The sequence below is a fragment of the Carboxylicivirga sp. M1479 genome, assembly GCF_007097485.1.
Lineage (GTDB): Bacteria > Bacteroidota > Bacteroidia > Bacteroidales > Marinilabiliaceae > Carboxylicivirga.
Genome location: NZ_VKDE01000001.1, coordinates 1 through 57,671, shown reverse-complemented (window position 1 = coordinate 57,671; position 57,671 = coordinate 1). Strand labels below are relative to the sequence as shown.

Sequence of the window (57,671 nt, the reverse complement as noted above, 5' to 3'; positions counted from 1 at the left end):
ACCATTAAGAGAGCCCGCATAAACCACACCTGGCCGCAACTTCTTTTGTAACTCAAATCGGTATAATTCTGCCTTAGCGCCAAGCACCACCAACTCCTGTCGTTTATCTTGTAAATGCTTTAATAGCGCCCATTGTGCATAGTAGGTCGGGTGCTCCTCAGCTATCTTTTGCATTTTATCAATCAGGGCATTCGCCATTTGCTCATACTCTGGCAAGTGGTTTAGCTGGTGTAAACGCATTAAGTTATTCGCCATTGCTCCCACCGACGATGGTATCACATTATCCTGCACATCGGTTTTACGTGCGATGAGCTGCTCGCCACTTTTTGAGGTGTAATAGAACACCTGCGCCGTAGAATTATAAAAATGCTTGACCACATACTCACTTAAGGCCAAGGCTTCATGTAAATAACTCTCATTAAAACTCACTTCGTATAACGCGATAAGAGCATCAATCATAAAAGCATAATCATCTAAAAAGGCATCAATTTTACTAAGGCCATTTTTAGATGTACGGTATAATCCGCCATCTGTTTGTTTAACCTGAGACAATAGGTAAGTCATGGCCTTTTCGGCCTTTTGTAAATACGCTTTATCGCCAAATGCCTGATAAGCATCACAGAGCCCCTTTATCATCAGGGCATTCCATGATGTCAAAACCTTATTATCTAAGCCCGGTCGAACACGTTTGTTTCGTTCTCCCAACAACAAGTTCAGAGCTTCGTTAAGTGAACGGTTAAATTGCACAGCATCCACCTGATGTTTTTGCGCATAAGCTTCGCGAGTGATGTCGCCATGTAGTATATTTCTGTTTGCTTCCCAATTACCCTTTTTAGTAATATTGAAATACTTAAAGAAGGGCTCATTATCTCCCAGTAACTCTTTTAATTCGTCATAGCTCCACACATAAAATAAACCTTCTTCGCCTTCACTGTCGGCATCAAGGGCCGAGTAAAAAACACCTTCATCGGAAGTGAGCTCACGGGTAACAAAATCTAACGTTTCATCAACAACACGTTTATACAATTCGTTGCCACTGGTTTTATAAGCATTGCTGTATAAGGAAACCAGTTGCGCATTATCGTACAGCATCTTCTCAAAATGAGGGGCAAACCATCGCTCATCAACAGAGTAACGTGCAAAGCCACCGCCTGCCTGGTCGTATATACCTCCTGAAGCCATCTGATCAAGTGTCAGGTACAAAAACGAAAGCAACTCATCGTTGTTTTGCAAAGCTCCTATTTGATGAACCAATTGAAGCGCTACCGGCATGGGGAATTTGGGAGCGCCATCAAAACCGCCGTACTGGGTATCAAAACGTGTTTGCGATTTCAAAAGGGCCTTGTAAATATCAACATTACCCACTTCAGCATCTGCCAGCGGCATTTCAATCTGTTGTATGCCCTCCGTTAGTGCTTTGGCCTGTTCCAATAACTTCTGAGGACTGTTGGTGTGCAAGGACGATAGTTGTTGCAATACCTCCATCCATTGTTGCTTAGGAAAATAAGTACCACCCCATACAGGTCGTCCATCGGGCAAGGCAAAGCAATTAAGTGGCCACCCGCCTCTTCCCGTGAGCATTTGAACAGCCTCCATGTATATTTTATCCACATCCGGACGCTCTTCCCTATCCACCTTAATACATATAAAATGCTCATTCATCAATTGCGCTACCTCAGCATCTTCAAAAGATTCATGTTCCATTACATGGCACCAATGACAAGCCGAATAACCCACACTAATGAGTAATAGCTTGTTATCATCTTTTGCTTTTTGCAAAGCCTCATGGCCCCACGGATACCAGTCAACAGGATTATGAGCATGCTGTAATAAATACGGACTTGTTTCGTTTATTAATTGATTACTATGCATTGATTCGTCGTTTTTAGATGTGGAATATCCATTTCATAGTAACAGAACACACACTCTGTATTGAAGTTCATTATGCATTTTTATTAATGATAATTGCTATTGATGTCAATTATCGATTAATTGAAGAATCATATCAGTGTATAGAATTAAAACATGAGAGTATGAACAGTCGAATTTATATCGCTTTACTTTTAATAGGCCTATGTGCATGCACCGGTTTAGATGTGGATAAGATATCTGAAAACTTTGAGTACACGCCCGACTTTTCGCTGCCAATTGGTAAATTAACGGTTCAATACGACGATGTAAATGATTTGCCAATTGACTTACCCGACCCTATTGACTCGGAACCTGTTAACTGGTCGGAAACGGATACAGCCTACTTCAATTCCAGCGAATCAGTGGCCGAACGTAAATACATTCTATCCATGATGATTCAGTTCGACATCACCAACCGTTATCCGGCTTATATGGATGCTGAGTTATACCTGATCGATGCCATGGGTAACGATATATATTTAACATCATCGCCAATTATATTGGAACCCGCCGAAATAAATGCTGATGGAGAAGTAGTAAAAGAACGTCACACACAACCCTATCCTTATCAAATGCCTTTATCAGATGAGATGATTGATGCCTTGTTAACATCTACTCAAATTGTGATTAAGGCCAGTATTAAGGAGTTGCTTTTTACCGACGAAGTAGTGAATCAGTTTCCAAACTACCAGGTGGATATGGCTGTTGGTGTGCAGGCCGAAGTGGACTTTAGCATCAACAACAACTAAATGAAACGAATCCTCAACGCTATACCAGCCCTTGTTCTATTGTTGCTGACTTCCAACCTGGCAGCGCAACAAAACCTGACCTTGTTTTTAATGCACGATGTGCCACAGGCGAATTATGTCAACCCTGCTGTGGCCTACGATTGCGATTGGATAATTGGTGTTCCTGGCCTATCTTCTGTACATGTCAATTATAATAATAGTGCCTTTGCACCCAACGAGGGCTTACGTTATGATTCTTCGACCGATTCGCTCTATTTGAATTTCAATGAGGTAATTACTCAACTTAACAATACCGAAATAGTTGCCTCAACTGCCCACTATACTCCTTTGTATGCTGGCTTTTGGGTAAAGGATTACTGGCTTTCATTGGCTGTAAGCGAAAAGGTAACCTCGTTTAACACAGTTCCGAAAGCAGCTGCCGAACTGGCTTGGTATGGCAATACACCTTTTGTTGGTCGTGAGGCTAGCCTGGCAGGTTTGCGAGCCAATGGCTATCATTTTAGAGAATATGCCCTGGGGCTAGCCCATCAGATATCAGAAAAATGGAGTGTTGGCATACACGCCAAACTACTTTTTGGAAAAGGCAGTGTTTATACACCTAATACCAAGGGCGGCATCAGTACCAACGCGTTGAATTTTGGCTTAACAGGCATTTTGGATACGGAAGTAAGAGTATCATTCCCCATTGAGGTTGAGCTGGATGAAGAGGGCTATGTTAATAACATTGAACTACAAGAAGATGTGGACTGGATGCAGTACATGATGAACCGAAAGAACCTTGGCGCTGCTTTCGACCTTGGTTTTATCTATCAATACGATGAGGCAACTACTTTCTCGGGCAGCTTGCTAAATGTCGGTCTCATCGGATGGAAAGCCGAGCTCAATACCTTTGTTTCAGATGGTGTTTTTGAGTTCACCGGCACCGATTCATCCACCGAATTTAACAGCGGCGATTATATCCAGGAGTTGGCTGATAGTTTGCGACATCAGTTTTTACCTAAACCTGACAACAACGGTTTCACAACCAACCTAGCACCCGAATTATATTTGGGCCTTACTCGCACCTTAAATCAACACCTGAATGCAGGAGCCGTTTTTTACAGCAAATTTCTACGCAATAAAGTAATGCCTGCTTTTACTTTATCGGCCAATACCTATAATTACAAAAAACTCAATGCCTCAATATCCTACACAGCCATCAATGGCGATTACTTTAACATTGGGGCCGGGCTAGGTCTTAAATTGGGCATGTTCCATTTACATGCAACAGCCGATAATGCGCTTGGTTTTCTTAAGTTAGAAAACCAACGCAACCTCAATCTGCGCTTTGGTATGAGCATTGTTCCCAGCTGTACCGAGCGTAGCAAAAAGAAAAAAAGCCCCGGCAACAAGGGCATTAGCGCTATGCCATGTTATCACAATCCGTATAAAAAGGAATCCAGACGATAATACCTCTAAACTGCACATAGTCTTACTCTCCCTTACTACCGCATGATGATGACTGTCTTTGGGTAGATTGATGACATTTCATACGGATGAATATGATTTTTTCACTTGATGTTTCTTGCTTTTAACACCTGTTAAACTTACCTTTTAACTAGTGTTATAATATATTATTACATTAGTTAAAAGATTAAAAGCACAGCACAAAAATTCAATACCATACTTACAAAAAACCATAAACACAGTGAAGAATGTCCATTAAATACAAGAAAGTAAAACAAAGAGTCACCAATGCAAAGGGACAAGTGAAAGAGGTTTTTTTCGCAAGAGCCTGTCAACGTCATAAAGTCACCCTTGAGGATGTAGCCGAACACATTGCCGGTTACACTTCCTTATCAAGGGGTGATGTGTACAGTGTACTCATCGCTTTGTCCGACACCATTCCAGATTATCTGCTGGATAATAACACTGTGGAACTTGGTGATTTGGGAATTTTTAGTCTGCACTTTAACAGCCAAAGCGAAGAAGCTGAAGAGAAAGTAACATGGCGATCAATTCAGGAGCTTAAAATCAGGTTCAGACCTGGTAAACGCATAAAGGATCGCTTAAAATTTCCTAGTTTTAAATTGGCGAAGTAGCGTTGACAAAAAAAGATTGCATCTTATTATACCATAGATGTATAATAAGATGCAATCCCTTATTTTTTTCATCCCTAATAAGCGACTTATATTCTTCTTCAGAGAAACATTACTTATGTCTCAAGCCGACTGGCTTTTCATTTTTGCCTACAGCTGCAAAAACGAAACAAAAAAAGCCGCCGCTAACATGAAAAAGCTAAAAATCATCCCTCTTCGCTAAAAGAAAAGAACTCTCCCGAAAAATCGGGATCAAACAGCTTTTCTTTTTTTACGCTTCGTTTAATGATTTTCTTAACGCGTTTACATGAAGGCGGATTAATTACCCTCAAAAATCACTTACAGCAACTTATCCAATTGAACAGCTTCGCTTTTCTGATCCAAACGCAGGTAGGTGTTTTTTAGATAGCGAATGTAGCTTTTGTTTTTAGGGTCGTGCTTACGTAATTGTAAAAAGACGTCGCGTGCGATACGAAAATCCGATGATACCTTTTTTAAATCACGACGCAGGTAGGCATATGTAGTGGCATTTTTGTTCTTGTTGTATTTGGCCATCTCATACTTGTATCTATTTTCTGCTTTCTCGTAATAGTATTTGGCTTTCCATTCCAAAGCCTCAATATAATTCGGATACGCTTTTAACAATTGGTTGCAGGCCTTAGCTGCCGGATATCCTTTTTTCTCAGCCTCAAGTGCTTTAATATGACATAACTGTGCTTCTTTTGATAGCTTTACATCAGCTGGTTTGTTGGCCACCACATCTATTAGCACTTGATTATTTCCCTTTGACTCATTTAAAAATATTAAACGTTCCGTCATCATTTGTTTCAACTCAGGTGCACTTACCTTATCAGCGTAGCTATTCCACAGGGCTAGCTCCTCGTCTACCTGACCATTGGCTTGCAGCATTTGCGAATATTCGGCCAATAGTTTTGTATGACCTCCTTTGGCTAACAAAGTGTTGTATAGCTCGCTTGCTTCATCCACTTTATCGAGCTGTGCACAGGCCTGTGCTTGTTTAATGTATAGCTCATTGCTAATGTCAACACCATTGGCTGAAGCAACTGTGATATACTGGGTGTACTGCGTATAAGCAGTAGCATAATCGGCTTGTTCAAAAGCTGCATCACCCTCTGATTGATACGTACTTAGTTTAGAAGTTGGATTACAGGCAACCATGGCAACTGCAACAAGTAATATGATTATTTTTTTCATGGTAATCGTGTTTTGAATTTTAATAAACAGCGAAGATACAATCAAAAGCTGTGCCGAACAATAATTTATTAACCTGAGCTCGACGTAAAATTTATTGCTCAGATCGCTTATAAATATTGAGTTTTAAGGACTATTTGTGAAGGCATAGCGGGCTATGTCGAACGAATATGACGCAGAAAATCGATGTTTATAAGTGGGTACATTAATCTTTTCATTAAATAATCGATCTACTGCTCTAAATTTAATCGCCATAGTTTACTATGCCTTAAAAATTTAGATTGTATATCAATCACTTAATGAAATCTGAGCTCTTAAATTTTAATCGAACTCAGGTTATTAGTACCTAGCGCTGCGTAATTAGTGCTTTGGAGAGCTTGTTATAATTAATAAAACACGTGAGTTGCACAAGCTCTAACTCATTATTGATTGCTACTAATAAGTCATCTTCATCCACACTTTGATGGGCCATTTCAATACGCACCCTGGCAATACCTTGATGCACAAAATCAAGTTCAGTGGCAGCTAGCACACTTAAATCAATAATGCGCCCTTTGATAAACGGACCTCTGTCATTGATGGTAACCGTAACTGTTTTATTGTTTTGCAAATTGGTAACCACCACTTTACTGCCAAACGGCAACGTTTTATGAGCCGCTGTATAATATTTATTGGAGAATATTTGTCCACTAGCCGTGGGGCGCCCCTCGAATTTATCGGCATAATACGATGCCTTTCCCGTTTGCTCAAATGCCTGAGACAACACAAGCACCCCTTGTAATGCAAATAGTATGAGGAGTAAAAAGCGCATCTTACTTAACTTTAGCCACACCTCCCGATACAATAAACTTCATTACTTCGGCCGGATGCGCATCAATGGGTTTTACTTGATTGGCAGGCACAACATACAACTCACCCAAAATACCGTATGAACTAGGCATGTAAACAGCTATTTTATCGTGCACACCTATGTCGCTTAAATCTGATGAAGTGATAAAACCAAAACGCTCTACCAGCCCCTCTTTGTCAAGAGCTACTAAAACAGGCTTTTCAAACTTCCGCTCTTTACCTACAAAAGCCGATAACAAATCCTTAACCGACGAATAAATTACTTTTATCAGCGGCGCTTTTTTTAGACCGCGTTCAAATGAATTGCTGATGGGCGTGGTAATAAACTTTTGTCCAACAAAGCCAATGAGGGTGATAAATAGAAGAATCACAAATAGCCCCAAGCCAGGAAAATTAAATTCTGAATAGGGCTCTTGCTGAAATATCTCTAAGTCGCGTAACAAACCATCTAGCCAGATAAAGGCAAAAACAATTACATATATGGTGACTGCAACAGGGACAACATACAGTAATCCTTGGAAAAAGTATTTGGCGAGTTTCTTCATTACAAAAATTGCTTAGTGAATAGTGCCAAGTGCCCTGTTTATGTTTTAAGCACTCGGCGCAAAACTAGACTTTAAATTCTATAAACCATTTTCCTCACGTATTTTCTTGCTCAAGCTTTTTACAATAAGTTCGTACGAGTGATCAATTAACTCCTTTATAAAATCGTCTTTCAGCGAGCCATCGATATGTACCGTATTCCAGTGCTTTTTATTCATGTGCCAACCTGGCTGGATAGCTGGAAACTCTTCGCGCAGCTCTATGGCACGCTCCGGATCACATTTGAGGTTGATGCTAAAATCTTTATCCAGACCGGTGAGAGCAAACATTTTATTGGCAACTTTAAATACCAGAGTTACCTCATCAAAAGGAAATGTTTCGGTAACAGCAGGCTTTGCTATGCAATATTCTCTGTATTCTTCTATATTCATGACTTAATGGTGTTAAAGATTAGCAATATAGCTAAATCGTATTGATAGGGATAGATTAAAAGCAAATGGGTAATTTGCTTATTACAAACTCGGCGATACTATATGCCTATCCCCACCACTCAATTATCTTTGGAATAAAAATCAATCCGCCTACAAGCATTGATATTAGAGCTGAAATCAATACCGCACCAGCGCAATAATCCTTTATTAGTCCTATTTTATCATTCCATTTGGGCTCAACAAAATCTGCAAGTCGTTCAATAGCTGTGTTCAATAATTCTGTTAGAAAAACTAGTCCGGCCACTATTATAATGGCTATCCACTCAGCTAATTCAATTCTAAAGAACACTCCCAACGCCAAGACACAAATTAATGCAAGCAGATGTATTCGGGCATTGTGCTCACTCTTAATCAGGTGTTTTATTCCATTAAAAGCAAAATGGAAACTCTTTAATCTTTTTCTCAATGAAAAACTATCTGTATTCTTCAACCCGCTCATGGCAATAATGCATTAGTTTTTCCATCAAATAATTCAATCCAACAGAATAAATTAAACAAATAAACAAACACAACTATAAGCCCTAAAAATATCAGAATTATTGTATTTAAAGTGCTTCTTATTTCAGGATGACGACCGTTAAAATATACGATATAGGGAAGAACCAAATAATACCCCAACAATACAATCATTGGGATATTCACTACAAACCCAACTTCATACCTTAGAACGCCACCTAACAGTATTGAAATCAGGAAGTATGCAAGTAATACATTTAAAACTAAATTTATTATTAAAGTCAAAACCGGATGTTTGCTAACTGCTTTCATCATTTATTTTCTCTTATTTATCCAAAAGATTCTATGTCAATTTGCTTTTGAACAAAGCTATTGTAGCTTGCTTTTTTTGTTATCAAAAGGTCTCATGTGTACGTATTGCTTTTGCTTATTATTAACCGCCTTAATATGCTGAGAATGGGTTTTTGGAGTTCTAATCCAGACCCAGTTTTAATAGGCATTATTATTCTATTTTTTTAATTTCATTATCATTTGAAATAATGAAGTAAGTTTTACCATTTGATACTACTTCCAAAACAACATCTACCTCAATTCCTGTATCCCAATTGGGTCCTTCAGCGCTATAAAAGGAGATAGAATAATCACTAGAGCTATTATCATCTATCGTCGGGAAAGTCTTCCATGCTTCAGAATCGTTAATTACATACATAAACTTTATTTCCAAGTTATCTGGGATAGCGTTCTTGTCCATATCACTTAAGCTACAATGTGCTACAAGTCTATGATCTTTTTTTGAGAGACCACCAGGCATAAAATTCCGATAAAGGTCTGGTTGAATAAATAAATCCTGATTGTTAATGGTAACAACTTCCGAAGCTTTAGAATATAACTCTGAAATATCATTTGGATCCTTTATCAAATGTCCATCAAATTTATATTTATCGCATGAACTTAAAATGATCATCATGCAACTAATAATTAAAATGCTTCTCATAGAAAGTAGTTTATCTTAGACTAATTAATATTCATAGTTTGTCTTACTGCAACAAAGGTTATAATGCCATCTGAATGATGTATGTTATTTTCAGCCTCACAAACTCGGATGAAATGCCTCATCAATGTGTTCAATCGTCCAATCCTCACCATTGGGTATAAGCGTTACAACATCAAAGCGCACTTCATTTTCAATATCCATTTCATTAATGTAGGCTTCGGTTGCTTCCACTATAAAACGAATTTTTCCGTTGGTAATGGCCTCTTTCGGGCTTTCCCAGCCATCTGTAGAGCGAGTCTTTACTTCAATTACCACTAGGTAGTTGTTATGCTTGGCAATCAGGTCAATCTCCTTGTGGTTATACACCCAATTACGTTCCAGTATCTCAAACCCTTTTTTCTCAAGGTATTCGGCAGCTATTGCTTCGCCCTTTTTACCTAATACATTATGATCGGCCATTGTTTAGAACTCTAATTTACATTCCTCGTCATCAACCTTTAATGCAACCCGCTTACCCAAAACCAGAGGCAGGTTCAAATGGTTGTGTCCTGCAGGAAATCCAAACATAACCGGATAATCATATTCTGCCACTGCTTCTTTTATTATCTCCAATGCCGATTGCCCGTAAGGGTCGTCATTGTCTTTCATATCGGTAAAATCGCCAACCACAATACCACTTAACTCCTTAAGAAAACCACTTAACTTCAGGTTTTGCATCATGCGATCCAGGTGGTAGAGGTATTCCGATAAATCCTCTATAAACATTATTTTTCCATGTGGGTTTGGATCTAAATCGGTTGCTCGCAAAGCTTGTATTAAGGACAAGTTACCGCCGATCAAAAGTCCGCTGGCCTCCCCTTTTCGGTTTAGGCAGTGGGGTTTGATTACATAACAAGGCATTTCTCCATGAAGCATATTAAACAAGGCCTCCATATCTTCTTCATCTTCATCTTTATCCGGAAAGTTTTTAGGCATTGGCCCATGTATGGATGCTACGCCTACCTTGTTTTGCAAGGCCGCATGCAAAACCGTGATATCGCTATAACCAATTATCCATTTAGGGTATTCCAAAAAGTGGGTAAAATCAATTTCATCAATAATGCGGATAGTGCCGTAACCACCTCGAGCGCAAAAAATAGCATCTATGTCACGACTGTTCAGCATGTGCTGCAGGTCAGCTGTGCGGTGTTCATCATTACCTGCATACTGATGAAAAGTATTGTGTACATTATCTCCAATAACCACCTTGTAACCACGCTTGTGCAATAACTTTTCTGCAAAATGAATGGTTTCAGCATCTATTTTACCAGCTGGTGCTATAATGCCTATTGTTGAACCTTTTTCGAGCGATTTAGGGAATATCATAATCAATGTAGTTTAACACATAGGCTCGGAGTCGAAGAGTTTATAACTATTCTTTGTGTCTTCCTGACTTTGTGTTCGGTTTAATACAATATTAAGAATAGAAACACGGAGTCGCAAAGGCACAGAGAAAATTTTTCATTACATCGCTGTTTTTCAATTATAGTCTTATGTCTTGATACTTATATCGTGCTACTATTATCATTTCTTTGCATATCTTTGCGCAGTTAAAACAAACCATAGAATACTAGGTTTTAAACCTTAAAATAATTCAAGCAGAATGAAGCAAGCTGGAGATTTTAAAAGAACATTGGTAACAACGGCTTTACCATATGCCAACGGTCCTGTTCATATTGGTCATTTAGCGGGTGTGTATGTGCCGGCAGATATTTATGTTCGTTACTTACGCCTAAAGAAAGAAGATGTAGTGATGATTGGTGGCTCTGATGAGCATGGCGTACCCATTACTTTAAAGGCCAAGAATGAAGGTGTTACACCACAAGACGTGGTGGATAAGTTCCATGGTATTATCAAAGATTCTTTTAAGAAATTCGGTATTTCATTTGATGTATACTCGCGTACAAGTAGCAAAACGCATCACGAAACAGCAAGTGAGTTTTTTAAAACCTTATACGATAAGGGCGAATTCTTAGAAAAAGAATCGGAGCAGTACTACGACGAAGAAGCCAAACAATTTTTGGCCGATCGTTACATTACTGGTACTTGCCCACATTGTAAAAGTGAAGGCGCTTATGGCGACCAATGCGAAAGCTGTGGTACATCATTAAATGCGACCGACCTTATCAACCCTCAATCAGTTGTATCGGGTAGTAAGCCGATAATTAAAAGCACTAAACACTGGTACTTACCACTTGATAAGCATGAGCCATTTTTAAAAGAATGGATTTTAGATGGTCATAAAGAATGGAAGTCAAACGTTTACGGACAGTGTAAATCATGGATTGACATGGGGCTTCAGCCACGTGCCGTGAGTCGTGATTTAGATTGGGGCGTACCTGTTCCTGTTGAAGGAGCCGACGGCAAAGTGCTTTACGTATGGTTTGATGCTCCTATTGGCTATATTTCAGCAACTAAAGAATTAACCCCTGAGTGGGAAAAGTATTGGAAAAGTGATGATTCACGTATGCTTCATTTCATCGGAAAAGATAACATTGTGTTCCATTGTATCGTTTTCCCATCCATGCTAAAGGCCGAAGGAAGTTATATTCTACCTGAGAATGTGCCTGCCAACGAATTCCTGAACCTGGAAGGCGATAAGATTTCAACATCGCGCAACTGGGCCGTTTGGTTACACGAGTATTTGCTTGATTTTAAAGATAAGCAGGATGTATTGCGCTATACTCTTACAGCCAATGCCCCAGAAACAAAAGACAACGACTTTACCTGGAAAGATTTTCAGGCCCGCAACAACAACGAGCTGGTAGCTATTTTGGGTAACTTCGTTAACCGTGCCATTGTTCTAACACATAAATATTATGATGGTGCCGTGCCTGCTCAGGGCGAATTAACAGACTACGATCAGGAAACCTTGAATGAGATTCCTGTATTGGTTAAAAAGGTAGAAGATGCCTTGGATAATTTCAAGTTCCGTGAGGCGGTAAAAGAGGCCATCAACCTATCGCGTTTGGGTAATAAGTACTTGGCCGATTGTGAGCCTTGGAAATTGATTAAAACAGATGCTGAGCGTGTAAAAACCATCATGAACATTGCGCTTCAAATCACAGCGAACGTATCTATATTGATTGAGCCATTCTTGCCATTTACGGCTAAGAAGATGCAGACGATGCTGAATCTTAACGATTTAATATGGGCAGATTGTGGCAAGCTTGATTTCCTTGCTGAGGGACACATGATTAACAAGCCAGAGTTGTTGTTCGAGAAGATTGAAGACGAAACAATCCAAGCTCAATTAGACAAGCTAGAGCAAACAAAGATCGATAACGAAGCGGCCAACAAAACAGCAGCTCCTGCTAAAGATAACATCGAGTTTGATGACTTTGTGAAGATGGATATCCGTGTAGGCACAATTGTGGAAGCTGAAAAAGTAGCGAAAACAAAAAAGTTACTGCAATTAAAAGTGGATACTGGAATTGATCAACGAACAGTTGTTTCAGGTATTGCTGAGTTCTTCAAACCTGAAGACATTATTGGTAAGCAGGTAAGTATTTTGGTCAACTTGGCGCCACGTAAAATTCGTGGTATCGAGTCACAAGGCATGATACTAATGGCCGAAGATGCCACTGGCAAATTGGAGTTTGTTGCACCAGCAAATGCAGTTAAAGAAGGTTCGGAAGTAAGATAACTATTTCCTATTACAACATTATAAACGGATAACACCTTTGGGCGTTATCCGTTTTTTTTTGCTTAAACAATTCCTGTTTTATTAACAGAAAACAGATAGCTCATTTCAACATATAAGCACACATTTTTAAAAAAGGATGAATAATAATTGACTTTTTATTAAAATTTATTTATCCAACTCTAACCCTCCAGAAGCCACATCACTCCTTAATTTCAGCGCTTCACATACCTCATATTCATAGGAGTGATAAAAAGAAAACCATATCACCATACAGGGTTTAGCACCATTTATACATCATATATAAGACACACATCGCCACACTTAACTATTTTTTTGTAGCATCCTATTATCGTAAAACTCGACAATAGGACGCACTCTAAACTTTGCACCAACAATAAAATGGAGCATCAGTAAATAGTTATGTCGAAAGCATGTGGTCAGCTTGAATTTGTAATGGAACTCTTAAAAACAAAATCGATTTGAAGTACAACTACCAGATTAACTAAAACATGTGGACTCTATTTCTCAATCTACAGCTGTGCATCAAAGCAGAATGAAAATCTATTATTATGAAACAACTTCACAGTAAACATTTACTAAGCTATTGCAAGCAAATGCTTCTGCTCTGCTTATTCACCTTTTCGTTCACATTGGTAAGTGCCCAACAAAGGCCAATCATCCTTGGCGAAGATCATAGCCATGAGTGTTCAAGAACCTGCCACCATAAGCAGAATAAAAAATTAAAATCGGCCAGTCGAAAAAACGCCATTGAACCAATGGATCCAAGTATCCAATTTAAGTCATCAACTAACAACTTAAGGCTAAAGGCTGAAGCAACATGTGACTACACCACCACTCAAATTGCCAACATGGGCGTGTGGGAGTTAAATACTTTTCTCCAAACAACCACTAATTACGAATGCATCGGCCGCCCCCTATTTGCCTACTCAAGCACCGATACGAAAAAAATATTCAGCTCAAGCAATATGACTACCATCTTTCGCGAGGCAAAAGATGCGGCCATTGCTTATGATGGCACGTATGACAATGGCATGTATGGTTATTTGCTTTACATGCACGTAGCGCGTTTTATGGAGTTTTTCTATCCCAACGATGTTGCCTTAGATAACTATCATCAACAGGACTTCAATGCAGCCTGTGAGGAACTGGCCAAGAACAGTCATTTATTTGACCAAAATCAGGAGGCCTATAATGTACTTTACGAATACCTCATTTGCCTGGATAACAATGGCTTGCGACACGAGCAATTTGCACTTGATGTTTTAGTTGATGTCTTTGATAACTTAACCACCACCGATTCATGGAAGAACATTAATGATGAGGAGATTTTAAGAGATTACTCAAAGGCATACAACCAGGGATTCTTTTTACTTTTTAGAGGTACTGGTAGCGATACTGGTGGTGATGATGCCTTTTGGACAACTTTACCCAATAACAGTCCTCTAACTGATGCCTTGGCACGCGTTTCCATTGATGAAGAACTGCTGGCCAACGAAGACCTGTCGTATATTGTTAAAAATGCGGTTACTGAGCTAACTCGTATGGCGCATGTCCCAAATGTATGGACGAATATTGAGGATCATATTGTGGCAATTGCCGATGCAAATGAGCGCTTAAGCATCCAATGGGTAAATGCTGTATTGGCTATTAACAATTATGGCGACTGTACAGAAAGTGGCCTTTGCATGACTCGAGAAGCCCTTGTGGAGGAATTAGAAGATTACCTGTTTCCCAACCGTTATAAGTTTGATGATGGTAAACTGGTGTTTAAATCTCCAATGGATGCCGATAAAGCTCAAAATTTATACCATGCAGTAAAGCAAGTACAAGCGCAGTTTTTTAAAATTACACAAACCGACGAACCAGTTACCGGTGATGTTAATGAGTCACTTAACCTTATTGTATTTGGAAACAACCAACAGTATGTGGATTACGCCCCTTTCCTTTACGGAATTGCGACAAACAATGGTGGTATGTACATCGAAGGTGCCTCCACTTTTTACACCTTCGACAGGAATTACGGGCTATCGTTGGAATCATTATTCCGTCATGAGTACGTACATTACCTGCAAGGTCGCTATTGGATTCCAGGATATTGGGGACAAAATCCTTTTTACAATAACAATCGCCTGGTGTGGTTCGAAGAAGGTGGTGCCGAACTGTTTGCCGGCAGTACCGATATTAACGGCATCCAATTATTGGCACAAAGTGGCTCGCGCATCAAAAATGAGGTCGGTGACTTCCCTACTTTGAACGACTTATTAAACGCATCCTACTCCGATGCTGACTTCATACATTACCGTTACGGTAACGCTTTTTGGTACTCGATGTACACCAATAATTACAACCAACTACATCAGCTAATATCAGCTACCCGAGCAGACGACATTACAGCTTTTGATGCCATTATTAACCCACTAAAGAGCAGTTCTTCGGCCAATAGCGATTTTCAGGCATTTTTAAATAGCATTGCCGATGAAACCATTACGTATTGGGAGCCAACAACCAACTGGTTAAACGATCGCGAACTCAACGTTGGTAATGCTGATGACATATTAAACGAGTGGCTTAATGCAGGAGGTTCCAATGCCACTGCCAGCATCGATGTTGAATCGTTAAACAAGCGCTTTAAGCTAGAAGGCACCATGCCTTTAACAGGCAGCGATAAAGAATTAGGAGCAAAAGTGGAAGAAATAATGGCCAACGTGCGAGAAAATGGCACGGTCAATAACCTGGACTACACGGTTGCCTACCTTAAAAATTATACCAATAACTCAGCCGATTTTGTGATAACAGGCCCACTTCGCAATAAGAGTATTGCTGATGCCGTAAAAGCCGATTTTAAAGCGAATACGCAAGCAACTGTTTCGGGTGCAGAAGTGTCATTCCAAAATAAAACAACGGGATATACCGAATCATACAATTGGAGCTTCCCAGGTGCAACACCATCGACCAGCTCCGAAGCGAATCCAACAATTGTTTACAATAACCCTGGCACCTATTCGGTTACCCTCACTGTTAACGGTAAAGATGGCAGTAACGATGAAGTAATAAAAACAGATTACATCACCATTTATGCACAGGGCACCGAAACGTATTGTGAGGCAAGTGTTCGCGAAGACTATACTTTCATCAGTCGTTTTAAAGTGGCCAACATCGATAATACCAACTATGGCTTTACCAATCAAGGTTATCAGGATTATTCTGCCACCGTTTGTACCGAATTACAAAAGGGAGCTAATTATGATTTCATATTGGAATGCGATACATGGTACGAAAAAGCCGTAGCCATATGGATTGACTTTAACCAGGATGGTGATTTTCTAGATGCTGGCGAAGAAGTGTATAGTGTTGTTACAGAGGAAGAATATGAGGTGAATGGTAATTTCTCAATTCCAGAAATAGCATTGGATGGTGCTACACGCATGCGTATTCGTCTATCACATTCCAACACATTTATGGATAACCCTATGCCTCCGTGTGGCGAAGACTCTTACATGGGAGAGGTAGAAGATTACAGTGTAATTATTACCAACCATACGCCCGCTACTCCAGCGCCAATCGCTAATTTCAGCAGTGATTTTAATAGCATTATCCGTAATGAGATCATTAATTTTCAGGATGAGTCACAAAACCAACCGACAAGCTGGGAATGGACATTTGAAGGTGGTGAACCTGCTACAAGTTCAGAACAAAACCCATCGGTTTCGTACAGAATGTCTGGCACATTCTTAGTCTCTCTAACAGTGAGCAACAATGCTGGCTCTGATACGAAATTAGGTTATATCGATGTGGCTAAAGGCGGCGGTGTAGATGGTGATTATTGTATTGCCTCAAATTCAGACGATGCAGTAAGCATTAGCAATGTAAGCCTTGGTGACATCAATAACGATAGTGATTTTGGCGCCAATGGCTATTCCGATTTCACTAAAATATCCACCGAAGTTGAAAACGGCAATGAATATGCCATAGCTGTGTCAACATCCAACAGCTGGACATACAATACAATTAAAGCCTGGGCCGATTGGAATCAAGATGGTGACTTCAGTGATTTGGGAGAAGAAATATTATACGATGGCTTCCAACATGTCACACAAGATCAATTCACAGGATCATTTACAGTGCCTGCTGATGCCAAACAGGGGGGCACACGCATGCGTGTACGCTTAGCCTACTCTGTTGACCCTAGTCCTTGCGATGCTAGAAATGGCATTGGCGAAACGGAAGATTATGTTCTGATTGTAAAGCAGGAAACAATAGCACCGAGCATACCAACTGGCTTGTATATTACAGATTTGGGCGAACATGGGTTTAATCTACTGTGGTTGGCATCGAGCGACAATGTTAGTGTTACAGCATACGAGATACTACTTGATGACCAAGTAATAGCAACGGTAAATGGTTCGGAACTAAGTTATGCATTCAACAATCTAGACCCTAATACAGAATATAAGTTAAAGGTTAGGGCTATGGATGCAGCAGGCAACAAGTCGGATACAAGCGATTTATTAACTGTAACAACAGATGTTAGCACATCACTTGATACTGATGAGGCTACAACTGAACTTCGTATATTCCCTAATCCAAATAGGGGTTCATTTACAATTCAATTGCCAGAGGTTGCTGAAGATTGTATACTAACAATAATTTCAACCAAAGGTGAAAGAATCAAACAGATAAAGAATTTCTCAAGCAGCGTTAAGCTTAACCTAACAAATACACCAAGTGGCGTTTATTTTGTTGAAATTAAGTCTGAAACGAATACTTTCAGCAGCAAATTAGTAATCTTGTAATTGCTTCATATATTTGCTTTAGGGTCGCCCAAACAGGGCGACCTTTTTTTATTAAAATGTTTCTTAGTTTTACAACATCACTAATGATAATTGAATGCAGTTCACTTTACTCAAAAAATAAAACTATGTCATTTCTCGGAAACATCCTTTGGCTACTTTTTGGTGGCTTAATTACGGCGCTGGAGTACTTTATCGCCAGCCTTTTATTAATGTTAACAATTGTAGGTATTCCCTTTGGTTTACAAACTTTAAAGCTAGGCGTATTAGCACTTTGGCCCTTTGGCAGTCAAGTAATTGATAAACCTCAAGCTGGCGGTTGCTTATCAACCTTGATGAATATTATCTGGATTTTTATTGGTGGTATCTGGATTTCATTATCACACGTTATTTGGGGCATTATATTAACAATTACCATTATTGGTATTCCATTTGCCAAACAACATTTTAAGCTGGCTACAATCGCTTTGGTACCATTCGGTAAAGAGGTAAGATAAAAGCATCTTAAAGTAAGATGCGAGCCACAATAGCGCATAAAAAAAGGGCATCTTCAACAGATGCCCTTTTCCTATGTCTTAAAATACTTCCTTATCGCGGACGATACTGATAGTATTTAATATTCATTTTTAGTGGTTTCTCTTCATCTACACCTCCAAATAGAACTACACGCTGAAAATCAGCAGTTCCGTTATCAGGTCCAATGTAAAATACCTTCTCATCTAAGGATCCACCATCCTGATGTCTCATAATGTAATTAAAGTAATCGGCTCGCATAATAAAACGGTACAAGTACTCAGGACGCCCTTCATCTGAATAGCGAAGAACACGCTCACCAATACCGGCTCTACTACCCTGGCTATCTGCATTGGTACCAAACACAGGAACAGAAACACTATTACCATTTTGGATAATTGTGTAAATAGGATCTACAATTTCTCCCTTTTCATTCTCCCACTTGATCGATAATTTATCTGGTATCGGATAATGATCCATTTCTGAAAGCACAGTATCTACTTCCATAAAGAACTCAACATTAGCAACCATGTGGTAATCAAGTTGTGTGCTTAATGGTGCTACCTCGGCAGGATCACCTATTGAGTCAACCCAATTAATAATCTCTTCAGGCATAGTCATCTTCATATAACTCCCTGCCATGCCCTGCACATACAAACGCTCCTGATTTTCATCCGCCATGTCTATTTCAGAACTCACACCATGTTCATAAGTGTTAAAACGAACATTTTCAAGGTTGATTGGAAAAGCATAAACAAATGTAGCAGATGTATCTCTTACCTCCTTCTCACTATTGATATACTTGTATTCTCGCTTTAGGTGGATTCCCATATTTGTAGACACAGAACTTGAGCTACTTAATAAGTTTATCTTGGCAAGCCAGCCATTTCCAGTACCGATAGATACATCATCTAAAGAAACATATATACCAGGGAACAGGCTCTGAAAATTCGCCGATGATTTTAAGCTAATTTCATTGGCGTCAAAAATGCGCTTTTCAACCTCATCATTCACCCTAAAAGACCACGTTTTGGTTTGCGTGGTATTGCCATTAAAGTCAGAGCTTAACCAAGAACTATCCTTATCTGCTTGTACTTTAACATTGTCCCAAAGGTATTGTGGTGCATTCCACAAACTATCTGGGTGCTGATAAAGATCGTCCCAGTTCGTAGATTTTAAACTATCCGGCACTTCATTATTCGGAAAAACAATCTTTTGAGCAATGGCTACAGGGTTATAAGTTCCATCAACTGGATAATCACTATAATACTCCTGACTTACAGAACCTAGGCCACTATACAGTTCATAAATATTTACATTTTGTCCGGTGGTCATGTCACCATACCAATTGTTAAACTGATATTGTAAATTCACCACTACACTATCCACGCTCCACACATCAGCAATGGTGTCTACATTGTTATTAAACTGATTAAACACATAATCCTCATGGATGATAGTGTCATTTTCTGCAGTTAATTCCACAATATCAACAACAAACTTCACTTCTGACCCAACGGAGAAATCACTCAAAAATGCCGCTTTTGAAACACCAAATATCGGATCGTGAAATTCTCCCAAAACTCCGTAAGTAGCATCACTTGTTCTTACTCGGTCGCGTTGGGTATTGAACGTGCCAACCTCATAGCCATCGTAATTAAGGCCATTTATCATCTCGCCATCAGGTAGTACATCACCTGTTAAACGTGCAGGTTCATCCTTACAAGCTACATTGAAAGAAAGAAGGCCAATAAGAAATAATTGGCCTGCTGATGATAGTATATTTTTGAAAAATAATTTCTTCATACGTTTTGTTTATTAATCAAGCAATGAATCGTAGAAACCATTGTAAGCTTCCACATAGCTCTCTTCATCGTGGTATCCTAAGAAAGGCTTACCCGACTCTTTTATAAACTCACTTATTTCAGGGTTTATTGCTTCACTACCTTGTATAATTCCGTCAGACATTGAAATAGCCAACTTTGTTAGGTTAACATAGTCGTTAGCTGCCATTATTTCCAGGTCGCTATCTTCAACACCATCCAATTTAAGTTTTTCTTTGAAGTTCTCACTCCACTGCTTTTTAAAGTCATTATCGTATACTGTGTAAACAACTTTAGAATTTGCAAAATGCGGATCCTCATTCATTGCCTTTTTAATATACAATGGTGCTAAAGCTGTAAACCATCCATTACAATGAACAACATCGGGTGCCCAACGTAATTTCTTAGTCGTTTCTAAAACACCTCGCGCAAAGAAAATAGTACGCTCGTCATTGTCATCAAACTCATTGTTTTCGGCATCAACTAAGGTTGCTTTTCGCTGAAAATAGTCTTCATTATCAATGAAGTAAACCTGCATGCGAGCTGCTTGTATCGATGCCACCTTAATGATCAATGGGTGATCGGTATCATCAATAATCAGATTCATACCTGAAAGGCGTATTACTTCGTGTAACTGGTTACGACGCTCGTTAATACAGCCAAAACGTGGCATAAATGTTCTGATTTCTTTACCTAATTCCTGAATACCTTGTGGAAGATAACGACCTTTTTTAGACATTTCTGTCTCGGGTAAATAAGGTGTTATTTCTTGAGAGATGAATAAGACTTTTGCTTTTTCCATTATATTATACTGGTAGAATATTTTTAGCAAACGCAAAAGTACGAAAAATAAACCACCTGACAAACAAAGCCCTTGGCTGCATTTATATATCAATTACTGAAAAATGAACTCCATGGCTACTAGTAGTGTTTTTTAACAAGGTTTTTAAAAATTATGCAAGTATATGTGATAAGTATTTTATTACTTTGCCCAGCATTTTTTTCTTGGTGTAATTCGGTGTTGTTAATACCTGTTTATGTGCCAATTAATTTAATAAACCATGCAAGTAGTTAATACAATTATGGAGCTTCAGGCTTTGCTTGATGAAGCTAGATTAAATAAAGAGAAAATTGGTTTTGTACCAACAATGGGTGCATTGCATCAAGGCCACCTATCATTGGTGAGTGAGGCATCTAAAAACTCAAGTGTAGTGGTTGTTAGTATTTTTGTAAACCCAACACAATTCAACAATACCAACGATTTAAAAAGATACCCCCGAGATTTGCAAACCGATTTAGATGCATTAAGCACGGTTAAGTGCGATGTGGTATTTGCACCTGAGGTTGACGAAGTATATCCAGAAACTGACACACGTGAGTTTAATTTTGGTGCGCTCGAAACCGTAATGGAAGGCAAGTATCGACCAGGTCATTTCAATGGTGTGGCACAGGTTGTAAGTCGTTTATTTGATATGGTAAGGCCCGACAAAGCTTTTTTTGGCTTAAAAGATTTTCAACAATTGGCCATTATTAGAGCAATGACCAAGCAACTACAATTGCCTGTAGAGATTGTGCCTTGTGATACGGTTCGTGAAAAAGACGACTTAGCCATGAGCTCTCGTAACATGTTGTTAAGCACGATGCATCGAAAAAATGCACCTGTTATTGCTCGTACTTTATTCGAATCGTGTAACTTTGTAGCCAACAAGTCAGTTGAAGAGACAAAGGAAAGTGTAATTAATGCCATTAATGCCACTCAAGGACTAGAGGTAGAGTATTTTGAGATAGTGGACGGATATACATTACAGCCAGTTGACAACTGGAATGATAGTGATTACATTGTTGGTTGCATAGCAGTTTTTGCCGACGAAGTAAGATTGATAGATAACGTGACATACAAAAAATAGAATCATGAATGTTGAGGTTGTAAAATCGAAGTTACACAACGTTTCAGTAACAGAAGCAAACCTGAATTATGTAGGTAGCATTACCATTGACGAAGATCTAATGGATGCGGCAAACATCATTGAGAATGAAAAAGTTCAGGTGGTAAATAACAACAATGGGGAACGCCTTGAAACTTATGTAATCAAAGGCGAAAGAGGTTCTGGTGTTATCTGCCTTAATGGTGCAGCAGCACGTAAAGTTGCAGTTGGTGATGTCATCATCATTATTACCTACTGCCACATGGAGCTTGAAGAAGCAAAACAATTTAAGCCAACGTTTATCTTTCCGGATACGGCGACCAACGCTTTGGTTTAAAAGATTCTTAAAATATAAGATCAGAACCTCGACGAATGTCGGGGTTTTGTTATTTTTATACTTTTAGTTGATAAGCATATGACACAGTTAGATAAAATCAATAATAAAATTAGCAGCTGGCAACAAGCCACTCAAATAGCAACAGAATGGATGAAGAATGGTGAAAAAATTGTTTTCACCAACGGCTGTTTTGACCTTGTCCACCGGGGTCATATCGATTATTTATCGAAGGCAAAAGACCTGGGCTCCAAGTTAGTACTGGGTCTTAATACCGATGCTTCTGTACAACGACTAAAAGGTCCACTACGTCCGGTTGTAGACGAACAAAGCAGGGCTATACTCATGGCATCCTTACAGTTTATTGATATGGTGGTGTTGTTTGATGAGGACACACCCTACCAACTTATTAAGGCATTGCAGCCAGATGTACTAGTAAAAGGCAGCGATTACAAGGCCGAAAACATAGTGGGATACGACATACTTATGGCCAAAGGAGGATCTGTTGAAACCATTGATTTTGTTGAAGGCTTCTCCACTTCTTCTATTGTTGAAAAGATTAAAACCTCGATGTAAAAATAAATTTCCCGCAGATTGGCGCTGATAAATCTCAAACGATTAATTAAATCAGCGCTATAAGAGGGAAACAAAAAAATAAAAATGGCCAAAACAAAAACAGTATTCGTCTGTCAGAATTGTGGAAATGAATCGCCTAAATGGGAAGGCAAGTGTTACGCATGTGGCGAGTGGAACACCTTTGTTGAGGAAACCAAAATTACGGGTAAAACAAAAAATAGCCGACCAGGCACTGTTATAGCCGAGCGAACCAAACCTGTTCCCGTTTCAAAGGTTTCGGTCGAGGATCAACCACGATTAAGCACTGGCAATGAAGAATTAAACAGGGTATTAGGCGGTGGCTTAGTGCCCGGAGCCATGGTATTGATAGGCGGTGAACCTGGCATAGGTAAATCAACATTGGTTTTACAAACTGCACTTAACTTACCCAATGTTAAAGTGTTGTACGTATCTGGCGAGGAAAGCCCTCAGCAAATAAAACTGCGTGCGGATCGTATTTCGAGTGCATCAGCTGATAATTGCCATGTGGTGAGTGAGGTATCTGTTGAGCACATTATCAAACATGTGGATAACGAGAAACCGGATGTATTAGTCATCGATAGTGTTCAAACCATGGAAACCGAACGGATTGAGTCGGCTCCAGGTAGTGTATCGCAAATACGCGAATGTACAGCTACCATTTTGCGTGTTTGTAAAGAAAAGCACATACCCGTATTTCTTATCGGACACATAACTAAAGAAGGCAGTTTAGCCGGTCCAAAAGTACTTGAACACATGGTTGATGTTGTATTGCAATTCGAAGGTGATCGACATCATATGTATCGTATTTTACGCTCCATTAAAAATCGCTTTGGCTCTACAAACGAAATAGGCATATTTGAAATGCTAGGCTCAGGGTTACGAGAAGTAAGCAATCCATCGGAACTATTTTTGGCCACCCAACAAAAGCAAATGAGTGGCGTTGCTATTTCAGCTGCTCTTGAAGGTGTAAGACCTTTTTTAATAGAAATACAGGCACTGGCCAGCACAGCGGCCTATCAAAATCCTCAACGCTCGGTAACGGGTTTTGATTTACGCCGGCTAAACATGCTTTTGGCGGTTCTTGAAAAAAGGGCTGGATTTAAACTGGCTGCCAAAGATGTATTCTTAAACATAGCAGGTGGCTTAAAAGTGAATGATCCGGCCATTGATCTGGCTGTTATCACGGCTGTTTTATCGTCGAATATGGATATGACCATTTCGCCCGATGTGTGCATGACTGGTGAAGTGGGCTTATCTGGTGAGATAAGACCGGTCACTCGATTGGAACAACGTATTGGAGAAGCTGCCAAACTGGGTTTTAAGAGCATCATTATTCCAAGCTATGTAAAAGGTGTTGATCTTAGTAAATTTGATATTCAAATTATTAAGGCAAGTAAGATAGAAGAAGCTTTTAAGTTTCTATTCGCCTAAAATTATGTATTCACCATTAGTTTTGATTATTGATCAATTCTAATGGTGAAAAAGAATGTTGACCCTTGACCTTCTTTACTCTCAACCCAAATAGTACCTCCAAGTAGTTTAACCAATTCTTTGGTAATCGCCAGGCCTAGTCCTGTACCACGATAAACTTTTTCGGTATACCCATCGAGCTTATTAAAACGGTTAAAAATATTTCCAACCTCATGAGCGGGAATACCAATGCCCGAATCCTGAACACAACACTGCAGCATACCATCACTAGCACTATAATTAAAGGTGATTGCTCCCTCCTCAGTAAATTTGATGGCGTTGTTTATAAGATTAACAATAATTTGTTTTAAACGAACCACATCGGTATAAACCTGAATAGGCTCATTATACGCGTTGTGATTAAATACTACACCCTTATTCATGGCGTTCGCCTCTCCCTTATAAATGGCACAAATACTATCCATCTCGTGGTTTAGTTCAAAGCTCGTTTTATTGATTAGTATATCACCAGATTCTATACGTGCCAAATCCATAATATCATCAATTAAGCGCATTAGTGTTACGCTATTGGCCTGAATGAGCTCATGAAAATAGTTACTCTCTTCTCGCGGTAATTCTGAATCGTTGAGCAAATCAGCAAAGCCTAAAATCGCGTTCATAGGCGTTCGTATCTCATGACTCATATTGGCCAGAAAAGCTGTTTTTAAAGCATCGGCCTTTTCGGCCTTTTCTTTGGCTGATTTTAAATCTTTTGTACGCTCATCAACAAGTTTCTCCAAGTTGTTTTTATGCTTCTCAAGGTTTTGGTTGAGCTCCCATAGCTCTTTGGTTTTACTCCTAACTGTCTGCTCTAAAACTTTTCGTTGTCGTCGCGTATTTTTATTCTTAAGATAATAAGCGGCAAAAGTTAGAGATACGAGAACAACGACCACTAACACATAGAACCAAGTAGTAGCATAAAACGGAGGTTGAATATGAATGTTTAAAACTGTTTCTTCACTTTGTAAACGTCCGTTCGCAATCGAAGATTTTATCCTAAATGTGTAATCATCAGGGCTAAGATTATGGAATGATATTGAGTTTTTATTACCCAAATTAATCCATTCGTCATGCAACTCATCTATCATATATAAATAGTTGGTTTGCTTAGGATTTCGATACTCCAGTGTTGAATAGTTTAATTCGAATAGCTTATCAATATGTGACAGATAAATGTTCTGAGCTTCACTAATTTCGCCTTCATATATCTTTCTACCACTTTCAACCTCAGTGCCAAACATCACCATTTTGTTAAAAATGGATAAGCTGGTTATAACAACACGATGTGGTAAACGATTTTCCAAAGGCTCATTAGCATCAAAAACATTCATCCCATTTATTCCACCACAAACGATTGATCCATTTTTGAGCTTTGTTATAGCGTTGTAATGAAATACGTTCTCCTGAAGTCCGTCTTCCTTATAAAAATTGGTAAACACACCCGTATTTAAATTATAAACTGATAAACCATTTTGCGTGGTAATCCACAGGTTTTGATTATTATCCTCTACTAATCCAACAATTGAGTTACTGGTCAAACCATCTTCTACAAAGTAATTAGTAAAGCTTTGTTGGTCGGCATTCATTTTGTTTAAACCAAAGCTTGTACCTACCCAATAATCTCCTTTACTGTCGATCAACTGACAGGTGGCTTGGTTACTCGACAGGGAACCAACTATTTTTTTATCGTGCTCAAAGTAGGTAAAGGCACTATCTTTTTTAGAGTACTTATTAATGCCTCCTCCATAGGTCGCCAACCACATATTGGCTTCATCATCTTCTATAATGGATAACACATTGCTACTATTCAAATAAGTTCCTTGCTTACTTGCATTCGAAAAGTTTTTGAAAAAGCCTGTATTAGGGTTATAAATATCAACTCCACCCCTAACAGTACCAACCCATATTAAACCATCAGAATCTTCATATATCGAACGTACAAAATCGCTTGACAGACCAGTAGAGTCATTTGTTCGGCCAATGCTTCGGAACGAATCGTTTTGTTTATTGTATATAGTAATGCCACCTGTATAGGTACCTATCCACAGTTCCTTATCACCAATTTCAACAGTCGTAAGCGAAACATTATCGCTTAAACCATGCTCTAAAAAATACTGCTTCTGAATAATAAAATCTTTGTCGGCACGATTCAATCCATTTTCAGAACCAATCCAAATGTCTCCGTCGGAATCCTCATAAATACTATTGATGCTTTTATCTGACAAAGAAAATTCCTGATCGTAGCGATGATTAAGATGCACAATACCCTCTTGGTTCAGGTTACTAACACACAAACCCTTATCATAGGTGCCAAGCCATAAATAATTGCAATCATCAACCAATACTTTTGTTAAAGCATTTGATTTAATGCTTTCGCCCAGCAAGGGGTTGTTTCTATAATTAACCATTGATGAGTCCCTGAGGTTATAGCAATAGAATCCCCCCTGATCGGTGGTAATCCATAAGCGCTGCTTCTTATCCTCTTGAATACTGACGGGGAAGCTATTATTTAAAAAGTTATATGAACCCTCTTTCTTTAAGAAATATTGGTAGCTATCATTGATAGAATCGTAGCTAAAAAGGCCACCCTTTTCGGTGGCTACCCATAAAGTTCCCGTACTATCAATAAATAAATCCCAAATTAAATCATTACTTAAAACTCCATGCGCCGATTTAAATGTACTAACTGATTCGGTTTCTATATCAATAACATTGATGCCTCCTCCATAAGAACCAACCAAAAGCTGTTCGTCATCAACAACAAGGCACATTAGGTTATCGCTATTTAAGCCGTCAATTTCTGAAAACAAGGTAAATTCTTCAGTTTGAGGATTGTATTTATTAAGACCATCACCAGTTGCCATCCAAATATTACCATTACGGTCTTCAGCCAAATCAAATATATGATTGGAGCTGATGCCTATCTCCTGCTCTTGATACTGAAAAATGCTAACCTTTGAACGTGAAGCATCCAAACGATTAACTCCACCACCCATGGTACCAATCCACAGGTTATTATGTGAATCTTCGAAAAGGCAATTAACGATGTTACTACTCAGTTGCAACTCAGCACCACTATAGTTTTTAATCGTATGAAAATCATATCCGTCGTAACGATTCAGTCCATCAAAGGTTCCAACCCAGACAAACCCTTTTGAATCTTTTAAAATGGAGGTAATATTGTTGTTTGACAGGCCTTCTTCAATGGAAAGGTGACGGAATTTTAGATCCATATCACGTGCCATGATTCCTTTGGAAATCAATAGCAGCAATACGTATAGTATAAACTTCTTTATAGTCAAATGGCAAGTGAATTGTAGTTTCCCTGTTTTAAAACTAATAAAAATACCATTCACGACCTTGATTTTTACATTAATCATCGCTCAATGGTGCTTAGGAGTTACAATGCTTTGACAAATGATAAGGTATTGTAAAAATAAACTTAGATCCTTCACCACTGGATGACTCTAAGCACATATTGCCCTGCATCTTTTCGATTAAATTGGCGCAGATAGCCAAGCCCAATCCTGTGCCACCCTGATTTTGCACACCCTCGTTACGCACCTGAACAAATCGCTCAAAAATCTTGTCCTGATATTCTGGAGCTATGCCAATACCCGTATCATGCACAAAAAACTCCAAATCATTTCCTTTTAGGCTATAACCAACTTCAATAAATCCTTGTTGTGTGAATTTTATGGCGTTATTTATGAGATTGGATAACACTTGCCGCAAACGTGTGCCATCGCTTTGGATAATTGCTTTATCTCCTCCCAAAGGGGTATGGGTTAATACATCAATATGGCTTTTTGAAGCACTTCGCAACAGGGATATCATATTAATGGATAAATCGGATATTAGCTCATTAATATTAATTGGATGATGAACTATTTTCACCTGCTCCGCCTCAATCTTGGAGTAATCAACAATATCGTTGATCAGATTGAGTAGATGCATACTGTTTTTAAAGATTATTTTAGCATACATATGAACCTCCGTCGCTGTCATAATATCCTGACTAAGCAGTTCGCTAAAACCAACAATGGCATTCATGGGTGTTCGTATTTCGTGACTCATATTGGCCAAAAAAGCGGACTTAAGTCTTTCTGATTCAACAGCCTTATTTCGGGCTTCCAACATCCGCTTTTCGGTATTTAGTTGTTCGCTAATATCACGCGCAATAGCTATCACCAAATCCTGATCCATAAACTTAAACCGACGTGTATGCACCTCAAGTGGCAAAAGGTCTGTTTTAGCTTTAAAAGAAGCTCTAAATACCGAATTTGGTGCTTTAAACTGTTTTTCAAAAGTATATTTTTCTTCTTCTGTATAGTTATCATCGAGCAAGGATAAAGGATTAACACCTTGCAGTTCACTCTGGGTATAGCCAGTTAATTTCTGCACCGCATCATTCATTTCAACGCAACCAACTACCTCATCTTTATCATTTAAACTCCACAGATAAATGGCATCGTTAGCCATATTAAATAATTGTCGGTATTTTTCTTCACTTTGCTGTAATAAGCTCGTACGCTCTTCCACCCGCTCCTCTAGCTGATGGGTCAAGAGCTGCAATTCATCAATAAGGCTTAAGCGATCCCATTTATCAATTACAATTTGAATTACCTGATGAAATGACTGCAGATCAGATGGGAACGGAATACTTAGTTTAGCACTGCTCATAAAAATAAATACCCCGTTTTTTAGTGTGCGCGTATGAAAGGGAATGGCTAATAGTTCGGCGGGCTCAAAACGATCATCTTGTGTTATTAATTGCAAGGCCTCGGGATGCTCTTTAATGGTAAAACGAATGATCGCTTCAGATGTAAAAGATCGAAGCAAACCATCGGAAAAGAATAAAATGCCTTGGCAGGGTTCGGAATTAAACAAAGAGCAGTATTGAGCTATGCATGAATAGCTATTGCCATCAATTGCATAACAGGCACAATAGGGAATTTCTTTAAGAATAGAAATTTTTTCCAATACCGATAGTAGTAACTGTTGCTCATCCTTGATGGTTTCAAAGCTTTCGTTTATCAGGCTTAACAGTAACATCTCCTCAACCTTATTGGATAAGCTATTGTTTTCTTTCTCAAGTTCCTTTATCCGAAACTCTAGTGTTTGTATGCTTTCTTTTTCCTTATTCATTTAACCCGAAATAAATGTATGGAGGTAGTTGGCCGTTAATTCAGGCTCATCTTCTTGAATAAAATGCCCGGCTGTTTCTATAATATGTAATTGACTGTGGATAATTTCCTGGTGTAGCTTCTCGGCAATTTGCATACTTAAGTATACATCTTTATCGCCCCTTATAATAAGTACAGGTATGGTCAATTGCTTTAGTTCAAGGGCAATTTCCAGTAGATCTTTATTATCAAGACAATGGGCAAAGTAAAGGAATGCTTTACGCCCTTCACTGCTTTTCATGGGGTACCAGAAATAATCCATCAACTCTTTGGTTAAGCTACTAGAGTAATACAAGCCCCGCTTTACAATAAGGCGAAACACACCCAAATCAAGTGTTGCCATGGCCAGCTGACGAATTATTGGCGTACGCATGGTGATGATAGGCTGAACAGGCCAATAATCATAAGCTACACTGTTAAGCATAGAAAGGCTCAAGACTAAATGAGGAAAGCGAACAGCCATCAACTGACAGATTCCACCACCCACATCGTGCCCCACCATATGCACCTTATCGATGTGTAAGGCCTCTAATAACTGGGCAAGCACAAGCGCATGCCCCTTGAGCGACAAATCAATACCAATGGACTTATCTGAATCGCCACACCCTAATAAATCCACAATAATAAGCTCATAGTGCTGCTCCAAAATCGGCACTAATTTTCGCCATATAAACGAGTAGGTGGTAATGCCATGCACCAGAAGAATTGGCTCGCCTCGGCCACAACGGTAATAAACCAGCTCGTGCTTGTTAATGTGAATACTATGGCGGTCTTTCTTTTTGAGCATGGCGTTTTGTTTCGGCTCAAATAAGGTAGGGAGTATTTAATAGAAAAGCCACTATTGAAGAACATGGACCTACCCGACCTACATATGTATGATAAAAGCCGAGCTATATTACTGTAAATTCTGTTTTAAAGGCTTGGGTATGACTTAATGAACTTTATTTACCAAACAGCTGTTACGCTTTTGTTGTTATTTGCAAAGAATTTTCAATTTACATATTGCCTTCCTATGAAACACTGCTTAACTTGCCTATTCGAAAAAATCACAATCGATTATTTATTCACTATTATAAACACTGTATTATGAAGAAAATTTTTGGAATACTACTCGTACTTGTAGTGGCTTTTTCAGCCTGTAAAGATGATGACGACGATGATGCCCCGACCACTGGCATAATTAAAGGAACAGTGACGGATGCAGCAAACAATGAAACACTAAGCGATGTAAGCATAATGGTTTTTGATGCCACAACCAATGAAACGATTGGAGAAACAATTATGAGTGGTGCTGATGGAATGTACTCTGTTACTCTTGACCCTGGCACCTATTACCTAAAATTATTTAAACAAGGATATAACAATAACCCTCCGGCTGGTGTACCTCCTTTGAATATTTCAGTAAGCGAAGGCAGCGAGTCTGTTAATGATTTTAAAATGCAAGCCAGTGAAGTGCTTGATGGTGGATCGCTAACAGGTAAGGTAATGCTTGGCAGTAATGGCGTGCAAGGAGCCTATGTACTGGTTACATCTGGCACTATGGGTTACTCAGCTGTGAGTGATAAAGACGGTCATTTTTTCATTTACAATGTGCCCGCTGCCACTTATACCTTAACGGCCTATAAAATTAACCATAATGCTACTCCTTTGAGCGTTACCGTTACTGCCGATGCTAATACAGAAGGTAACGTAAACCTAACAGAGGGAGCGAGTACCAGCTTATCTGGTACATTAACATTTTTAGCAACAGAAGGTAAAGATGTGAATGTTAACTTACTTCACCCAACTACCAATGAGCCTATTCCAGGCTTAGTTGATATGTCTGAAAACATGTCCTACTCATTAAGCGGCATACCTGATGGTGATTACCTGGTAAAAGCTTCTTTTGAAAACGATACTTACGTTGTGGATCCGGACTGGATTATTAAAAACGGAGAACCAATGTTAACGGCTAACGGAAGCGCTGTTGTTATCGATTTTAGCTTAACTAATGCCGTTACATTAAATAGTCCGACTAACCCGATGAGCACGACTGTTCCTATTGAAATAGCAAGCACGACGCCAACTTTTGAGTGGACGTCATATTCAAGTTCCAGCGATTATGTTATTGAGGTATCGGATGCCAATGGCAATGTTATTTGGGGAGGTATTAATGATGGTGTAGATCCCCCGTTAAAAAATATTACTATTCCTAGCAGTACAACCAGTATTGCCTACAACTCAGATGGCATGGCGACTATACCTAATCTGGAATACGATGTAGTTTATCGTTGGAAAATTTACGCCAGTAAGAATAATGTACAAGAACCATCTGGCTGGAATCTTATTTCGGTTAGTGAAGACCAGATGGGATTGTTTATAGTAAAAGAACAACAATAGAGGTTTAGGTTAATATTGAGTAAACCCATCCAGATATAGATTGTATTTGGATGGGTTTATTTTTTTGAGATTTAGTCGAGCAATACACGACAAGTTACAAAACAGATCGTAGGTATTGACAAACACAGTCAACTCCAGTTAATTTTGTGTATTCTTCAACTCAAATTTCTTGTTATGAAACCTTTATTAATTACACTGATGATTGCGAGCCTCCTGTTTGCTTCAGACCTATTTGCTCAAACCGCACAAATGCAAAAAGAAGTTGAATCAACCATTGAGTCGATGATAAAATGCACCCAGGATAGCGACCTGCAGAAGCTAATGAGCTTCTGGCACAATGGCGATGACTTTACTTATATAGCTGATGGGAAAACATTCAGTTACGAGGAACTGCAGAACCTTTTAAACGACTACCTTTTAAACAAGGAATCCATTGAAGTACTTAAGCAAACAATATCCGTACACGCTCTTGCTCAGTATAAAGCCTTATGCATTTGGGAAGGTACCGAAAAGGTAAAGATGAAAGACCAGGAGGCAGTAGTCATGAACTGGATAAGCACCCTCGTGCTGGAAAATAAAAAAGGCGGATGGGTAATTATTCATGGGCATACCAGTCATTATTAAAATGTCTTAAATTGGCAAAATAAGAGCTTTGTATTTTAATTCAGAGTCATCGCCGCAACATTCGGAGATGGCGCCGCACTTTGCGGCAGCTTTGCCATGCTCTGCGGCTTTAATGCCGCAATCCTCGGCACGTGTGCCGTAACTTATGGCTCTAGTGCCGTTCCTTTTGGCTGAAGCTCTAAGGAGTTTGGCGATAGTGCCGCATTGTACGGCAACCTTGCCACACAACGTGGCGCATCAGCCGGAAGCTTCGGTGCCATATTTTTGCATTAAAAAAGCACTGCCGGGAAACAGTGCTGTCGATTTTTACTTTCTAAATGTTCTGATTTTCTTTATAATCTCACTATTCTTACCGAGCAAGCCCGATAAGAGGTCGGCTGTATCAGATGCTTGCCGATAAGCCACATCCAATGTTTCGTTGGCTAGTTGTGTAGCTTCTTTAGCAGCGACTTGTGCTTTTTGCTGCTGTAATTCTGCGGTATCACAAGCCTTTTTGTTATCAATAAGTTCTGTAATTTTTGCATCGGCTGTGTAGCCTTTAGTTGCTAAGGATTCTTTTTCGTCTTGTAACAATTCAATCATTTGTGTCACAAAGTCACGTTTAGTTGCCTCTCTCATCATTGTTTGAGTTTTTATTTGCGTAATTAAAAGTTAATTGTGTTCCCGTGCTTAATAAACCCATGGCTTATTAACGTAATGTTAAGTAAGTGAAAGATACGTCATGTACAACTCCGTTAGTTGATGAAGGGTGGGGATTTTATGATTAAAAGGGTGATTTGCTGGATAAATGCCTTTGCGTGCTAGCCAATATGTTTTAAACAACACTTCAAAAGTCTATCTGTCTGTTATTTGGAAACGAAATAAATTACTAAAAGATAATGTGAGTAGAATCCCAGTATTTATTGACTATCGAATGAATGATAGTAGAAATGGAAGAAATATCACTTATTGGTTAAGTTTCTTTGATATTATATTTTTACGCATAACAATCCTCATTCCTTATATAATATCATAATTAATTCAATAATATGAAGCGATATCACCCGATTTTGAGAAGTACTTTGCCGTTTTTAGTTGCGATTCTAATTTGTCACAATTCTTTCGCTGATGAAAAAATCAAAAATGTTACCTACAACCATTTTGGTATGGATATTGGGATTGGCATAAATAACTTCTCAGCAGAGGAGGATAAATATACAAAAGCTACCATTGATTTAGGCCTTAGTTATGAGTTGAAAGAGAAAGTTGTATTTGGTTTTGATTTGGCCTTCTCACCAATGGAAGAATATGAAAATACAGGAACAGATGGAAGCAGAAGTACCCATGAAAAATGGGATAGTAAAGCAACATGTATTGAAGCTTATCTCGGATATCATGTATTAAATAGATTATTTGTTTTGGGTGGATTTGGTTCTTGTATAATAAAAGAATATGAAGTTATGAAAGGCTATTCTAATCTTACAGCTTATGAAAGAAGTGAACAAACCTTATACAGCCCTACTTTAGGCTTGATGTATGATTTTCCTGTGAGTTATGGGACTAAATGGTATTTAAAGTATGATTGCAGTTTGAATCATTATAATAGGCATTGCATAAATATAGGATACAAGTTTTAACTATATATCACAAAAAGCCACCCCAGAATGAGGTGGCTTTTATATATCTATTGCACGGTGTTACACTTAGTGCATTTTTTATAACAAACTCGTTTGCGCAATTTTCATTGGAGCAAAAGGTGGACTAAACCTGGCAGGTTTTTCTGTAAAAAAATGCTTTTTTATTTAAATCGATTATTCCGTATTTTAGCAATGGTATTTACCTAAAACAGTAAAGAGATGAACCTTCAATATATTTCAGACAGTAAAGGGCAAACGACTGGTGTTTTTATTCCAATAGAAGAATGGAACAGGCTTAAAGAAAAATATAAAGACATTGAAGAGGAAGAATCGAATATCCCACAATGGCACCAGGACATTGTATCTGAACGAATGGAAAATTATAAAAAGAAGCCTGGTTCAGCTATAAATTTTAACGAAGCGATGGATGATATCGAAAAAGAGTTGTAATGTACAAAACTCAGATCCTTCCGCTTGCACAAAAAGACATAAAAGAAGCTGCTGTTTGGTACAACCAAAAACAGAAGGGGCTTGGTTTAAGGTTTACTCAAGAGCTTAGAAAAAAGGTTCATTTAATTGCTAAAAGCCCTTTCGCATCACCTATTCGATACAGCCATGTAAGAACAACTGTATTGAATGTATTCCCTTACATGATTCATTATGTAATTGATGAAAGTACATATACTGTTATCATCATAGCAGTTCTGCATACAAGTCGCAACCCAAGGCTTTGGAAAGAAAGAGATAAAAAGCATTAAGCTCAGAGGTAGAAGTTCTCTGCATAAACGCAAAAAGCCACCCCAAAATGAGGTGGCTTTCTTATATCTGTTACCTTCCTGAGCATCTCAAAGATGCTTAGGAAGTATACGTTAAAAATTACTCAGCAGCTTGCTCCATCAAAAGGTTCAAGATGTCTGATCCTGCTTTGGCAACTGAAGTACCAGGGCCAAAAATGGCTACAGCACCAGCGTTGTATAGGAAATCATAATCCTGTGCTGGAATAACACCACCACAAATTACCATGATGTCTTCACGTCCTAAAGCTTTTAGTTCAGCAATAATTTGAGGAACTAAAGTTTTGTGACCAGCAGCCAATGAAGAAACACCTACTACGTGTACATCATTTTCAACAGCTTGCTTAGCGGCTTCAGCTGGCGTTTGGAACAATGGTCCCATGTCCACATCAAAACCTATATCGGCATAACCCGTTGCTACTACTTTAGCACCGCGGTCGTGACCATCCTGACCCATTTTAGCGATCATGATACGTGGCTGACGGCCTTCTTTCTCAGCAAAATCTTTTGCTAATTTTGTGGCTTTTGCAAACTCTGTGTCGTCTGCTGCTTCTGCGCTATACACCCCTTTAATTGATCTGATTACTGCGTTATATCTACCTACAATCTTCTCACATGCATCAGATATTTCACCTAATGAAGCACGTTTTTGAGCAGCATCAACAGCTAATTCAAGTAAGTTACCCTCACCCGTTTCAACTGCTTTAGTAATGGCAACCAAGGCAGCTTGTACATCAGCTTCATTACGGTTAGCACGTAGTTTTTCAAGACGCTCAATTTGTGAACGACGAACCTCCATGTTATCAACATCTAAGATGTCAATTGGATCTTCCTTCTCCAAACGATACTTGTTAGTACCAACAATTGTTTGAGTTTTAGCATCGATTTTAGCTTGCGTACGAGCCGCAGCCTCTTCTATGCGCATTTTAGGAATACCCGACTCAATGGCTTTGGCCATTCCGCCTAATGACTCAATCTCCTCGATGTGAGCCCACGCTTTTTCTACTAAGTCTTTAGTCAATGACTCAACATAGTATGAACCAGCCCAAGGATCAACGCCTTTACAAATTTGCGTTTCGTCCTGAATATAAATCTGTGTATTACGAGCAATACGAGCAGAGAAATCAGTTGGTAAGGCAATCGCCTCATCCAATGCGTTGGTGTGTAACGACTGAGTTCCACCAATTGTAGCTGCCATTGCTTCAACACAAGTACGACCAACGTTGTTAAACGGATCCTGCTCAGTTAATGACCATCCCGAAGTCTGTGAGTGCGTACGTAGCGCTAATGACTTAGGATTTTTAGGGTTGAATTGCTTCACAATCTTCGCCCATAACATACGGCCGGCACGCATCTTAGCAATCTCCATAAAATGGTTCATACCAATGGCCCAGAAGAATGATAAACGAGGAGCAAAAGCATCAATATCTAATCCTGCCTGTGTACCTGCACGAAGGTATTCTAAACCATCGGCTAAAGTATATGCTAACTCAATATCAGCTGTTGCACCTGCTTCTTGCATGTGGTAACCCGAGATAGAGATAGAGTTAAACTTAGGCATCTTTTGTGATGTAAACTCAAAGATGTCAGCAATCACCTTCATCGAGAATTTAGGTGGATAGATGTATGTATTACGCACCATGAATTCCTTCAAGATGTCGTTCTGGATAGTACCAGCCATCTGCTCCAACTTAACGCCTTGCTCTAAACCAGCAACAATGTAGAAAGCCAAAACTGGCAATACAGCACCGTTCATAGTCATTGATACTGACATTTTATCCAATGGAATACCATCAAACAATACGTTCATATCTAGGATAGAGTCAATAGCAACACCTGCTTTACCCACATCACCTTCAACACGCTCATGATCTGAATCGTATCCACGGTGTGTAGCCAAGTCAAACGCTACTGATAAACCTTTCTGACCAGAAGCCAGGTTACGCTTGTAAAAGGCGTTTGATTCTTCAGCAGTAGAGAAACCAGCGTACTGACGGATTGTCCATGGACGCATCGCGTACATCATTGAGTAAGGACCATGTAAATAAGGAGGTAAACCTGCAGCATAACCAAGATGCTCCATTCCCTCTAAATCGTCTTTACTATAAACTGGCTTAACCGGGATTTGCTCTGGTGTAACCCAGTCCTTCTTCACCCCGTGCTTTTGTTCCCAAGCCTTGGTATCCTTGCTACCACATGGCTTAGATTTGATATCTATGTTATTAAATTTTGGTCGCATTTTATTAGAATTTTAGATAATTAGACTGTTAGATTTTTAGAAAATAGACGATTTAGATGTTATCTGCCAGAATCTTATTGTCAAATGAAGAAATCATCTTTTGAACTTCTTCAATTTTAAATAGAAATTCATCTAATGTAGATTCTGAGATAAACGAAAGGTCAAAAGAAAGATACAATTGTGTTTCTAGCTCTAAAGCTGAACTGTAAGCAATTTCAAGAAAACGACTAAACTCTTTACTCGTTTTTCTGCCAGAGCCTTCTGCAATATTAGAAGGAATTGACACTGAAGCACGTCTCATTTGACTAACCAGGCCATACAGCTCTGATTTAGGAAATTCAGAAGTAAGCTGATAGATATCCTTCACAAGAACTCTACCTTTCTGCCAAATCTGTAATCCCTTAAAGTTATGCTTCCTTTTCATTGCCACTCAATTATTCTCTAATGACTTTGGTCTAAAAGTCTATCGTCTCAAAGTCTATTTTTCTAGAATCATCTCGTTAAAGCCTTGCAGCGTTTCTAGAACGTTTGAACGAACATTAACAAAGTGCTTGATGCCTTTTGCTTTTAACTCATCAGCGCAAGCAGGAGCACCTGCAATAACTAATGGTGTATCGCCCAATAATTCAAATGCCTTAGGAGCTGCTTCAGTATACTCATCATCAGCGCTACAAAGAACAACGATGTCGGCATTAGCTGCTTTAGCTGCTTCAACACCAGCCTCAATGGTTTCGAATCCAAGGTTATCCTGAATTTCGTAACCAGCACATCCGAAGAAGTTACCTGAGAACTGAGAACGTGCTAAACGCATTGCTAAGTTACCATACGTTAACATAAATACTTTAGGACGCTTAGCAGCTTTTTCTGTAGCTAAACGCAAAGTCTCAAATTCGTCAGCGGCACGGAATAAAGTGATTGGCTCAACTTCATTCTCACCTTCGCATGATACTTCAACTTTATTAAGACGAGATAAATCGATATCGCCAGAGATGATTTCACCTGTGTTAGGGAACTGGTTAGTTCCTAATAGGTTTTCGCGACGAGTAGCTACTGCCTTACGACGTTTATCAGCTGTTGCTTTTACATGGCCTTGAATAAAGCCTTCTTTCATAGCTGATAAGTAACCACCTTTTTCTTCAACCTCAACAAACAATGCCCAAGCTTGCTCAGCAACACTGTGAGTTAGGTTTTCGATATAATATGATCCTGCTGCAGGGTCAACAATCTTTTCGAAGTGAGATTCTTCTTTCAACAATAACTGTTGATTACGTGCAATACGCTCTGAAATATCATCAGATTCTTTGTACAATGCATCGTAAGGCTGAACAGTTAATGACTGTGTTCCACCCAAAGTAGCTGACATAGCCTCGGTTTGAGTACGTAGCATGTTTACGTTTGGATCGAAAATAGTCTTGTTCCACTCAGATGTTTCGCTGTGAGCATGTAATTTGCAAACTTCAACACCTGTTGGTTTATAAGCTTCAACAATTTTAGCCCATAATAAACGACCAGCACGTAGCTTAGCAATTTCCATAAAGTAGTTACCGCTAATACCAAAGTTAAACTTGATATTACCAGCTGCCTCGTTTACAGAAAGTCCGCGCTCAGTTAACTGCGACAGGTATTCGTTACCCATTGATAAACCAAAAGCTAACTCTTGTACAATAGAAGCACCAGCATTATTGTAATGCTTAGCGTTTACTGCTACTGTTCTGAATTGAGGGAAGTTTTTAGCAATCTCAGCAATTTCTTTAGCACGATCAAATGCTTTGTCGGTAGAGCAGCATGCACTGCCTTTAATTGTTAATGAACCGATTGGGTCAAAATCAATTGAACCTTTCACTTCAGCGTGTGTGCGATTCATTTTGTTAAGAACTGCAACAACTGCTTCTGCCAACTGCTTGTTACCACAGCGTGCATTGAAGTTGATTTCCACATCGTCAGAAATAATGTTCTTTAACAATGCTTCGATGTTAGCTTCAGAAATAAGCGCTTTGTCTTCAATTACGAAGCCAATACTGTCAACACCTTTAGTAAGGACAGTTAATGCTTTTTCATTCGCCGCCTTCACGTCTTTTACAACGATATCCTGACGCACAAACCACTTATTGGTTTTTGCATTGTTTCCGCGTACATACGGGAAATCGCCAGGCTGGCTTTCAAGGTAGTTAATTGATTCAAGGTCTTCAGAACGATAGAAAGGCTGTACGTTGAACCCTTCGTTGGTTCTCCATACCAGCTTTTTCTCAAAGTCTGCTCCTTTAAGGTCTGCCGTGATTTTATCCATCCACTCTTGAGTAGATACTTTCGGAAAATCACTAAATAACAGTTGATTTGTTTTATCTGCCATAATGTAACTGTTTGTTTTTTCCAAGGCGCAAAAATAAACCTTTTGTTGATATTAAATAGATATTTTAACTGTTTTTAATAGTGTTATAAAGCATGATAATCAATTACATATGCAAGTTTCTTCATACATCAATGCAACAACATGCCCCAACTTATACTTAATCAGTTAGTTATTAAAGCTAAAATTCTTTAATTCTAGAAGCGCTGTATCAAAAATACCCCTATAATTAAGAGGATAATTCCGATAATTCGCCCTGGTGAGATGGCATGTACATTAATATTGAAGAACCCGTAATGATCAATTATGGATGCAACAATCATTTGGCCACCAATGGAAGCACCTAACATGGTGGCAACGCCTATTTTAGGAATAAGGATAATGGCTGAACTCACATAAACAGCACCAATAATACCTCCTATAAATAAATACAAGGGCATGGCGCTAACAATTTCCTTTGTAGGAATCTCCGCTCGCATTAATACATTGAGTACAAATAAGGTTAAGGTGCCAATGAGAAAACTAACAAAAGCAGCTTGAAGAGGGTTTTTTAATATTCCTCCTAATTGCGAATTGATGCTGCCCTGCACTGCTAATAAACCACCAATAATAAGGGCAATGCCGGTAAGAATATATTTTAAGTACATAAAATCAGCTTGATTAAAAACTTAAGAAAAGTCCTTTTTTTGCGTGCTGCAATTTACGCTAAAAAGTGCGGAAAGGAAAGACTAAAAAAGGCCCTAAGGTTGAATAACCTTAGAGCCTTAAAACTATAATATGGGATTCTCTAATTTAAATCGAATACATTTATTTGATTCTCATCTAAATAATATAATTTGTTAGTCATTTTGTCTAACTCAAATATGACACTTCGGTTCTCACCAAAATCAAAGGCATCCTCTTGTTTACCTGTTGTTTTACTAATTTTTACAATCGACATTTTATCGCCTGATTCAATTTTTTCTCCTTTTAAGAAGAAAGCATAATCACGTGATGAACGGGCTGCTCCACGCAATTTGGCAGCTTCTTTTAATTTACGAACCGCGGCACCGGTGGCATCAGAAATATCACCCATGGCCTTAGCATTTTCGGTAGACATAAATAAACCACCGCTATATACTTCGTTACCTTCAGAGTCTGAAACAACCACTTCTGTTGCCATAATTCCCGAAGCAACATTTGCAGTAGCTAAAGCAGCTTTTAATAACCGGTCTGTTTTTAAAGGTTTAAAATAGTTGGTACTAATAGGATTACCTTTTTGATCAAGCATAAAAAACTCGTTCATCCCCGTTACAAAATAACCAGCTTCAAAAGTTTCAAATCCAATTATTTCATCAGGTTTATTGATGTCTAGCTTAATTTTCTCAGGCTTCTTTTCTACGGTGTTCGGATCAAATAAATAAAGCTTTTTCCAATCTAAGATGGCTACTTTATTATTACGTTCGTCAAATGCGGCTTTGGCCTTATCTGAAATACCCATTTTCCATATTTTCTTACCTGTTTCTCTATTAAATAAACCAGCAAACGATGTTCCTACAATAAAAACGCCTTTCTCATAATCTTTTTTGATCATTGAGCCCTCTTCATCTTCAGGTACATCATCGAACTGAATTGGTTTTTTCCAGGCTTTTTTACCTGTTGATACATCAACCAACATGATACGGTTACCATAAAATACTTCAACACCCTTATCTTTTACCGTTACTTCCTGAATACGCTTTGTTTCGTAATCTTTTTTCCACTTAGCAGTACCAGTTTTAAAATCAAAAATGTTAATTCCTTTTTCGTGGGCTACAACAAAATTATCGGCATCATAATTTACTTGGAAAGCAAATTTTGAATCCAACTTAACTGGCTTACTCCATAATTCTTTCCCATTTTTTAAATCTAAAGCAAACATACTTTTACCAAAACTTGCTCCCTTAGCAGTAAGGTAGTTGCCAGCCGCCGATGCCTGGTTAATCACTACCAATGTATTTTGCGCATCATCTAAAAAGAAAGTTCCTGGCTTGCATTCATTTTTCCAAATAATTTCGCCGTTGGATGAATTAATTAAAAACAGATCACTTTCGTTTTTATAAACGATCTCCTTTTTAGCAGTTACTTTAGGCGAAAAAGCATTGAAAATCATCTGCCCCATAGCTGCGCTACTTACCATTTTCATGGCATCTTTTGATCCGTTAGGCAAAGCTAAAGTTTGCTTCCACTCAACCTGACGCGAGTTTAGGTCGATACAATATAATTTACGTGAGCCATCTTCTGCTTTTACTTTTACTAAAAGCTTATATAATTCAGGTAAAATATCATGACTCTCAATCGCACTATATGCATCCTCGCCTGCACCTATCAGAATATTACCAGTACCAACATCGGCAAATTTATTATGAATAGATACGAAAGGTGTAAAGGGAATTTCCTGAAATCCAGCAACAGCCCCAACAGCATTTGCATCGGCCATCACATCAGTTCCAACACCTGTCATACTTGCCACTTCTGTTGCATTTTTTAATGCTTCCTGACCGGCTTTCTTCTCAACTGTCCATAAAATACTTTTCTCAACATAATTTACTCCGTAGAAAAATTTAGTTGTTTCAACAATAGGAATACCTGTGAAATTGTGTTTGAAAATAGCAATTGGCTTTCCTTCGATTGGTAGTTTCCAATCTGGTTTTTTAGAAGCAAAAACAGATACACTTAACACAAGTGCAAATAGTAATACAATCTTTTTCATTTTGTCTGGATATTATTAATTAAAAACGAATCAAAACTATTTATTCGGGCAAAACTAGCACTATCTATTACACGAATTACGTTATTTCTTACACTAATGAAGAATAAGAGTGTCAATACATGATAAACATCATATTATTCGACAGTCTATACATACATTCAGCTATTTGAATATGTTTATATATAATAAGTATCTCGTATAATCAGACGGCTAGTGCTTTCAATTTAGATATTCATCAACTTTTCTGTATAAGTATTACATTTGTTTATTATTTGAATAAGAAAGCCAGCTTAATATGAAATACATCATCACAACTTTTTTAGCTTTTGTACTCGTCCATAACCTTAATGCACAAGACTACTTTCTGGGTGGTAAGTTGGGATATTCTTTTGCAACTAATGTGGGTCGCTCATCTGATGAACTAGGCTTTAATGATGTATCGAAAAATGGCTGGCAGGGTGCAATTATTGGAAAATGGTTCTATAACAGACGACTTACCCTAGGTTTTGAAACAGGCTATCAGTATCAAAATGGAAGTGATTTATGGGATGTTGATAACTATGGCGATGTGAGTGCCAATTACCAATCAATTCGACTACTATTAAATGGTGCCTACTATTTTAGCCACGATGAGTTTCGCCCATACATTGGCTTATCCTTTGGAGCTTACTACTTAATTAATACCATTGATTTTGCCTCAAATAGCAACTTAAATCAATCGGTGGCTTATACAGCAAAAAAATGGCGGCCTGGCGTAGCCCCTCAGCTCGGTTTTTTAGTGGAACTATCCCGAAAAGTATTTTTAGACTTGCATGCACAGATGGATTTAATTGCACACATGGAGGCCATTTATTATCCTGATGCCATACCCGACTACACAGAAAACCCCCATGAAAAGCAAAACCAAATAAGCCTTAATATAGGTTTGTTATTTGGCCTGTAAATTCTACTTCTTTAGATTATAGTGACTGACGATATTTTAGAACAACCCGTTCAACTCGGCATTAACCTTGTCGATTATCATACTCAGATCGCTCTTGTTCTTGATAAAATCAATTTTATTGGCATCAATAATCAATAGCTTGCCATTGGTATATTTATCAATCCAGGCCTCGTAACGCTCATTCAAGCGCTTTAGGTAATCAAGTCGTATATTATTTTCGTATTCACGCCCTCGCATTTGAATTTGTTCCACCAGAGTAGGTATTGAAGCACGTAGGTAAATCATTAAATCAGGCGGTTGCACCATTTCACTCATCACTTCAAACAAGGATTCGTAGTTATCAAAGTCACGACGACTCATCAAACCCATATCAAATAAGTTGGGTGCAAAAATATAGGCATCTTCGTAAATGGTTCGATCTTGAATAACTGTATTACCAGCTTTTCGGATAGCCTGCACCGATGAAAAACGACTTTTTAAGAAGTATACCTGCAAGTTAAACGCCCAACGGGTCATGTCTTCATAAAAATCGGCCAGGTAAGGGTTATCTTCCACATCCTCAAAGTGAGCTTTCCAACCAAAATGATGTGCCAACAATTCGGTTAATGATGTTTTTCCTGAACCTATATTTCCTGCAACAGCAATATGCATAGTTATTTCTTTCTAGTGATTAAGCTTTAATAATTCATCGATGTACTCGCGGTTATTCGCTAAGCGGGGAATTTTATTTTGACCGCCTAACTTATTCTTACTCTTTAACCAATCCATAAATAAATGATGACGAGCCACCACCACATCGGGCCCATCCAATGTGATTCCCTTGTAGCGCTTGGCTTCGTAATCACTGTTTACCTCTTGTAAAGTCACATCCAATAACTCGGTAAACTTGTTCATACAATCAGGCATCTCATCAAACTCAACTAACCATTGATGAGCTCCTTTCGTTTCCTCATCCATAAAAACTGGGGCAGCCGTATATTCCTTAATCACGGCGTGTGTTTCGGCACAAGCTTTCTCCAAGGCGCGTTCGGCATTTTCAATCATTAGCTCCTCGCCAAAAGCATTCATGTAATGCTTGGTACGACCAGTTATAATTATTTTATGCGGACGCAGAGAGGTAAACCTAACCGTATCGCCAATCATGTAACGCCACAAACCGCTATTAGTGGTAATAAGCATTGCATAATCCACACCTAACTCAACATTTTCAATAGTTTTTGCATTGGGGTGGGCATTGGCAATTTCATTCAAAGGAATAAACTCATAAAACACACCATAATCAAGCATCAGCAACATACCAGGATCATTCAAATCATCCTGAATACCAAAAAAACCTTCGGATGCATTATAGGTCTCCTGATAGTTCATTTTATCGGTTGGAATCAAGTCCTTATACTGTTTACGATATGGAGTGAAATTAATTCCACCATGCATAAAAAGCTCCAGGTTAGGCCATATTTCCAATAAGTTAGACTTACCAGTTTGCTTCAAAACATGTTTAATAAGCACCATAAACCAGCTTGGTACACCAGCTAAAGAAGTCACATTATCATTAATGGTCGTTTCTGTAATCTTATCTAATTTTGCTTCCCACTCGTCCATTAAAGCGATGGATTGCTCAGGCGTACGGGCAAAATGCGTCCAAAAGGGTAAATTTTCAATTAAAATCGCCGATAAATCACCGTAATAACTGTCGTTACTAAAATTATTAATTTGATGACTCCCTCCTAGGGTAAGGCACTTACCACTAAACATTTCAGAATCGGGGTTATTCTGAAGATACAAAGCCAACACATCCTTTCCACCTCTAAAATGACAATCTTCAAGCGTTTCTTTAGTAACGGGAATGAACTTACTTTTTGTTGAAGTGGTGCCCGAGCTTTTTGCAAACCACTTTATATCACCTGGCCACAATAAATTGCTTTCTCCTTTTCTTAAGCGCTCTACATACGGACGAACACCTTCGTAATCACATACTGGTACCCGTTCTGCAAAGGTTTTATAATCGCTAATACTCTTAAATTCAAACTCCTTTCCAAACGTCGTATTTTTAGCAGCTTCAAGTAAACTTCGGAACTGCTCTTTCTGAACATCTTCTGGATTTAGCTTAAAGTGATCTATTTGTGAAAGACGTCGGGTATTAACTAATGATATGATTGAACTGATTATAGGCATATTTCCATATGTCGGTTAGCGTATTTTTCTTTCTCTGCTTCTTATGAAGCTCATTCTCTATGATATAACTGACGATTCAGTTTCAAAGGGATTAAAGATAAGTAAAAATGAGGTGTATTAAGCAGAGATATGTCAGCTATTGCTTTTAAAAGGCATAATAAAAGTAGCACCTGCTAAAAGACTAATCACAAACACCACTTCACATAAAAAGGTATAGCGATCGATTTACAAACATCAAGCTTAAATTACAGTAATTCCACTTTTTTTCATCGCAAGCATCAACGCTTTAAGTTCATATGATGCTGATTAACTGTAGTTATAGATATTATCTATCTAATGAATAACTACTATCTATTTGATTGATATCAAATGAAGAACTAGTTTTGCTTCTGTAAAAACAAACAAGAGAACTATAAACAATTAAAAATTATAACTATGTCACAAATTGGAAAACAGATTGTAGATTTTAATGTACAAGCATATGTAAATGATGATTTTAAAGCAGTAACGAAAGAGGATGTATTAGGCAAGTGGTCGGTATTTTTCTTTTATCCTGCTGACTTTACATTTGTTTGCCCAACAGAGTTGGAAGACCTAGCCAACAGCTATGATGAGTTTAAAGCAACTGGTGCTGAAATTTATTCTGTTTCAACAGACACTCACTTTGTACACAAAGCATGGCACGATACTTCTGATACCATTAAAAAAATTCAATACCCAATGTTGGCCGATCCAACTGGTGTGTTATCCCGTGGCTTTGAGGTAATGATTGAAGAAGTAGGCTTGGCCGAACGAGGAACTTTCATTGTTAATCCTGAAGGCGAAATAGTTTCTTACGAAGTAGTTGCAGGAAATGTAGGTCGCAATGCTGATGAATTATTACGTAAGCTAAAAGCTTTACAATTTGTAGCCAACAACCCATCGGAAGTCTGTCCTGCTAAGTGGAAAGAAGGTAACGAAACCTTAAAACCAAACATTGACCTGGTAGGTAAAATTTAATTAAAGCTTTAAAAAAGAGGTGTGGGACAAATTGTAAAAAGACAATCCACATCTCTTTATTCATCTCGCCTCGCAATCATCACTTCATTCCTTTCTTCGACAATAACTCTTAAAAACTCACAGACATGTTAGAACAAGCAATAAAAGACCAGGTAAACAATGTTTTTTCAGCCCTTAAAAGCAATTACACATTTCAAATAAAGGTTGCCGATAAACATCCCAATAAAAACGAATTAACAAGCCTACTTAAGGATGTTGCTGCCTGTTCTAACAAGGTTGATACACAATCAGAAGAAGGCGATGCTTTATCATTTACCATCTTAAAAAACGGACAAGACAGCGGCGTTACATTTAAAGCAGTTCCCACTGGTCATGAGTTTACAACTCTTTTATTAGCCGTACTTAACCTTGATGGTATTGGAAAAAACTTACCCGATGAAATTTTTAGTGCCAGAATTAAAAACATTGAGCAAAAGGTAGAAATTAAAAGTTACATCTCATTAAGCTGTACCAACTGCCCCGATGTGGTGCAGGCTTTAAATATTATGGCCTTTTTAAATCCCAACATCACTCACGAAATTATTGATGGAGCTATAAATCAGCAAGAGGTAGATCAACTAAACATACAAGCAGTGCCAACCGTAATGGCCAACGGCGAGGTTTTACATATTGGAAGATCATCAATGGGCGAATTATTGAGTAAGCTGGAAACATTGTTGGGCACAGATACCAAAGCTCTCACATCCATAAAAAAGGAATACGATGTGGTGGTAGTTGGTGGAGGACCCGCTGGTGTATCAGCTGCTGTTTATTCAGCTCGAAAAGGATTTTCCACAGCCATTGTTGCCGAGAAAATAGGTGGTCAAGTAACAGAAACAGTGTCGATTGAAAACATGATTTCAGTACCTCAAACAACTGGAGCTGAACTTTCGGCCAACCTTATGAAACACCTAAACGATTACCCAATAGATATATTGGAAAACCGACTAGTAGAAAAAACGGAAGTACTAGATGGCCATAAACACGTGAGTACTTCTTTGGGAGAAACACTAGTAACACCAGCATTAATTATTGCCACAGGTGCCAGCTGGCGTAAACTGGGTGTACCAGGAGAAACCGAATACATTGGCTCGGGAGTAGCATTCTGCACCCACTGCGATGGTCCGTTCTATAAAGATAAAAAAGTAGTGGTTGTAGGTGGTGGAAACTCGGGTTTAGAAGCAGCGATTGATCTATCATCCATTGCTGCGGAAGTTACGGTACTTGAGTTTATGGATACGCTTAAAGGAGATCAGGTATTACAAGACAAACTGGCTGAGAAGGGCAATGTTAACATTATTACCAATGCACAAACAATGAGCGTTATTGGCGACGGTAAAAAAGTAAACGGTTTAGCATACAAAGACCGTGTATCTGAAGAAGAAATACAATTGAATGTAGATGGTGTATTCGTACAGATAGGACTACAAGCTAATAGCAAGGTTTTTACCGAAGTAGTTGAAACCAATCGCATTGGAGAAATAGAAATTGATGCTCATTGCCGTACCAATCATGCAGGAATATATGCGGCTGGGGATGTATCAATAGTGCCTTACAAACAAATTGTTATTGCCATGGGCGAAGGCTCCAAAGCGGCATTATCGGCTTTTGAGGATACCATAAAGGGACAATTATTGGCGAATTAAAAACGTAAGAACGATAAAAAATAATCAAGCCTGTGCTAGTATTAGTGCAGGCTTCTTCATTTTGCTTCCCTGATAAACAATTCATATCCGCCTCAAGAAAACACATTCCAGCCACCCATTTACATACTATTTCAGCACGCCCAATACAAAGCTGGCATTGCAATAAAAATGTCACAATAAACATATGCATCAGCAAAAGAATAGCGACATCCTATTTTCTTTCAAATCTTTAATCAATACATTTGCTGCAGTCAAATTCACATACTATGAATGCAGCAACTCTCAACAGCAAATTTGGTATCGATAACACGATTGGTTTTGAACAATACCAACACACCACCATCGCTAAATTAAGCAGTCCACACGCCAGTGCTAAAGTATCACTCTATGGTGCTCACGTACTGAGTTTCATCCCCAACAATCAAAAAGAAGTACTTTTTGTAAGCGATGACGCCGTTTACAAAAATGGAAAAGCCATTAGAGGTGGTATTCCTATTTGCTGGCCATGGTTTAACGCTCATCCAGTGGATGCCTCATTGCCATCGCATGGCTTTGCCCGCATCTCAAATTGGGAAGTAACTCAAAGTTCATGCTTAAATGATGAAGTAAGTCTGGAACTCACGCTATCGTCCAATTCCGATACCATGCAATTATGGCCATACCATTTTAAAGCCACCCTGCTTGTAACACTTGGAAAAACATTAGAAGTTAGTTTAACAAGCCACAACTTGGACACCAAACCTTTTGATATTAGCGCGGCTCTTCATACATATTTTAATATAGCAGATATCAATACTGTTAAGCTAGAAGGCTTGGATGCTACAAGGTATCATGATGATGTATTGAATACGCAAGACGTTCAGGCTGATAAACTACTCAGTTTTGGTCAGCGTACCGACCGCCGTTACTTATCGAAAAGCAAAACAACTATACACGATGTTGATAGATACATTAAGGTTGGCAAAACTGGAAGCGGTGTTACAGTGGTATGGAATCCAGGCGAGGAACTAGCCATGCAAATGCCTGACTTATTGGGTGGCTACAAAAGCATGTTGTGTGTTGAAGCAGCTAATAGCTTGGATGACACCATCACTGTTCAACCTGGCACGCAACATACTTTGTCCACAACAATTGTTTGTTAGATGTCATCATGCCTCTTCGTAAGGAGGGGTATTATTTTTGATAATCAGCAATCGGGTTTCTTTTCATCGTCTTTATGCACACGTTGTGATAAGCGCTTATCAACTGGCATTAAAAAATAGTTAATCATTAAAATTAATAAAGTGGCAATCACTGTTTCGAGGTAGAACCCTGCAGCTGCTAGACATCCAATAGCCGAACTACACCAAACGGTTGCTGCGGTGGTAAGCCCTCGTACATTGATACCCTCTTTAAAAATAATTCCAGCGCCTAAAAAACCAATGCCAGTTACCACCTGAGCAATAATGCGCGTAACATCACCATCGCTCAAAGTCATTTTTATCGAAAGCATAACGTATAATGCTGAGCCTACCGCTACCAAGGTATTGGTGCGTAAACCAGCCGACTTATGATGCCATCCTCGCTCAAATCCGATGAGTAAGCCCGCTATTAAAGCACAAATCAATCGTATGGTAAAGTCTTGGTAGCTCATGCCCTACTCCTTTTTATTCAAGCTACCCAATTGATCAAACTTATCTTGTTTGGTTTTCCAGCGCTGACGAGCATATTCTTGCATGTCCGTTATGGTATCGGTTTCATCAACTATTTCCATGCCTAGTAAGGTTTCAATAACATCTTCCATGGTTACAACACCATCAAGTCCGCCGTACTCATCTACCACCAACGCTATATGCTCTTTTTGCTCCAACAACTTCTCCCACACATCAAACAACACAACCGAATAGGGTACCACTGTTATGGGACGTTTGATATCTTTTAGTTTTAAGGTATGCTGATCTTCGGCCAACTTTTCAAAAACTGTTTGACGGAAGACATAACCCGTTATATTCTCATCATCGCCCGAGTAAACAGGGATACGCGAAAAACGGAGGTAATCCTTGTTCTTTAAAAAATCATCGAGCAATACATTTTCATCAGCAACCGCAACCACAACCCTGGGTGTCATTATCTCTTTAACCGTTACATTTTTAAGCTTAAGCATATTCTGAATTATCCGGTGCTCATAATTAGAAAACACCCCTTCGTCAGCCCCAATCTCGGTTAAGGCAGCAATTTCTTCGCGACTGGTTGTTTGTTCTTTTTTATCACTGGATAACATGCGGGTAATTAGGGCCGACATCATAACCAATGGGTACGTTATAAAAACCATACCCCTTATCGTAAGAGCCGAAAAGCGCACTAAATGCCTCCAAAATTTGGCTCCTATGGTTTTTGGAATAATCTCGGTAATAATTAGTATTAAAATGGTTAATACCACCGATACAATACCGAAAGATGCTTCGCCAAATACTTTAATTGCCTGTGCGCCCACACCTGCGGCACCAATGGTGTGTGCAACTGTATTCAACGATAAAATAGCCGATAATGGTTTATCAATATTTACCTTTAGCTCCATGAAATTCTTAGCCCATCCTTTACCTTCTTCCTGCTTTACCATTAAAAATGATTGGGGAGTAGATAATAACACAGCCTCCATTATTGAGCACAAAAAGGATACAATTAAAGCCAGAAATAAATAAAATAAAAGAAGTGCCATGTAAATGGGTTTTATATGATGCTAAATGAAATAAACGTCTTCCAAATTTATTCCATTTTCTGATAATATTGAGCTCAATTACATTTTAAAATCATCGTTCAGTGATAATTTCAATATGATGAATAAAAAACTGTTACTCATCAACGGTAATCAATCAAAACACTTGCATTTTTAATCCCTTTTACTATTTTTACGCTCACCTAAACCAAATACACACGCTATTCCATTACTCTAAATGGCTTAGTAATGTCCATTAAAATGAAAACTATCATGAACGAGGTAACACCGGTTACTTGTGCCATTATCATTGATAAAGGCAAGGTATTGGCGGCTTTACGTAGCCGACAAATGAGCCAAAGTTGGAAGTGGGAATTCCCAGGTGGCAAAATTGATGAGGGCGAAACTGCAGAAGCATGTATTTGTCGTGAAGTCAACGAAGAGTTATCAATTCACATTAAAATAAACCAACAATTAACGCCTGTTATCCATAGCTACCCAGAAAGAACCATCAAATTAATTCCGTTTATTTGTAGCATTGAAAGTGGGGAGCTTAATGCTGTTGAACATGAAAAAGTATGCTGGTTTTCGCCCGATGAATTACCTGCACTTAATTGGGCTGAAGCAGATAGACCAATTATGACGGAGTTTTTAAAACACAGTAGTGTTTTAATATAAGCTATTCGTCTTCGATGGACTTGACTCGACCGACCTGACCATCTTCCAGGCGCACTTTTATACCATGTGGATGAAAACGACTGTTGGTTAATATATCTTTAACCACACCGTAGGTTATTTGTCCACTTCTTTGGTGTTGTTTTAATACAATACCTACCGATAAGCCGGTATAAATGGCATCACGCTGCTGTCCGTCCATTTTCTTTAAGTTGATGTGCTGGGTTTATTTTTGTTTTTTATCAAACCATGTAACAAGGGATTGTCGTACAAGATTTTTTGTCCCTTAGAGAAATCGTACAAGGTTAATTCGCGCAAACGGTAATAGGCTAACCAATATGTTTCTAAGGATTTTATATAATCGCGCTTTGCTTTCTCACGTTCCGACAAGGATATGTTGAGATCACTAATACTAATTTCGCCATTCTGAAACTTTTTTAAGGCAATTTCATAACCATTACCAGCTACATTATCTGCTTCATTGGATATTTCTAACTGTGCCTTAAGTAGGCTAAATTGCTCCACCTGTACAACTACCGTTCGTTCGAAGTTTTCTCTGTCGCGTTCGACATCAAATACCACCAAATCGCGTTTACTTTCGGCCAATTTAACATTAGATGTAGACTTGCCCCAATCCAATAAGGGTACAGATAAAGACAGTTTTACCATTTGCTGTTTTTCAGGCTCATCGTAAACACCAGGTATATCAGGTGCACTATTGGATAAACCATAAGATCCGCGCAAAGTAGCAGCCAGTCCATTGCCACGTTTAGCTTTCGTTAAATCACGGTCGGCCTCAATCAAACGCCTCTCGTACTGGGTTGACTCTTTCCTGTTTTCAAGTGCCTCGGCTAGCGCTTGTTCAGGATCAACCTCGAACAGCATCATGTTTAAAGGCATCTGTAACTCAATGTTGGTCAACTGATCCAGACCAATGTATGATTTAAGTTCGAAATCGGCATTTTTAAGATCCATATTCGCCTGTGTTAATGACTTTTGAGCTGTTAACACCGATAACTTGATACGCGAATAATCATTCTCTGAAATTGTACCCAAACGTCTTTTTGTTTCGGCTATCCTGAGATTGTCTTTACTGTTTTTTAAACTGCTTTCGGCCAGTTTATAATTTGTTTGTACCCGCAGGTACTTAAAAAAACGTGCTGTTGCAGCCCTTGATATCTCTTCGATCGATTCAACAAAATTCTTTTGTGCCTCATCGTATACCATTGGCTCCGTTTTGCGCGACCATTTCATCCAATTATAAGCAAATATGGGCTGCGTAAAACCAACAACGAACGGATCACCAGAAAAATTAACATCATCTTTAATCAAATCCTGAACACGGTATAAGGAAGAGCTGGCATATATACGAGTACCTGATTGTGGAATAGATTGGTTTAAGGACAAACGTGCATTACCCTGTAAAGACGAAACATGACGAAATTCTACGCTACCATCGGGCTGTGTAACGGCTCTGGTCCGTTGGTTGTAGTTAGGTATATCGCCATCAAGTACTAACTGAGGGCGAAATTGGGCCTGAAAATTCTTATATCGCCAAAAATAATTCTCATAGCGGTTTTGAGCATACTTAACCGATGAAGATTGGTTTATGGCTAAATCAACAACATTTTGTAACGATAATTGATACTTATCAGAGCCGTTTGTTTGGGCTTTTACCTGAATAATAAGGCAGGCAAACAATAAAAATGATCCAATGTATTTCATTGTCCTACTTTTTAAATTTATCAATGCTAACTGATGATGTATTTTCAATTGTTGATACTGTAGAAATCACCACTTCATCGCCTGCTTTTAATCCTCCTTTTATCTCAATAAAATCATCAGTAACTAAACCAAGTGTTAACTCTGTTTGCTCGGCACTATCACCATTAACAACATAAACGTGCTGTACTTTCTTATTACTAATCATTGCCCCTTTCTTAAGACGAAGCACATCGTAACGTGCTCTTTTAACCACCTGAAGATCCACACGCTGATTGGGAATTAGCTTTGGATGGTTATTATCGGTTAATGAAACAGTAAATTGTAAATTGCCATCCTCAAGCTTTGGCATAATAGTACCAATACGACCCGACAGGCGTGTATTGTCCACCACAACATAAGCTCTACGCCCCGTCTTAATCATGTTTTTATGCTTTGCACTTATGGTTGCTTTAATTTTAAATCGAGTAAGATCAGACAAGCTCACAAGCAATTTATCCCCTTGTATTTTCTCTCCTGTTTTACCATGGATACCCAAAATAATCCCATCTGAAGGAGCTTTGACTTGCATTCGTCCCAACAAATCTTTTTGCTGTTCCAATTCCTTTTCCTGAATCTCAATTTGTAGCAATAATCCTTTTTCATCGGTTGCTAACTGTTGTAGTCGAATGGAGTTTTTTTGTTGCACAAGCTGTAACTCTTTTTGTGCAAGCACGAGTTCCTGCTTTGTTTTATCAAATTTAGCCTGCGAAATACCACCTACTTCTAACAGTTGCTCTTGATCAGCCATAACCGATTTAATGGATGATATCTTTAGTTTCTTTGTTTCGATGCTATGGGACAAATCGGCTTTCGTACTACGCGCGTTCAGTCGTGTTTTCTCCAGGTTATTCTGCTTCACAGCCAATTGATCGTTTAACTGTTCAATCTTACTCTCTACAGCTATGGTATTTAGTACAACTATTACCTCTCCCTCTTTAACCTTTTGTCCTGGCTCCTTCTTTATCTCACCAATAATACTGGCTGTTGGGCTTAATAACAAAACCTCATTGGCAGGCTCTACACGTCCTTCTGTCGTTTCCCAGGTTTCAATGTTTCCTTTATCTACCAAATAGGTCTCATAAATACCACTGCCCGATTGTGGTTGACACGATGCAATTATCAATAAAATTACCAATACGGTAGCTGTCTGCTGTATGCCTTTTTGAATGCCCATAAAAATTTTATACTTATTGTTCCCAAAAAAAGTTCTGTACAAATAAACCAAGTGTGTAAAAATAGTAGATACAAATGATTCACAAGGGTATATTAATGCTCTAATTTACATTCGAAATGATAAAAAAGAGTATTTTTTACTTTTTTACTAGTTCTCCTACTCTAATTCCATGTAAATTGTTACCCTTACGAATAATAAATATTTATTTTCGGATTTTTCGAATTGCCTCAGCCACCTCTTCCATTAACCATTGAGGTGTTGAGGTAGCTCCACAAACACCAACTTGCTCAATTACATTATTAAACCACTTTGTATCTAATTCATTTGCCGATGTTACAAAATAGGAATTGGCATTGACTTCTTTACATGCTTGATATAGCACTTTGGCGTTACTACTTTTCTTTCCTCCAACAAAAACAACTAATGGAAACTGAGAGGCAAATTCTTTTATACGTGGCACTCTTCCGGTTACTTGTTTGCAAGTAGTATTGTGCCATATAAAATCAATAGGCTGCTCATTTTGAATTAATTCAATAATAGAACGCAGTACATCTGGGCTCTTGGTTGTTTGAGCAAACAACTCTATGGGTCGGCTAAAATCAATCTTTGATACTTCTGAAGCATCTTCTATTACAATAGCCTCGTTATTGGTCTGACCGATTAGTCCAACAACTTCAGCATGGCCCCTTTTACCAAATATTACTAATTGCCCATTCTTTTCATATTGTGACAAATATGCTTTTCTGATGCGTTGCTGAAGCTTCAATACTACGGGGCAAGTGGCATCTTTCAATGTTAAGCCTTTATCAGTAATTTGCTGATACGATTCAGGCGGTTCTCCATGCGCCCTAAACAAGACAGTGCCACCCTGTAATTTATTTAATTGATTGTGCTGAATGATTGACATACCCTTGTGGGCTAAACGTTCTGATTCGGCCTCATTATGTACTATATCACCAAGGCAGTGTACTTTTTCACCTTTACTTAAAAGAGCAGAAGCTGTTTCAATCGCTTTTTGAACCCCAAAGCAAAAGCCTGAATACTTATCAATCTCAACACGTATCATGTTTAAGCTAAATTTCGCTCTTTAAGAACTTCAATAATCCACTCTAACTGTTCTGCCTTGTTCAAATCGCTATTATCCAATACCAAAGCATCATCGGCTTGTCTTAATGGACTTTCTTTTCGAGTACTATCCAAATGATCGCGTTGTTCCACATTAGCTAAAATCTCTTCATAATTCACAACTTCACCTTTGGCTGTTAACTCATCGTAACGACGCTGGGCTCGTATGGAGGCTGAAGCAGTCATGAAAAGTTTTAAGTCAGCATCTGGGAAAACAACGGTTCCGATATCCCTTCCATCCATTACAATTCCACCCTGATTACCCATGGCTTGCTGAAGCTCAACCATTCGTTTCCTCACAAAAGCTATAGCGCTTACCGCACTAACATTATTACTTACTTCTAAGCCACGAATAGCATCTTCTACACTTTCACCATTTAAAAAGGTTTCATTTATCTTTTCTTCTGGCTGATATTTAAAGCTAATGTTTACCTTTTCCAAGTTCTTAGATAAGCCACCTTCATCTATTGTCCCGTTATTTACGAAACCATTATTCATAGCAAACAAGGTAACACTTCGGTACATGGCACCAGTATCAATATACACGTAACCCAACTCCTTTGCTAAATCTTTAGCTACCGTGCTCTTGCCGCATGATGAATGACCATCAATGGCTATTATTGCTTTTCTATCTTGCATGATTACCTTTTTAGGGCTGCAAATTTAGGAATATTGTATGAAATCAACCATTCCTCTATAAATACAATCGTTAATTTCTTAAATCTAAATTTATAGAACTAATATCTGTAGTGGGTATTAAGCTACCCAACTTTTTGTTTAATGTAGGAGTAAAACTTCGTTCCTCTACATTTATATTGCTCTTCAAAATAGCTCTTCCTTCGACGAGGTACTCATTTAAGCGTTTACGAGCCGTTTCATCAATCCAATTGGCGTTTCTGTATCTTTCAGCAGGTAAAACGTAAAAGGACTTCTTACCATTATATACTGGTGTATAAACCCATGTTAGCTGATACTCCGCTTTTACAACTTGTACCGTGTCCCCAACTTTTAAGAGCTCCACAAATAGTAAGGCCGCTCCATCCCTTGGTGCTGTTCGTTGATTGGATATAAAATTACCCATACTATTAGCAATTAAACTGTTTTCTCCTTCTATACTCTGTAAGTTCATCGGTTGCAGTACATGTGGGTGCGATCCAACAATAACACGTATTCCTTTCGATTGAAGAAAGCTTGTCAAGCGCTTTTGCTCTGGATTAGGTTTAGTTTGATATTCCCAGCCCCAATGCATACATACAATTACTTCGTCAACGCCTAATCTTCTCGTCAATCGTATGTCTTCTGCAATTATTGCAGTATCAATCTGATTAACAATATTCGGACTTTGAACACGAATTCCGTTAGTACCATAAGTATAACTTAAAACAGCAATTTTAATACCGTTAGCTTCCAATATCATGGGGTTATTCTTTATCCTATCGAGCGAATCCTTAAAAACACCAGTTCTTGGAATACCAAGTTTGTCAAGAGTATTACATGTTCGCTCAAGTCCAGCTTTTTTTCTATCAACACAATGATTATTAGCCATCACTAGTCCATCAATTCCAGCACTAATTAATGCATTCGCTAATGTATCAGGGGATGAAAAGGTAGGATAACCTTTATAAGGTTTGCCAGCTAAAGTCACTTCCAGGTTAGCAATGGCAATATCTGCTGAAAGAATATCGTCTTTAATATACTTAAAACAGCTGTTGTAATCATAGCGATCTGAATCCTTAATACGGGCACTATTAATTTGACTATCATGTCCCATTACATCGCCCATAAAAACCATTGCAACATGCAATGAGTCCTGAGCAAAACCTACTTTTAAAATAGTTAAGAAAATGGATAAGAATATAAACCGCATATCATTATTTTTGTGGCAAGATACGTATAAACGCAAAAAATCCGATACTCTTTCGAATATCGGATTTATCTAAAAAAAAGGCGGCGACCTACTCTCCCACTTCTACGCAGTACCATCGGCGCTATCAGGCTTAACTTCTCTGTTCGGAATGGGAAGAGGTGGAACCCTGATGCAATAACCACCTAAATATTGTTATTAACACATCGGCACAA

At 38.6% G+C, this 57,671-nt stretch carries 51 protein-coding genes and 1 rRNA gene (1 of these 52 running past the window's edge); 20 read left to right on the top strand and 32 right to left on the bottom strand.

Going from position 1 to position 57,671, the window contains the following annotated elements:
- Window positions 1-1,872, bottom strand: the 5' portion of a protein-coding gene (locus tag FNN09_RS00260) for a thioredoxin domain-containing protein (RefSeq protein WP_143299462.1). Its footprint begins 114 nt before the window's first position; the window shows 1,872 of its 1,986 coding nt (coding positions 1-1,872); its start codon is at window positions 1,870-1,872; its stop codon lies beyond the left edge, outside the window.
- 161 nt (window positions 1,873-2,033) lie between these two features.
- Between FNN09_RS00260 and FNN09_RS00255 the strand changes: the two genes are divergently transcribed.
- The 3 genes from FNN09_RS00255 (at window position 2,034) to FNN09_RS00245 (ending at window position 4,741) form a co-directional block, all read left to right on the top strand.
- Window positions 2,034-2,660 carry a hypothetical protein gene (locus FNN09_RS00255; protein WP_143299461.1) on the top strand — a complete coding sequence of 209 codons (627 nt, stop codon included), beginning with the start codon at window positions 2,034-2,036 and terminating at the stop codon, window positions 2,658-2,660.
- Complete coding sequence (locus FNN09_RS00250; RefSeq protein ID WP_143299460.1) at window positions 2,661-4,109, top strand: DUF5723 family protein; 1,449 nt, start codon at window positions 2,661-2,663, stop codon at window positions 4,107-4,109.
- A gap of 245 nt (window positions 4,110-4,354) precedes the next feature.
- Window positions 4,355-4,741 (top strand): HU family DNA-binding protein, encoded by a 387-nt coding sequence (locus tag FNN09_RS00245; protein ID WP_143299459.1) that lies wholly within the window; start codon window positions 4,355-4,357, stop codon window positions 4,739-4,741.
- Window positions 4,742-5,077: 336 nt separating this feature from the next.
- On the opposite strand, the gene FNN09_RS00240 is transcribed toward FNN09_RS00245, so the two are convergent.
- The 9 genes from FNN09_RS00240 to FNN09_RS00200 all read right to left on the bottom strand — a co-directional run bounded on the left by FNN09_RS00240 (window position 5,078) and on the right by FNN09_RS00200 (window position 10,648).
- Window positions 5,078-5,953 (bottom strand): hypothetical protein, encoded by an 876-nt coding sequence (locus FNN09_RS00240; RefSeq protein WP_143299458.1) that lies wholly within the window; start codon window positions 5,951-5,953, stop codon window positions 5,078-5,080.
- Between the two features lie 343 nt (window positions 5,954-6,296).
- Window positions 6,297-6,761 carry a septal ring lytic transglycosylase RlpA family protein gene (locus tag FNN09_RS00235; RefSeq protein WP_143299457.1) on the bottom strand — a complete coding sequence of 155 codons (465 nt, stop codon included), beginning with the start codon at window positions 6,759-6,761 and terminating at the stop codon, window positions 6,297-6,299.
- Window position 6,762: 1 nt separating this feature from the next.
- Window positions 6,763-7,344, bottom strand: a complete 582-nt coding sequence (locus tag FNN09_RS00230; protein WP_143299456.1) for a DUF502 domain-containing protein — start codon at window positions 7,342-7,344, stop codon at window positions 6,763-6,765.
- Between the two features lie 78 nt (window positions 7,345-7,422).
- Complete coding sequence (locus tag FNN09_RS00225) at window positions 7,423-7,773, bottom strand: MmcQ/YjbR family DNA-binding protein (protein ID WP_143299454.1); 351 nt, start codon at window positions 7,771-7,773, stop codon at window positions 7,423-7,425.
- 106 nt (window positions 7,774-7,879) lie between these two features.
- Entirely contained in the window at window positions 7,880-8,272 is a 393-nt protein-coding gene (locus FNN09_RS00220; protein WP_221932390.1) for a diacylglycerol kinase family protein, read from the bottom strand.
- Window positions 8,269-8,604 (bottom strand): hypothetical protein, encoded by a 336-nt coding sequence (locus FNN09_RS00215; protein ID WP_143299453.1) that lies wholly within the window; start codon window positions 8,602-8,604, stop codon window positions 8,269-8,271. The genes FNN09_RS00220 and FNN09_RS00215 overlap by 4 nt, the downstream gene beginning before the upstream one ends.
- A 187-nt stretch (window positions 8,605-8,791) precedes the next feature.
- Window positions 8,792-9,283: a hypothetical protein gene (locus tag FNN09_RS00210; RefSeq protein WP_221932389.1), complete on the bottom strand. Its 492-nt coding sequence runs from the start codon at window positions 9,281-9,283 to the stop codon at window positions 8,792-8,794.
- A gap of 96 nt (window positions 9,284-9,379) precedes the next feature.
- A complete protein-coding gene (locus FNN09_RS00205; protein WP_143299449.1) occupies window positions 9,380-9,742 on the bottom strand; it encodes a YraN family protein in 363 nt (120 codons plus the stop codon).
- Between the two features lie 3 nt (window positions 9,743-9,745).
- Entirely contained in the window at window positions 9,746-10,648 is a 903-nt protein-coding gene (locus tag FNN09_RS00200; RefSeq protein WP_143299447.1) for an LD-carboxypeptidase, read from the bottom strand.
- Window positions 10,649-10,925: 277 nt separating this feature from the next.
- Here FNN09_RS00200 and metG point away from each other — a divergent pair, with 277 nt between their 5' ends.
- The 3 genes from metG (at window position 10,926) to FNN09_RS00185 (ending at window position 18,276) form a co-directional block, all read left to right on the top strand.
- A complete protein-coding gene (metG, locus tag FNN09_RS00195; protein ID WP_143299446.1) occupies window positions 10,926-12,968 on the top strand; it encodes a methionine--tRNA ligase in 2,043 nt (680 codons plus the stop codon).
- Between the two features lie 569 nt (window positions 12,969-13,537).
- Window positions 13,538-17,782 (top strand): collagenase, encoded by a 4,245-nt coding sequence (locus FNN09_RS00190; protein ID WP_143299444.1) that lies wholly within the window; start codon window positions 13,538-13,540, stop codon window positions 17,780-17,782.
- Between the two features lie 125 nt (window positions 17,783-17,907).
- Window positions 17,908-18,276: a YccF domain-containing protein gene (locus FNN09_RS00185; protein ID WP_143299442.1), complete on the top strand. Its 369-nt coding sequence runs from the start codon at window positions 17,908-17,910 to the stop codon at window positions 18,274-18,276.
- A gap of 91 nt (window positions 18,277-18,367) precedes the next feature.
- Here FNN09_RS00185 and FNN09_RS00180 read toward each other — a convergent pair whose 3' ends face one another.
- Both FNN09_RS00180 and FNN09_RS00175 read right to left on the bottom strand, forming a co-directional pair.
- Window positions 18,368-20,098 carry a DUF4270 family protein gene (locus tag FNN09_RS00180; RefSeq protein WP_143299440.1) on the bottom strand — a complete coding sequence of 577 codons (1,731 nt, stop codon included), beginning with the start codon at window positions 20,096-20,098 and terminating at the stop codon, window positions 18,368-18,370.
- A 12-nt stretch (window positions 20,099-20,110) separates the two neighbouring features.
- Window positions 20,111-20,917 (bottom strand): glycogen/starch synthase, encoded by an 807-nt coding sequence (locus FNN09_RS00175; protein ID WP_143299438.1) that lies wholly within the window; start codon window positions 20,915-20,917, stop codon window positions 20,111-20,113.
- Window positions 20,918-21,176: 259 nt separating this feature from the next.
- Here FNN09_RS00175 and panC point away from each other — a divergent pair, with 259 nt between their 5' ends.
- The 4 genes from panC to radA all read left to right on the top strand — a co-directional run bounded on the left by panC (window position 21,177) and on the right by radA (window position 24,402).
- Window positions 21,177-22,022, top strand: coding sequence for a pantoate--beta-alanine ligase (panC, locus tag FNN09_RS00170; protein WP_143299436.1), 846 nt, complete (start codon window positions 21,177-21,179; stop codon window positions 22,020-22,022).
- A gap of 4 nt (window positions 22,023-22,026) precedes the next feature.
- Window positions 22,027-22,377, top strand: a complete 351-nt coding sequence (gene panD / locus FNN09_RS00165) for an aspartate 1-decarboxylase (protein ID WP_143299435.1) — start codon at window positions 22,027-22,029, stop codon at window positions 22,375-22,377.
- Window positions 22,378-22,455: 78 nt separating this feature from the next.
- The gene (gene rfaE2, locus FNN09_RS00160; protein ID WP_143299433.1) at window positions 22,456-22,950 is read left to right on the top strand and encodes a D-glycero-beta-D-manno-heptose 1-phosphate adenylyltransferase; all 495 of its coding nucleotides are present in this window, start codon (window positions 22,456-22,458) and stop codon (window positions 22,948-22,950) included.
- A gap of 84 nt (window positions 22,951-23,034) precedes the next feature.
- Window positions 23,035-24,402 (top strand): DNA repair protein RadA, encoded by a 1,368-nt coding sequence (gene radA, locus FNN09_RS00155; RefSeq protein WP_143299431.1) that lies wholly within the window; start codon window positions 23,035-23,037, stop codon window positions 24,400-24,402.
- Between the two features lie 26 nt (window positions 24,403-24,428).
- Here radA and FNN09_RS00150 read toward each other — a convergent pair whose 3' ends face one another.
- The 3 genes from FNN09_RS00150 to FNN09_RS00140 are packed head-to-tail and all read right to left on the bottom strand — an operon-like array spanning window position 24,429 to window position 30,414.
- Window positions 24,429-27,797 carry a hybrid sensor histidine kinase/response regulator gene (locus tag FNN09_RS00150; RefSeq protein WP_185968799.1) on the bottom strand — a complete coding sequence of 1,123 codons (3,369 nt, stop codon included), beginning with the start codon at window positions 27,795-27,797 and terminating at the stop codon, window positions 24,429-24,431.
- 37 nt (window positions 27,798-27,834) lie between these two features.
- The gene (locus FNN09_RS00145; protein WP_143299427.1) at window positions 27,835-29,589 is read right to left on the bottom strand and encodes a PAS domain-containing sensor histidine kinase; all 1,755 of its coding nucleotides are present in this window, start codon (window positions 29,587-29,589) and stop codon (window positions 27,835-27,837) included.
- Window positions 29,590-30,414 (bottom strand): alpha/beta fold hydrolase, encoded by an 825-nt coding sequence (locus tag FNN09_RS00140; protein ID WP_143299426.1) that lies wholly within the window; start codon window positions 30,412-30,414, stop codon window positions 29,590-29,592.
- 299 nt (window positions 30,415-30,713) lie between these two features.
- On the opposite strand from FNN09_RS00140, the gene FNN09_RS00135 reads away from it, so the two are divergent.
- Together FNN09_RS00135 and FNN09_RS00130 are read left to right on the top strand one after the other, a co-directional pair.
- Complete coding sequence (locus FNN09_RS00135; RefSeq protein WP_221932388.1) at window positions 30,714-32,006, top strand: collagen binding domain-containing protein; 1,293 nt, start codon at window positions 30,714-30,716, stop codon at window positions 32,004-32,006.
- A 174-nt stretch (window positions 32,007-32,180) separates the two neighbouring features.
- Window positions 32,181-32,630, top strand: a complete 450-nt coding sequence (locus FNN09_RS00130) for a nuclear transport factor 2 family protein (protein WP_143299424.1) — start codon at window positions 32,181-32,183, stop codon at window positions 32,628-32,630.
- Between the two features lie 306 nt (window positions 32,631-32,936).
- Here FNN09_RS00130 and FNN09_RS00125 read toward each other — a convergent pair whose 3' ends face one another.
- Window positions 32,937-33,251 carry a hypothetical protein gene (locus FNN09_RS00125; RefSeq protein WP_143299422.1) on the bottom strand — a complete coding sequence of 105 codons (315 nt, stop codon included), beginning with the start codon at window positions 33,249-33,251 and terminating at the stop codon, window positions 32,937-32,939.
- A 407-nt stretch (window positions 33,252-33,658) separates the two neighbouring features.
- Here FNN09_RS00125 and FNN09_RS00120 point away from each other — a divergent pair, with 407 nt between their 5' ends.
- The 3 genes from FNN09_RS00120 to FNN09_RS00110 all read left to right on the top strand — a co-directional run bounded on the left by FNN09_RS00120 (window position 33,659) and on the right by FNN09_RS00110 (window position 35,004).
- Window positions 33,659-34,246, top strand: coding sequence for a hypothetical protein (locus tag FNN09_RS00120; protein ID WP_143299420.1), 588 nt, complete (start codon window positions 33,659-33,661; stop codon window positions 34,244-34,246).
- Window positions 34,247-34,465: 219 nt separating this feature from the next.
- On the top strand, window positions 34,466-34,696 hold the full coding sequence (locus FNN09_RS00115; RefSeq protein WP_143299418.1) for an addiction module protein: 231 nt from the start codon (window positions 34,466-34,468) through the stop codon (window positions 34,694-34,696).
- Window positions 34,696-35,004 carry a type II toxin-antitoxin system RelE/ParE family toxin gene (locus FNN09_RS00110; protein WP_143299416.1) on the top strand — a complete coding sequence of 103 codons (309 nt, stop codon included), beginning with the start codon at window positions 34,696-34,698 and terminating at the stop codon, window positions 35,002-35,004. Before FNN09_RS00115 ends, FNN09_RS00110 begins: the two co-directional genes overlap by 1 nt.
- 118 nt (window positions 35,005-35,122) lie before the next feature.
- Here the strand turns inward: FNN09_RS00110 and scpA are convergent, their stop codons facing one another.
- The 5 genes from scpA to FNN09_RS00085 form a co-directional block, all read right to left on the bottom strand.
- Entirely contained in the window at window positions 35,123-37,279 is a 2,157-nt protein-coding gene (gene scpA / locus FNN09_RS00105; RefSeq protein WP_143299414.1) for a methylmalonyl-CoA mutase, read from the bottom strand.
- 52 nt (window positions 37,280-37,331) lie between these two features.
- Window positions 37,332-37,703, bottom strand: a complete 372-nt coding sequence (locus FNN09_RS00100) for a four helix bundle protein (protein WP_143299412.1) — start codon at window positions 37,701-37,703, stop codon at window positions 37,332-37,334.
- Between the two features lie 54 nt (window positions 37,704-37,757).
- The gene (mutA, locus tag FNN09_RS00095) at window positions 37,758-39,629 is read right to left on the bottom strand and encodes a methylmalonyl-CoA mutase small subunit (protein ID WP_143299410.1); all 1,872 of its coding nucleotides are present in this window, start codon (window positions 39,627-39,629) and stop codon (window positions 37,758-37,760) included.
- Window positions 39,630-39,823: 194 nt separating this feature from the next.
- Window positions 39,824-40,273, bottom strand: coding sequence for a DMT family transporter (locus FNN09_RS00090; RefSeq protein WP_143299408.1), 450 nt, complete (start codon window positions 40,271-40,273; stop codon window positions 39,824-39,826).
- A 140-nt stretch (window positions 40,274-40,413) separates the two neighbouring features.
- Window positions 40,414-42,357 (bottom strand): PQQ-binding-like beta-propeller repeat protein, encoded by a 1,944-nt coding sequence (locus tag FNN09_RS00085; protein WP_143299406.1) that lies wholly within the window; start codon window positions 42,355-42,357, stop codon window positions 40,414-40,416.
- Window positions 42,358-42,652: 295 nt separating this feature from the next.
- On the opposite strand from FNN09_RS00085, the gene FNN09_RS00080 reads away from it, so the two are divergent.
- Window positions 42,653-43,300: a hypothetical protein gene (locus FNN09_RS00080; RefSeq protein ID WP_143299404.1), complete on the top strand. Its 648-nt coding sequence runs from the start codon at window positions 42,653-42,655 to the stop codon at window positions 43,298-43,300.
- Window positions 43,301-43,336: 36 nt separating this feature from the next.
- Here FNN09_RS00080 and FNN09_RS00075 read toward each other — a convergent pair whose 3' ends face one another.
- Window positions 43,337-43,951, bottom strand: a complete 615-nt coding sequence (locus FNN09_RS00075) for a deoxynucleoside kinase (protein WP_143299402.1) — start codon at window positions 43,949-43,951, stop codon at window positions 43,337-43,339.
- A 12-nt stretch (window positions 43,952-43,963) separates the two neighbouring features.
- Window positions 43,964-45,475 (bottom strand): GH3 auxin-responsive promoter family protein, encoded by a 1,512-nt coding sequence (locus tag FNN09_RS00070; protein WP_143299400.1) that lies wholly within the window; start codon window positions 45,473-45,475, stop codon window positions 43,964-43,966.
- Window positions 45,476-45,910: 435 nt separating this feature from the next.
- Here FNN09_RS00070 and ahpC point away from each other — a divergent pair, with 435 nt between their 5' ends.
- The 3 genes from ahpC to FNN09_RS00055 all read left to right on the top strand — a co-directional run bounded on the left by ahpC (window position 45,911) and on the right by FNN09_RS00055 (window position 49,301).
- Entirely contained in the window at window positions 45,911-46,474 is a 564-nt protein-coding gene (ahpC, locus tag FNN09_RS00065) for an alkyl hydroperoxide reductase subunit C (RefSeq protein ID WP_143299398.1), read from the top strand.
- Window positions 46,475-46,599: 125 nt separating this feature from the next.
- On the top strand, window positions 46,600-48,159 hold the full coding sequence (gene ahpF / locus FNN09_RS00060; RefSeq protein ID WP_143299397.1) for an alkyl hydroperoxide reductase subunit F: 1,560 nt from the start codon (window positions 46,600-46,602) through the stop codon (window positions 48,157-48,159).
- Window positions 48,160-48,425: 266 nt separating this feature from the next.
- Window positions 48,426-49,301, top strand: a complete 876-nt coding sequence (locus FNN09_RS00055; RefSeq protein WP_143299395.1) for a D-hexose-6-phosphate mutarotase — start codon at window positions 48,426-48,428, stop codon at window positions 49,299-49,301.
- 44 nt (window positions 49,302-49,345) lie between these two features.
- Here the strand turns inward: FNN09_RS00055 and FNN09_RS00050 are convergent, their stop codons facing one another.
- Both FNN09_RS00050 and FNN09_RS00045 read right to left on the bottom strand, forming a co-directional pair.
- Complete coding sequence (locus FNN09_RS00050) at window positions 49,346-49,792, bottom strand: MgtC/SapB family protein (RefSeq protein WP_143299393.1); 447 nt, start codon at window positions 49,790-49,792, stop codon at window positions 49,346-49,348.
- Between the two features lie 3 nt (window positions 49,793-49,795).
- Window positions 49,796-50,857 carry a CNNM domain-containing protein gene (locus FNN09_RS00045; protein WP_143299391.1) on the bottom strand — a complete coding sequence of 354 codons (1,062 nt, stop codon included), beginning with the start codon at window positions 50,855-50,857 and terminating at the stop codon, window positions 49,796-49,798.
- Between the two features lie 270 nt (window positions 50,858-51,127).
- On the opposite strand from FNN09_RS00045, the gene FNN09_RS00040 reads away from it, so the two are divergent.
- Window positions 51,128-51,532, top strand: a complete 405-nt coding sequence (locus FNN09_RS00040; RefSeq protein WP_143299389.1) for a (deoxy)nucleoside triphosphate pyrophosphohydrolase — start codon at window positions 51,128-51,130, stop codon at window positions 51,530-51,532.
- Between the two features lies 1 nt (window position 51,533).
- Here the strand turns inward: FNN09_RS00040 and FNN09_RS00035 are convergent, their stop codons facing one another.
- The 7 genes from FNN09_RS00035 to rrf all read right to left on the bottom strand — a co-directional run bounded on the left by FNN09_RS00035 (window position 51,534) and on the right by rrf (window position 57,645).
- Window positions 51,534-51,731, bottom strand: a complete 198-nt coding sequence (locus tag FNN09_RS00035; protein WP_143299387.1) for a YwbE family protein — start codon at window positions 51,729-51,731, stop codon at window positions 51,534-51,536.
- Window positions 51,732-51,736: 5 nt separating this feature from the next.
- Window positions 51,737-53,254, bottom strand: a complete 1,518-nt coding sequence (locus FNN09_RS00030) for a TolC family protein (protein ID WP_143299385.1) — start codon at window positions 53,252-53,254, stop codon at window positions 51,737-51,739.
- A gap of 4 nt (window positions 53,255-53,258) precedes the next feature.
- A complete protein-coding gene (locus FNN09_RS00025; protein ID WP_143299384.1) occupies window positions 53,259-54,467 on the bottom strand; it encodes an efflux RND transporter periplasmic adaptor subunit in 1,209 nt (402 codons plus the stop codon).
- Between the two features lie 202 nt (window positions 54,468-54,669).
- Window positions 54,670-55,533 (bottom strand): 4-hydroxy-3-methylbut-2-enyl diphosphate reductase, encoded by an 864-nt coding sequence (locus FNN09_RS00020; RefSeq protein WP_143299382.1) that lies wholly within the window; start codon window positions 55,531-55,533, stop codon window positions 54,670-54,672.
- A gap of 2 nt (window positions 55,534-55,535) precedes the next feature.
- Window positions 55,536-56,231: a (d)CMP kinase gene (gene cmk / locus FNN09_RS00015; RefSeq protein WP_143299381.1), complete on the bottom strand. Its 696-nt coding sequence runs from the start codon at window positions 56,229-56,231 to the stop codon at window positions 55,536-55,538.
- Between the two features lie 70 nt (window positions 56,232-56,301).
- Entirely contained in the window at window positions 56,302-57,459 is a 1,158-nt protein-coding gene (locus tag FNN09_RS00010; protein WP_143299379.1) for a CapA family protein, read from the bottom strand.
- Window positions 57,460-57,534: 75 nt separating this feature from the next.
- A 5S ribosomal RNA gene (gene rrf, locus FNN09_RS00005) occupies window positions 57,535-57,645 on the bottom strand.
- Window positions 57,646-57,671 lie beyond the last annotated feature (26 nt).

What these genes read in the sequence shown, in the direction of transcription:
- mutA (WP_143299410.1), bottom strand. Translation starts at nt 39,629, where the DNA reads ATGGCAGATAAAACAAATCAACTGTTATTTAGTGATTTTCCGAAAGTA.
- FNN09_RS00220 (WP_221932390.1), bottom strand. Translation starts at nt 8,272, where the DNA reads ATGAGCGGGTTGAAGAATACAGATAGTTTTTCATTGAGAAAAAGATTA.
- FNN09_RS00110 (WP_143299416.1), top strand. Translation starts at nt 34,696, where the DNA reads ATGTACAAAACTCAGATCCTTCCGCTTGCACAAAAAGACATAAAAGAA.
- FNN09_RS00130 (WP_143299424.1), top strand. Translation starts at nt 32,181, where the DNA reads ATGAAACCTTTATTAATTACACTGATGATTGCGAGCCTCCTGTTTGCT.
- panD (WP_143299435.1), top strand. Translation starts at nt 22,027, where the DNA reads ATGAATGTTGAGGTTGTAAAATCGAAGTTACACAACGTTTCAGTAACA.
- FNN09_RS00100 (WP_143299412.1), bottom strand. Translation starts at nt 37,703, where the DNA reads ATGAAAAGGAAGCATAACTTTAAGGGATTACAGATTTGGCAGAAAGGT.
- FNN09_RS00245 (WP_143299459.1), top strand. Translation starts at nt 4,355, where the DNA reads ATGTCCATTAAATACAAGAAAGTAAAACAAAGAGTCACCAATGCAAAG.
- FNN09_RS00175 (WP_143299438.1), bottom strand. Translation starts at nt 20,917, where the DNA reads ATGGAAAAAGCAAAAGTCTTATTCATCTCTCAAGAAATAACACCTTAT.
- FNN09_RS00140 (WP_143299426.1), bottom strand. Translation starts at nt 30,414, where the DNA reads ATGCTCAAAAAGAAAGACCGCCATAGTATTCACATTAACAAGCACGAG.
- FNN09_RS00050 (WP_143299393.1), bottom strand. Translation starts at nt 49,792, where the DNA reads ATGAGCTACCAAGACTTTACCATACGATTGATTTGTGCTTTAATAGCG.
- FNN09_RS00035 (WP_143299387.1), bottom strand. Translation starts at nt 51,731, where the DNA reads ATGGACGGACAGCAGCGTGATGCCATTTATACCGGCTTATCGGTAGGT.
- cmk (WP_143299381.1), bottom strand. Translation starts at nt 56,231, where the DNA reads ATGCAAGATAGAAAAGCAATAATAGCCATTGATGGTCATTCATCATGC.
- FNN09_RS00240 (WP_143299458.1), bottom strand. Translation starts at nt 5,953, where the DNA reads ATGAAAAAAATAATCATATTACTTGTTGCAGTTGCCATGGTTGCCTGT.
- FNN09_RS00115 (WP_143299418.1), top strand. Translation starts at nt 34,466, where the DNA reads ATGAACCTTCAATATATTTCAGACAGTAAAGGGCAAACGACTGGTGTT.
- panC (WP_143299436.1), top strand. Translation starts at nt 21,177, where the DNA reads ATGCAAGTAGTTAATACAATTATGGAGCTTCAGGCTTTGCTTGATGAA.
- FNN09_RS00025 (WP_143299384.1), bottom strand. Translation starts at nt 54,467, where the DNA reads ATGGGCATTCAAAAAGGCATACAGCAGACAGCTACCGTATTGGTAATT.
- FNN09_RS00190 (WP_143299444.1), top strand. Translation starts at nt 13,538, where the DNA reads ATGAAACAACTTCACAGTAAACATTTACTAAGCTATTGCAAGCAAATG.
- FNN09_RS00090 (WP_143299408.1), bottom strand. Translation starts at nt 40,273, where the DNA reads ATGTACTTAAAATATATTCTTACCGGCATTGCCCTTATTATTGGTGGT.
- FNN09_RS00250 (WP_143299460.1), top strand. Translation starts at nt 2,661, where the DNA reads ATGAAACGAATCCTCAACGCTATACCAGCCCTTGTTCTATTGTTGCTG.
- FNN09_RS00145 (WP_143299427.1), bottom strand. Translation starts at nt 29,589, where the DNA reads ATGAATAAGGAAAAAGAAAGCATACAAACACTAGAGTTTCGGATAAAG.
- FNN09_RS00045 (WP_143299391.1), bottom strand. Translation starts at nt 50,857, where the DNA reads ATGGCACTTCTTTTATTTTATTTATTTCTGGCTTTAATTGTATCCTTT.
- FNN09_RS00180 (WP_143299440.1), bottom strand. Translation starts at nt 20,098, where the DNA reads ATGAAGAAATTATTTTTCAAAAATATACTATCATCAGCAGGCCAATTA.
- scpA (WP_143299414.1), bottom strand. Translation starts at nt 37,279, where the DNA reads ATGCGACCAAAATTTAATAACATAGATATCAAATCTAAGCCATGTGGT.
- FNN09_RS00185 (WP_143299442.1), top strand. Translation starts at nt 17,908, where the DNA reads ATGTCATTTCTCGGAAACATCCTTTGGCTACTTTTTGGTGGCTTAATT.
- FNN09_RS00075 (WP_143299402.1), bottom strand. Translation starts at nt 43,951, where the DNA reads ATGCATATTGCTGTTGCAGGAAATATAGGTTCAGGAAAAACATCATTA.
- FNN09_RS00055 (WP_143299395.1), top strand. Translation starts at nt 48,426, where the DNA reads ATGAATGCAGCAACTCTCAACAGCAAATTTGGTATCGATAACACGATT.
- metG (WP_143299446.1), top strand. Translation starts at nt 10,926, where the DNA reads ATGAAGCAAGCTGGAGATTTTAAAAGAACATTGGTAACAACGGCTTTA.
- FNN09_RS00030 (WP_143299385.1), bottom strand. Translation starts at nt 53,254, where the DNA reads ATGAAATACATTGGATCATTTTTATTGTTTGCCTGCCTTATTATTCAG.
- FNN09_RS00135 (WP_221932388.1), top strand. Translation starts at nt 30,714, where the DNA reads ATGAAGAAAATTTTTGGAATACTACTCGTACTTGTAGTGGCTTTTTCA.
- rfaE2 (WP_143299433.1), top strand. Translation starts at nt 22,456, where the DNA reads ATGACACAGTTAGATAAAATCAATAATAAAATTAGCAGCTGGCAACAA.
- FNN09_RS00255 (WP_143299461.1), top strand. Translation starts at nt 2,034, where the DNA reads ATGAACAGTCGAATTTATATCGCTTTACTTTTAATAGGCCTATGTGCA.
- FNN09_RS00230 (WP_143299456.1), bottom strand. Translation starts at nt 7,344, where the DNA reads ATGAAGAAACTCGCCAAATACTTTTTCCAAGGATTACTGTATGTTGTC.
- FNN09_RS00210 (WP_221932389.1), bottom strand. Translation starts at nt 9,283, where the DNA reads ATGAGAAGCATTTTAATTATTAGTTGCATGATGATCATTTTAAGTTCA.
- FNN09_RS00085 (WP_143299406.1), bottom strand. Translation starts at nt 42,357, where the DNA reads ATGAAAAAGATTGTATTACTATTTGCACTTGTGTTAAGTGTATCTGTT.
- FNN09_RS00120 (WP_143299420.1), top strand. Translation starts at nt 33,659, where the DNA reads ATGAAGCGATATCACCCGATTTTGAGAAGTACTTTGCCGTTTTTAGTT.
- FNN09_RS00010 (WP_143299379.1), bottom strand. Translation starts at nt 57,459, where the DNA reads ATGCGGTTTATATTCTTATCCATTTTCTTAACTATTTTAAAAGTAGGT.
- ahpF (WP_143299397.1), top strand. Translation starts at nt 46,600, where the DNA reads ATGTTAGAACAAGCAATAAAAGACCAGGTAAACAATGTTTTTTCAGCC.
- FNN09_RS00200 (WP_143299447.1), bottom strand. Translation starts at nt 10,648, where the DNA reads ATGATATTCCCTAAATCGCTCGAAAAAGGTTCAACAATAGGCATTATA.
- FNN09_RS00080 (WP_143299404.1), top strand. Translation starts at nt 42,653, where the DNA reads ATGAAATACATCATCACAACTTTTTTAGCTTTTGTACTCGTCCATAAC.
- ahpC (WP_143299398.1), top strand. Translation starts at nt 45,911, where the DNA reads ATGTCACAAATTGGAAAACAGATTGTAGATTTTAATGTACAAGCATAT.
- FNN09_RS00070 (WP_143299400.1), bottom strand. Translation starts at nt 45,475, where the DNA reads ATGCCTATAATCAGTTCAATCATATCATTAGTTAATACCCGACGTCTT.
- FNN09_RS00205 (WP_143299449.1), bottom strand. Translation starts at nt 9,742, where the DNA reads ATGGCCGATCATAATGTATTAGGTAAAAAGGGCGAAGCAATAGCTGCC.
- FNN09_RS00235 (WP_143299457.1), bottom strand. Translation starts at nt 6,761, where the DNA reads ATGCGCTTTTTACTCCTCATACTATTTGCATTACAAGGGGTGCTTGTG.
- FNN09_RS00020 (WP_143299382.1), bottom strand. Translation starts at nt 55,533, where the DNA reads ATGATACGTGTTGAGATTGATAAGTATTCAGGCTTTTGCTTTGGGGTT.
- FNN09_RS00040 (WP_143299389.1), top strand. Translation starts at nt 51,128, where the DNA reads ATGAACGAGGTAACACCGGTTACTTGTGCCATTATCATTGATAAAGGC.
- FNN09_RS00215 (WP_143299453.1), bottom strand. Translation starts at nt 8,604, where the DNA reads ATGATGAAAGCAGTTAGCAAACATCCGGTTTTGACTTTAATAATAAAT.
- FNN09_RS00125 (WP_143299422.1), bottom strand. Translation starts at nt 33,251, where the DNA reads ATGATGAGAGAGGCAACTAAACGTGACTTTGTGACACAAATGATTGAA.
- FNN09_RS00225 (WP_143299454.1), bottom strand. Translation starts at nt 7,773, where the DNA reads ATGAATATAGAAGAATACAGAGAATATTGCATAGCAAAGCCTGCTGTT.
- radA (WP_143299431.1), top strand. Translation starts at nt 23,035, where the DNA reads ATGGCCAAAACAAAAACAGTATTCGTCTGTCAGAATTGTGGAAATGAA.